This window comes from Pseudomonas sp. LA5 (assembly GCF_028640825.1).
GTDB classification, from domain to species: Bacteria; Pseudomonadota; Gammaproteobacteria; order Pseudomonadales; family Pseudomonadaceae; genus Chryseomonas; species Chryseomonas aestiva.
Genome location: NZ_JAQYZY010000019.1, coordinates 279,027 through 334,654, shown reverse-complemented (window position 1 = coordinate 334,654; position 55,628 = coordinate 279,027). Strand labels below are relative to the sequence as shown.

At 65.4% G+C, this 55,628-nt stretch carries 50 protein-coding genes (1 of these 50 only partly in view); 26 read left to right on the top strand and 24 right to left on the bottom strand.

The window, feature by feature from the left end:
* Window positions 1-93 precede the first annotated feature (93 nt).
* The gene (locus PVZ72_RS03725; RefSeq protein ID WP_273861234.1) at window positions 94-579 is read left to right on the top strand and encodes a GNAT family N-acetyltransferase; all 486 of its coding nucleotides are present in this window, start codon (window positions 94-96) and stop codon (window positions 577-579) included.
* 58 nt (window positions 580-637) lie between these two features.
* On the opposite strand, the gene PVZ72_RS03720 is transcribed toward PVZ72_RS03725, so the two are convergent.
* From PVZ72_RS03720 to purM, 3 genes are read right to left on the bottom strand one after another with little or no spacing between them, the layout of a single operon-like run.
* On the bottom strand, window positions 638-1,351 hold the full coding sequence (locus PVZ72_RS03720; protein WP_017638949.1) for a DUF3108 domain-containing protein: 714 nt from the start codon (window positions 1,349-1,351) through the stop codon (window positions 638-640).
* A 15-nt stretch (window positions 1,352-1,366) separates the two neighbouring features.
* Window positions 1,367-2,035: a phosphoribosylglycinamide formyltransferase gene (gene purN / locus PVZ72_RS03715; RefSeq protein WP_187978765.1), complete on the bottom strand. Its 669-nt coding sequence runs from the start codon at window positions 2,033-2,035 to the stop codon at window positions 1,367-1,369.
* Entirely contained in the window at window positions 2,032-3,093 is a 1,062-nt protein-coding gene (gene purM, locus PVZ72_RS03710; protein ID WP_187978766.1) for a phosphoribosylformylglycinamidine cyclo-ligase, read from the bottom strand. The genes purN and purM overlap by 4 nt, the downstream gene beginning before the upstream one ends.
* A gap of 285 nt (window positions 3,094-3,378) precedes the next feature.
* On the opposite strand from purM, the gene PVZ72_RS03705 reads away from it, so the two are divergent.
* Both PVZ72_RS03705 and hda read left to right on the top strand, forming a co-directional pair.
* Window positions 3,379-4,476: a DUF2066 domain-containing protein gene (locus PVZ72_RS03705; RefSeq protein ID WP_273861233.1), complete on the top strand. Its 1,098-nt coding sequence runs from the start codon at window positions 3,379-3,381 to the stop codon at window positions 4,474-4,476.
* A gap of 97 nt (window positions 4,477-4,573) precedes the next feature.
* A complete protein-coding gene (gene hda / locus PVZ72_RS03700) occupies window positions 4,574-5,278 on the top strand; it encodes a DnaA regulatory inactivator Hda (protein WP_064306685.1) in 705 nt (234 codons plus the stop codon).
* Between the two features lie 12 nt (window positions 5,279-5,290).
* Here hda and wrbA read toward each other — a convergent pair whose 3' ends face one another.
* Both wrbA and arsC read right to left on the bottom strand, forming a co-directional pair.
* Complete coding sequence (gene wrbA, locus PVZ72_RS03695; protein WP_273809074.1) at window positions 5,291-5,893, bottom strand: NAD(P)H:quinone oxidoreductase; 603 nt, start codon at window positions 5,891-5,893, stop codon at window positions 5,291-5,293.
* Window positions 5,890-6,243 carry an arsenate reductase (glutaredoxin) gene (gene arsC, locus PVZ72_RS03690; protein WP_273861232.1) on the bottom strand — a complete coding sequence of 118 codons (354 nt, stop codon included), beginning with the start codon at window positions 6,241-6,243 and terminating at the stop codon, window positions 5,890-5,892. The genes wrbA and arsC overlap by 4 nt, the downstream gene beginning before the upstream one ends.
* 91 nt (window positions 6,244-6,334) lie before the next feature.
* Between arsC and PVZ72_RS03685 the strand changes: the two genes are divergently transcribed.
* Both PVZ72_RS03685 and PVZ72_RS03680 read left to right on the top strand, forming a co-directional pair.
* Window positions 6,335-7,582, top strand: a complete 1,248-nt coding sequence (locus PVZ72_RS03685) for a YihY family inner membrane protein (protein WP_273861231.1) — start codon at window positions 6,335-6,337, stop codon at window positions 7,580-7,582.
* Entirely contained in the window at window positions 7,582-7,869 is a 288-nt protein-coding gene (locus tag PVZ72_RS03680) for an acylphosphatase (protein ID WP_273861260.1), read from the top strand. Before PVZ72_RS03685 ends, PVZ72_RS03680 begins: the two co-directional genes overlap by 1 nt.
* Window positions 7,870-7,885: 16 nt before the next feature.
* Here PVZ72_RS03680 and PVZ72_RS03675 read toward each other — a convergent pair whose 3' ends face one another.
* Both PVZ72_RS03675 and PVZ72_RS03670 read right to left on the bottom strand, forming a co-directional pair.
* Window positions 7,886-9,592 carry a proline--tRNA ligase gene (locus PVZ72_RS03675; RefSeq protein ID WP_273861230.1) on the bottom strand — a complete coding sequence of 569 codons (1,707 nt, stop codon included), beginning with the start codon at window positions 9,590-9,592 and terminating at the stop codon, window positions 7,886-7,888.
* 154 nt (window positions 9,593-9,746) lie between these two features.
* The gene (locus PVZ72_RS03670) at window positions 9,747-11,063 is read right to left on the bottom strand and encodes an OprD family porin (protein ID WP_187978771.1); all 1,317 of its coding nucleotides are present in this window, start codon (window positions 11,061-11,063) and stop codon (window positions 9,747-9,749) included.
* A 368-nt stretch (window positions 11,064-11,431) separates the two neighbouring features.
* On the opposite strand from PVZ72_RS03670, the gene PVZ72_RS03665 reads away from it, so the two are divergent.
* From PVZ72_RS03665 to PVZ72_RS03655, 3 genes are all read left to right on the top strand, one after another.
* Complete coding sequence (locus tag PVZ72_RS03665) at window positions 11,432-11,848, top strand: HIT domain-containing protein (RefSeq protein ID WP_133859714.1); 417 nt, start codon at window positions 11,432-11,434, stop codon at window positions 11,846-11,848.
* The gene (locus PVZ72_RS03660) at window positions 11,845-12,054 is read left to right on the top strand and encodes a SlyX family protein (protein ID WP_064306679.1); all 210 of its coding nucleotides are present in this window, start codon (window positions 11,845-11,847) and stop codon (window positions 12,052-12,054) included. The genes PVZ72_RS03665 and PVZ72_RS03660 overlap by 4 nt, the downstream gene beginning before the upstream one ends.
* A 192-nt stretch (window positions 12,055-12,246) precedes the next feature.
* On the top strand, window positions 12,247-17,094 hold the full coding sequence (locus tag PVZ72_RS03655) for an NAD-glutamate dehydrogenase (protein ID WP_273861229.1): 4,848 nt from the start codon (window positions 12,247-12,249) through the stop codon (window positions 17,092-17,094).
* A gap of 104 nt (window positions 17,095-17,198) precedes the next feature.
* Here the strand turns inward: PVZ72_RS03655 and PVZ72_RS03650 are convergent, their stop codons facing one another.
* On the bottom strand, window positions 17,199-18,224 hold the full coding sequence (locus tag PVZ72_RS03650; RefSeq protein WP_273861228.1) for an alpha/beta fold hydrolase: 1,026 nt from the start codon (window positions 18,222-18,224) through the stop codon (window positions 17,199-17,201).
* Window positions 18,225-18,439: 215 nt separating this feature from the next.
* Between PVZ72_RS03650 and PVZ72_RS03645 the strand changes: the two genes are divergently transcribed.
* The 4 genes from PVZ72_RS03645 to PVZ72_RS03630 all read left to right on the top strand — a co-directional run bounded on the left by PVZ72_RS03645 (window position 18,440) and on the right by PVZ72_RS03630 (window position 24,267).
* Window positions 18,440-20,689, top strand: a complete 2,250-nt coding sequence (locus tag PVZ72_RS03645; RefSeq protein ID WP_187978775.1) for an ATP-binding protein — start codon at window positions 18,440-18,442, stop codon at window positions 20,687-20,689.
* Between the two features lie 8 nt (window positions 20,690-20,697).
* Complete coding sequence (locus PVZ72_RS03640; RefSeq protein ID WP_133859710.1) at window positions 20,698-21,159, top strand: response regulator; 462 nt, start codon at window positions 20,698-20,700, stop codon at window positions 21,157-21,159.
* Window positions 21,160-21,258: 99 nt separating this feature from the next.
* A complete protein-coding gene (locus tag PVZ72_RS03635) occupies window positions 21,259-23,670 on the top strand; it encodes a response regulator (RefSeq protein WP_133859709.1) in 2,412 nt (803 codons plus the stop codon).
* Between the two features lie 27 nt (window positions 23,671-23,697).
* Window positions 23,698-24,267 (top strand): biliverdin-producing heme oxygenase, encoded by a 570-nt coding sequence (locus PVZ72_RS03630; RefSeq protein ID WP_187978777.1) that lies wholly within the window; start codon window positions 23,698-23,700, stop codon window positions 24,265-24,267.
* 9 nt (window positions 24,268-24,276) lie between these two features.
* Here the strand turns inward: PVZ72_RS03630 and PVZ72_RS03625 are convergent, their stop codons facing one another.
* Window positions 24,277-25,152 (bottom strand): hypothetical protein, encoded by an 876-nt coding sequence (locus PVZ72_RS03625; protein ID WP_273861227.1) that lies wholly within the window; start codon window positions 25,150-25,152, stop codon window positions 24,277-24,279.
* A 185-nt stretch (window positions 25,153-25,337) separates the two neighbouring features.
* On the opposite strand from PVZ72_RS03625, the gene PVZ72_RS03620 reads away from it, so the two are divergent.
* Window positions 25,338-26,357, top strand: coding sequence for a quinone-dependent dihydroorotate dehydrogenase (locus PVZ72_RS03620; protein WP_273861226.1), 1,020 nt, complete (start codon window positions 25,338-25,340; stop codon window positions 26,355-26,357).
* Between the two features lie 117 nt (window positions 26,358-26,474).
* Here the strand turns inward: PVZ72_RS03620 and rmf are convergent, their stop codons facing one another.
* Complete coding sequence (gene rmf, locus PVZ72_RS03615; protein WP_059232223.1) at window positions 26,475-26,690, bottom strand: ribosome modulation factor; 216 nt, start codon at window positions 26,688-26,690, stop codon at window positions 26,475-26,477.
* A gap of 317 nt (window positions 26,691-27,007) precedes the next feature.
* Here rmf and rlmKL point away from each other — a divergent pair, with 317 nt between their 5' ends.
* On the top strand, window positions 27,008-29,179 hold the full coding sequence (rlmKL, locus tag PVZ72_RS03610) for a bifunctional 23S rRNA (guanine(2069)-N(7))-methyltransferase RlmK/23S rRNA (guanine(2445)-N(2))-methyltransferase RlmL (RefSeq protein ID WP_273861225.1): 2,172 nt from the start codon (window positions 27,008-27,010) through the stop codon (window positions 29,177-29,179).
* Between the two features lie 167 nt (window positions 29,180-29,346).
* Window positions 29,347-30,381, top strand: coding sequence for an acyltransferase family protein (locus tag PVZ72_RS03605; protein WP_133859705.1), 1,035 nt, complete (start codon window positions 29,347-29,349; stop codon window positions 30,379-30,381).
* Here PVZ72_RS03605 and PVZ72_RS03600 read toward each other — a convergent pair.
* Window positions 30,375-31,433: an oxidoreductase gene (locus tag PVZ72_RS03600; RefSeq protein WP_187978781.1), complete on the bottom strand. Its 1,059-nt coding sequence runs from the start codon at window positions 31,431-31,433 to the stop codon at window positions 30,375-30,377. The genes PVZ72_RS03605 and PVZ72_RS03600 overlap by 7 nt on opposite strands.
* A gap of 81 nt (window positions 31,434-31,514) precedes the next feature.
* Window positions 31,515-31,952, bottom strand: a complete 438-nt coding sequence (locus tag PVZ72_RS03595) for an HPF/RaiA family ribosome-associated protein (protein ID WP_133859703.1) — start codon at window positions 31,950-31,952, stop codon at window positions 31,515-31,517.
* A 223-nt stretch (window positions 31,953-32,175) separates the two neighbouring features.
* Here PVZ72_RS03595 and PVZ72_RS03590 point away from each other — a divergent pair, with 223 nt between their 5' ends.
* Together PVZ72_RS03590 and ybaK are read left to right on the top strand one after the other, a co-directional pair.
* The gene (locus tag PVZ72_RS03590) at window positions 32,176-33,240 is read left to right on the top strand and encodes a diguanylate cyclase (RefSeq protein ID WP_187978782.1); all 1,065 of its coding nucleotides are present in this window, start codon (window positions 32,176-32,178) and stop codon (window positions 33,238-33,240) included.
* Window positions 33,237-33,707, top strand: a complete 471-nt coding sequence (ybaK, locus tag PVZ72_RS03585; protein ID WP_187978783.1) for a Cys-tRNA(Pro) deacylase — start codon at window positions 33,237-33,239, stop codon at window positions 33,705-33,707. Before PVZ72_RS03590 ends, ybaK begins: the two co-directional genes overlap by 4 nt.
* 159 nt (window positions 33,708-33,866) lie before the next feature.
* Here the strand turns inward: ybaK and xylB are convergent, their stop codons facing one another.
* The 9 genes from xylB to PVZ72_RS03540 all read right to left on the bottom strand — a co-directional run bounded on the left by xylB (window position 33,867) and on the right by PVZ72_RS03540 (window position 42,832).
* On the bottom strand, window positions 33,867-35,363 hold the full coding sequence (gene xylB, locus PVZ72_RS03580) for a xylulokinase (protein WP_133859700.1): 1,497 nt from the start codon (window positions 35,361-35,363) through the stop codon (window positions 33,867-33,869).
* Window positions 35,364-35,435: 72 nt separating this feature from the next.
* Entirely contained in the window at window positions 35,436-36,911 is a 1,476-nt protein-coding gene (locus PVZ72_RS03575; protein WP_273861224.1) for a mannitol dehydrogenase family protein, read from the bottom strand.
* 67 nt (window positions 36,912-36,978) lie between these two features.
* Window positions 36,979-38,076, bottom strand: coding sequence for an ABC transporter ATP-binding protein (locus PVZ72_RS03570; RefSeq protein WP_187978786.1), 1,098 nt, complete (start codon window positions 38,074-38,076; stop codon window positions 36,979-36,981).
* Window positions 38,077-38,095: 19 nt separating this feature from the next.
* A complete protein-coding gene (locus tag PVZ72_RS03565) occupies window positions 38,096-38,929 on the bottom strand; it encodes a carbohydrate ABC transporter permease (protein WP_133859697.1) in 834 nt (277 codons plus the stop codon).
* 10 nt (window positions 38,930-38,939) lie between these two features.
* Entirely contained in the window at window positions 38,940-39,872 is a 933-nt protein-coding gene (locus PVZ72_RS03560; RefSeq protein ID WP_133859696.1) for a carbohydrate ABC transporter permease, read from the bottom strand.
* Window positions 39,873-39,994: 122 nt separating this feature from the next.
* Complete coding sequence (locus PVZ72_RS03555) at window positions 39,995-41,320, bottom strand: ABC transporter substrate-binding protein (RefSeq protein WP_068385265.1); 1,326 nt, start codon at window positions 41,318-41,320, stop codon at window positions 39,995-39,997.
* Window positions 41,321-41,535: 215 nt separating this feature from the next.
* On the bottom strand, window positions 41,536-41,850 hold the full coding sequence (locus PVZ72_RS03550) for a hypothetical protein (RefSeq protein ID WP_133859695.1): 315 nt from the start codon (window positions 41,848-41,850) through the stop codon (window positions 41,536-41,538).
* A gap of 143 nt (window positions 41,851-41,993) precedes the next feature.
* Window positions 41,994-42,239 carry a hypothetical protein gene (locus PVZ72_RS03545; RefSeq protein WP_133859694.1) on the bottom strand — a complete coding sequence of 82 codons (246 nt, stop codon included), beginning with the start codon at window positions 42,237-42,239 and terminating at the stop codon, window positions 41,994-41,996.
* A 152-nt stretch (window positions 42,240-42,391) separates the two neighbouring features.
* A complete protein-coding gene (locus tag PVZ72_RS03540; protein WP_133859693.1) occupies window positions 42,392-42,832 on the bottom strand; it encodes a hypothetical protein in 441 nt (146 codons plus the stop codon).
* Window positions 42,833-43,133: 301 nt separating this feature from the next.
* Here PVZ72_RS03540 and PVZ72_RS03535 point away from each other — a divergent pair, with 301 nt between their 5' ends.
* Together PVZ72_RS03535 and PVZ72_RS03530 are read left to right on the top strand one after the other, a co-directional pair.
* On the top strand, window positions 43,134-43,943 hold the full coding sequence (locus PVZ72_RS03535; RefSeq protein ID WP_187978788.1) for an inositol monophosphatase family protein: 810 nt from the start codon (window positions 43,134-43,136) through the stop codon (window positions 43,941-43,943).
* A gap of 48 nt (window positions 43,944-43,991) precedes the next feature.
* Window positions 43,992-44,372: a DUF1090 domain-containing protein gene (locus tag PVZ72_RS03530; RefSeq protein ID WP_252977081.1), complete on the top strand. Its 381-nt coding sequence runs from the start codon at window positions 43,992-43,994 to the stop codon at window positions 44,370-44,372.
* A gap of 6 nt (window positions 44,373-44,378) precedes the next feature.
* Here the strand turns inward: PVZ72_RS03530 and PVZ72_RS03525 are convergent, their stop codons facing one another.
* Window positions 44,379-44,945 carry a histidine phosphatase family protein gene (locus tag PVZ72_RS03525; protein ID WP_187978790.1) on the bottom strand — a complete coding sequence of 189 codons (567 nt, stop codon included), beginning with the start codon at window positions 44,943-44,945 and terminating at the stop codon, window positions 44,379-44,381.
* Window positions 44,946-45,212: 267 nt separating this feature from the next.
* On the opposite strand from PVZ72_RS03525, the gene PVZ72_RS03520 reads away from it, so the two are divergent.
* The 6 genes from PVZ72_RS03520 (at window position 45,213) to PVZ72_RS03495 (ending at window position 52,839) form a co-directional block, all read left to right on the top strand.
* Complete coding sequence (locus tag PVZ72_RS03520) at window positions 45,213-45,662, top strand: FecR family protein (RefSeq protein ID WP_187978791.1); 450 nt, start codon at window positions 45,213-45,215, stop codon at window positions 45,660-45,662.
* Window positions 45,659-46,291, top strand: a complete 633-nt coding sequence (locus PVZ72_RS03515) for an OmpA family protein (RefSeq protein WP_133859688.1) — start codon at window positions 45,659-45,661, stop codon at window positions 46,289-46,291. Before PVZ72_RS03520 ends, PVZ72_RS03515 begins: the two co-directional genes overlap by 4 nt.
* A 10-nt stretch (window positions 46,292-46,301) precedes the next feature.
* The gene (locus PVZ72_RS03510; protein WP_273861223.1) at window positions 46,302-48,299 is read left to right on the top strand and encodes a CHASE2 domain-containing protein; all 1,998 of its coding nucleotides are present in this window, start codon (window positions 46,302-46,304) and stop codon (window positions 48,297-48,299) included.
* A 395-nt stretch (window positions 48,300-48,694) separates the two neighbouring features.
* On the top strand, window positions 48,695-51,097 hold the full coding sequence (locus tag PVZ72_RS03505) for a TonB-dependent siderophore receptor (RefSeq protein WP_273861222.1): 2,403 nt from the start codon (window positions 48,695-48,697) through the stop codon (window positions 51,095-51,097).
* 84 nt (window positions 51,098-51,181) lie between these two features.
* On the top strand, window positions 51,182-51,682 hold the full coding sequence (locus tag PVZ72_RS03500) for a GNAT family N-acetyltransferase (protein WP_133859685.1): 501 nt from the start codon (window positions 51,182-51,184) through the stop codon (window positions 51,680-51,682).
* A 101-nt stretch (window positions 51,683-51,783) separates the two neighbouring features.
* Complete coding sequence (locus tag PVZ72_RS03495) at window positions 51,784-52,839, top strand: hypothetical protein (RefSeq protein WP_273861221.1); 1,056 nt, start codon at window positions 51,784-51,786, stop codon at window positions 52,837-52,839.
* 1 nt (window position 52,840) lies between these two features.
* Here PVZ72_RS03495 and PVZ72_RS03490 read toward each other — a convergent pair whose 3' ends face one another.
* Window positions 52,841-53,470: a LysE family translocator gene (locus tag PVZ72_RS03490; protein ID WP_273861220.1), complete on the bottom strand. Its 630-nt coding sequence runs from the start codon at window positions 53,468-53,470 to the stop codon at window positions 52,841-52,843.
* A gap of 48 nt (window positions 53,471-53,518) precedes the next feature.
* Window positions 53,519-54,337 (bottom strand): posphoenolpyruvate synthetase regulatory kinase/phosphorylase PpsR, encoded by an 819-nt coding sequence (gene ppsR, locus PVZ72_RS03485; RefSeq protein ID WP_133859682.1) that lies wholly within the window; start codon window positions 54,335-54,337, stop codon window positions 53,519-53,521.
* A 126-nt stretch (window positions 54,338-54,463) separates the two neighbouring features.
* On the opposite strand from ppsR, the gene ppsA reads away from it, so the two are divergent.
* Window positions 54,464-55,628, top strand: partial view of a phosphoenolpyruvate synthase gene (ppsA, locus tag PVZ72_RS03480; RefSeq protein ID WP_273861219.1) — the beginning only. It continues 1,205 nt past the right edge of the window; 1,165 of the gene's 2,370 nt are visible here — the first part of the coding sequence; its start codon is at window positions 54,464-54,466; the stop codon falls past the right edge of the window.

Here is a 55,628-nt window from a genome sequence, read left to right as displayed (position 1 = left end):
CTCGGCAACAAGTCGTTACAACTTCTGCGACAATCTGCCGCGTCCCTTGCTGTCACCAGGGCATCGCTCTCTTGCCAATGTCTGGAATCCTTCATGACCTCTACTGCTTGCTCTGCCCAGTTACGGCTTGCCACCCTGGCCGATGTAGAGGCTCTGTTTGCCGTCCGACTTGCGGTTACCGACAACGTCCTGACTCGAGAACAGCTCGCCGATCTGGGTATAACCCCGGCGTCAATCGCCGAATTGCTCGCCGCTGAGCCCTGTGCCTGGGTGGCGGAGGTGGATGGCGAGGTGGTGGGCTTCAGCTTGGTCGATCTGATGGCGGGAGAGGTCTTCGCCCTGTTTGTCAGACCCGAATGGCAAGCCCAGCGTTTCGGCGCTCGCCTGCTGGGCGCGGCCGAGACCGCGCTGTTTCGCCAGCATGCCCTCATCTGGCTGGTCACCGACGGTGCGCCCTCGGTGAGGGCCAATGCTTTCTATCAGGCACGGGGTTGGCGCCAAGTCGCCCAGTTGCAGGGCACCGACGTGCGCTACGAGAAGAGCCGCAGCGCCGAACAGGATGTCGAAGCTAGCGGATGAGCGCTGGCCCTAGGTAAAAAGACGCCCTCCAAAGAGGGCGTTTCGCTTGCCGCCAGGATCAGTTGGCGCCTTTCACCGTGCGCCCGTTGACTGAGCCTTCCTTGAGGCTGGTTTGGTATTCCTTGCCGTCGCTCTCCTGCTGGTAGAGACGCACCAGCAGATAGTCCCAGTCCTTGGCGAACCACAGTTCGGTCTTGCGGCTGCTCTTGGTGGGATCACGCACGCGCTCCACCTTGATGGCATCGAACAGGCCCAGCGGGGTGCGGATGCGCTCCGGACCGATGACCCGGAAGTCGTAGGTGTCGATGCTGTCGCCGTCGACGATCTGGTAGCTCATGCTCTTCTTGCCGTCGGCCACGTCCTGCTGCAGCTTGAGCTGATAGGTCGACTTGTCCAGCAGACCGCGATCCAGGGGCAGGCTGACCGGATCGTCCTTGTCCTTACCGGTGACCTTCTTGGCGGCCCAGTCGAAGGTCAGCTCGCTCTCGCGGCTCTTGCCCAGCCCGCTGCGCTTGTACTGGTAGGTGTCCGGCAGGAAGGCTTCGCCTTCGTGGCGGAAGGTGCTGGACTCGTTGAGGCCGGCTACCAGCATGGAGGCTTCGAACTTCAGCTCCCAGCGACCATCGGCTTCTTTCTCCAGCGAGCGTTCGGCCGAGCCGCTGACCGGCATCTGCTTCCAGTCGGCGGTGTAGCTGGCCGTGAACGGCTGCAGGTCGAAGGCGAAGGCCGAGGCACTGCAGAGAGTGGCCAATAAGAACAACAGACGTCGCATCAGTTTCTCCTTGGATCAGGAAAGGGAGGCCGCGGCCGTCAGCGACGGCAATGTGGCCCCGGTAGGCGGCAGTGCCTCGCCATCGAGCTCGGCACCCAGGGTACCCAGCCGCAGACGACCTTCGGCGAACAACCGCACGGCCACAGGATAAAGGAGGTGCTCGGCGGCGTGTACCCGTGTCGCGAGGCTCTCCGCCGTATCTTCGGCCCGTACCGGCACCCGCGACTGCAGGACGACCGGACCGCCATCCAGTTCTTCGGTGACGAAGTGCACGCTGCAGCCGTGCCAGGCATCGCCGGCATCGAGGGCGCGCTGGTGGGTGTGCAGGCCCTTGTACAGGGGCAGCAGCGAGGGATGGATATTGAGCAGGCGACCCTGGTAGCGCCGCACGAAGGCGGGCGTGAGGATGCGCATGAAGCCGGCCAGGACCACCAGATCGGCGCCCTGGGCGTCGATGGCGGCCGCCAGGGCCGCATCGAAGCTGTCGCGATCGCCGTGTTCGCGGTGATCGATCACCCGGGTGGCAATCCCGGCCTGGCGGGCCCGCTCCAGGCCATAGGCCTCGGCGCGGTTGGCGATCACCGCCGCGATCCGCACGGGCGGCGTCGCGGCGTCGAGCAGGGCTTGCAGGTTGCTGCCGTGGCCGGAGATGAGCACCACCACGGCGCAGTCGGCAGGGCTCATCCGTGCTGTTTCAGATTGTTCAGCACGACCTGGTCGGCGCCCTCGGCGGCCTGTTCGATACGGCCGATGACCCAGGGCTGCTCGCCCTCGGTACGCAGCACCTGCAGGGCGCCTTCGACCTGATCCTGGGCCACGCAGATGACCATGCCCACGCCGCAGTTCAGCACGCGGTGCATCTCGGTCTCGTCGACGTTGCCCTGCTGCTGCAGCCAGTCGAATACCGCCGGACGCTGCCAGCTGGCCACGTCGAGCACCGCCTGGGCACCCTCGGGCAGCACGCGCGGGATGTTGTCGAGCAGACCGCCACCGGTGATGTGGGCCATGGCCTTGATCGCGCCGGTGTCCTTGATCAGCTTGAGCAGCGGCTTCACATAGATGCGGGTGGGCGCCATCAGCAGTTCGGTCAGCGGCTGGCCGTCGAGCTGGATGTTCTCGATGTCGGCGCCGGCCACCTCGATGATCTTGCGGATCAGCGAATAGCCGTTGGAGTGCGGGCCGGAGGAGGGCAGGGCGATCAGGGCGTCGCCGGTGGCCACCTTGGAACCGTCGATGATCTCGGACTTTTCCACCACGCCGACGCAGAAGCCGGCCAGGTCGTAGTCTTCGCCTTCGTACATGCCGGGCATCTCGGCGGTCTCGCCACCCACCAGGGAGCAGCCGGCCTGTTCGCAACCGGTACCGATGCCGGTCACCACCTGGGCAGCGACGTCGACATTGAGCTTGCCGGTGGCGTAGTAGTCGAGGAAGAACAGCGGCTCGGCACCGCAGACCACCAGGTCGTTGACGCACATGGCGACCAGGTCGATGCCGATGCTGTCGTGCTTGGCCAGGTTCATGGCCAGGCGCAGCTTGGTACCGACGCCGTCGGTGCCGGAGACCAGTACCGGCTGGCGATAGCCTGCCGGGATCTCGCACAGGGCACCGAAGCCCCCCAGGCCGCCCATGACTTCCGGGCGGGCGGTGCGCTTGGCGACGCCCTTGATGCGTTCTACCAGAGCCTCACCGGCGTCGATGTCTACACCGGCGTCCTTGTAGCTCAGCTGGGGTTGTTTGCTCATGAATCCTGGCCTTTGGCTAATGGCGAAACGAGCCGGCTGGCGCCAGCCGGCAATGAGGCGGGCGATTTTACCAGAAGCCGTGCCAAAGCACGCGGCCGGCCGCGGCCTCCGGTCCGGGAGGCGATGGCACCCGGCCAGCCTGCCGTGGTCCGAGCCTGGTCGCCCATCCGTTCGCCGGGCGGGCAGTCTCCGTCGCTACCTTCTGCGCAGCCCGCGACCCAGTGCCCTTGCTCGCGGATCGGGCGGCTTTTAAGGTATGCCCCTTGCCCTTTCTATGGAATCGCCATGCGCCGTCTCGTCCTTCCGTTGCTCGCTTCGCTGCTGGTCCTGAGTCCGCTCGCCCGCGCCGAGGTGGTGGACAACCTCTACCAGGTCCGCGAGCCGGTGACCTCGCAACAACCGGACGAGCGCAATGCCGCCCTCAAGCGCGCCCTGCAGGTGCTGGCCGGACGCCTGACCGGCAATCCCCAGGCCGGCCAGACCCCGGGTCTTGCCAGTGCCCTGGCGGCGCCCGAATCCCTGATCAGCCAGTACAGCTATGACGCCGGCCCGCCGGAGGTGCTGGTGGCCAACTTCGACCCGGCCGCTACCGAGCGTGCCCTGGGCCAGGCGGGGCTCTCGGTATGGGGCGCCAATCGTCCGGTGGTGATGATCTGGTGGCTCAACGACGCCGACAGCGGGGCGACCCTGGTGGGTGATGGCCAGCCCGCCAGCACCGGCGTCCAGCGTGGCGCCCAGCGCGCCGGCCTGCCGATCCGCCTGCCGCTGGCCGATCTCAACGAGCAACTGGCCGGCACCGCCGCCAACATCGACGCCAACGACCCGACCGCCCTGCGCCAGGCCTCCGAGCGCTATGGCGCCAATGCCCTGCTGGCGGTGCACGCCAAGCCCCAGGGCAATGGCTGGCAGGCCCAGTGGCGCCTGTGGAACAACGGCGCCGCGGAGCAGGGCAGCAGCCAGGCGGCCGATCAGGACGCCCTGGCGGCTGCGGTATTGCAGGACGTGGCCGCGCGCCTGTCGAAGAAATTCGTCTCCCGCCCGGGCACCACCCAGCCGCTGACCCTGGTGGCCGACAATTCCAACTTCGAGCGTTATGCCCAGCTGCAGAAAGTCCTGGAGCCCCTGTCGAGCCGCCTGGTCAAGGTCGAGGGGACCCAGCTGACCTACGACCTCACCGCCAATCCGGACCAGTTGCAGGCGCAACTTGGTCTTGCCGGGCTGCAGCCCGCCTCGGCGCCGGCCGCCAATGCTGCGCCTGCCACTCCGCCAGCTGCGACCCCGGGCACGCCCGTCGACGCCACGGCCACGCCGAACGCGCCTGCGGCCCAGCCGGCCCCATCCGCTCAGCCGGCACGTACCACCCTGTATTTCCGCTGGCCATGAGGGCCGACACCCAAGACTGAAGCGGCTGCTGCGAGGGACCCGGGATTTGGTTAGACTTGGCGCCCTCGCGAAACTGCCAAGAGCCGTTCGAGCTGGCATGATGCCTTTACAGCTGCCCCTGGGCATTCGTCTGCGTGACGACGCCACCTTCGTCAATTACTACCCTGGCGCCAATGCCGCGGCGCTCGGCTATGTCGAGCGTCTCTGCGATGCGGATGCCGGCTGGACGGAAAGTCTGATCTATCTCTGGGGTGGCGCGGGCGCCGGTCGCAGCCATCTGATGCAGGCCGCCTGTCACCGCCTGGAGGAACTGGGCGAGCGCGCCATCTACCTGCCCATGGGCGAACTGGCCGACTACGGCGTCGAGCTGTTCGACAACCTCGAGCAGTGCGAACTGGTCTGCCTCGATGATCTCGACGCCCTGGCCGGCCAGCGGCGTTGGGAAGAGGCGCTCTTCCACCTGTTCAATCGTCTGCGTGATGCCGGCAAGCGGCTGCTGATCTCCAGCACCGCGGCGCCGCGGCAATTGCCGGTGCAGCTGGCCGATCTCAAGTCGCGGCTGACCCTGGCGCTGGTCTTCCAGCTGCGCCCGCTGTCCGACGAAGACAAGCTGCGCGCCCTGCAGCTGCGCGCTTCCCGCCGTGGCCTGCACCTGACCGACGAGGTCGGCCGCTTCATCCTCTCACGCAATACCCGCAGCATGGACGCCCTGTTCGACATGCTCGAACGTCTGGATCAGGCCTCGCTGCAGGCGCGACGCAAGCTCACCATTCCCTTCGTCAAGGAAATCATGGGCTGGTAGCCGCGCCGGCTCCTACTTCTTCTGCAAGCGACCCGCCAGGGTCGCCAGGCGCTTGCCCAGGGCCCGGCACAGCGCCGTCTCCTGTTCGTCCAGTGCGCGCTTGCCATCCGCCCCGGCGAAATGACTCGGCCCATAGGGCGTACCGCCGCCCTTGGTCTCCAGCAGGGCGCTCTCGCTGTAGGGCAGGCCGGTGATAAGCATGCCGTGGTGCAGCAGCGGCAGGGCCATGGACAGCAGCGTGCTCTCCTGGCCGCCATGCAGGCTGGCGGTGGAGGTGAAGACGCCGGCGGGCTTGTCCACCAGGGCACCGGTCAGCCAGAGGCTGTTGGTGCCGTCGAGAAAATACTTCATGGCGGCGGCCATGTTGCCGTAGCGCGTCGGGCTGCCCAGGGCGAGTGCCGCGCAGTCGCGCAGATCATCGAGGGTGGCATAGACCGCACCCTGCTCGGGCACTGCCGGGGCAACAGCAGCGCACTCGGCGGACACCGCCGGCACGGTACGCAGGCGCGCGGCCATGCCGGCCATCTCGACCCCGCGTGCAACCTGGCGAGCCATCTCGGCGGTGGCGCCATGGCGGCTGTAGTAGAGCACCAGGACGTAGGCTTCGGGGGTCATTGCAGGATCTCCAGGACACGCTCGGGGGGACGACCGACGACGGCGCGTTCGCCGCACACGGCGATGGGTCTTTCGATCAGCTTGGGATGGGCGGCCATGGCCGCGATCAGGGCGTCTTCGTCCAGCGCCGGATCGGCCAGGTTCAATTCGCGATAGGCCTCCTCGCCGGTACGCAGTAACTGGCGCGCCTCCAGGCCCAGCTTGCCGAGCAGCTCGCGCAAGGCGCTGGCATCCGGCGGCGCCTCCAGGTAGGGCACCGCCGACACGGCTAGCTCGCGGCTTTGCAGCAGCTCAAGCGCTGCCCGCGATTTCGAGCAGCGAGGGTTGTGATAGAGGACGATTTCACTCATGGGCTGATCCATAGAAGGTAAGATGCCCATTGTAGCGGGTTGGCGAGGACTGCCGCGCCAGCCCTTGACCGTGCCTTTCGAGGAACCGCCAATGCCGGCCCGCTTGCGTGAACTGCTGTCCTTCGTTCGCTACCTCGCCGACCGCTTCATCGAGGATCGCGCGCCCAACAACGCCGCGGCCCTGACCTACACCACGCTGTTCGCCGTGGTTCCGGTGATGACCGTGACCTTCGCCATGCTCTCGGCGATACCCGCCTTCCAGGGCACCGAAGTGCAGATCCAGGCCTTCATCTTCCGCAATTTCGTGCCCTCCACCGGGGCGACCCTGGAGGAATACCTGCGCAACTTCATCGAGCAGGCCCGTCACCTGACCTGGCTGGGCGTGGCCCTCTTGGCGGTGACGTCCTTCTTCATGCTGGTGACGGTGGAAAAGACCTTCAACGACATCTGGCGGGTGCGCATTCCACGGCGTGGGGTCTCCAGCTTCCTGCTCTACTGGGCGGTGCTCAGCCTGGGGCCCCTGCTACTGGGCGCCGGCTTTGCCATGAGCACCTACCTGGCCTCGGTGGCTCTGGTGTTCGGCTCCTACGGCATGTCCGGCGCCCAGGCGCTGCTCAAGGTCACGCCGCTGCTGTTCAGCATCGCCGCCTTCACCCTGATGTACGCGGCCGTGCCCAATACCCGGGTCCCGCTGCGCCACGCGCTGATCGGCGGGGCCCTGACCGGGGTGCTGTTCGAGGCGGCCAAGAGTCTGTTCGGTCTCTATGTCTTCTACTTTCCCGGCTACCAGCTGATCTATGGCGCCTTCGCCACGGTACCGCTGTTCCTCGTCTGGATCTATGTCTGCTGGCTGATCGTGCTGCTGGGCGCGGAGGTGGTCTGCAGCCTGTCCACCACCCATCACTGGCGCCGCGCGCCCCTGCCGGCCTTCTTCATCCTGCTCGCCGTGCTGCGGGCCTTTCTGGAGCGCCAGCAGAGCGGCTCCAGCCTGCATCTGGGGCGGCTGCACCAGGCCGGCTGGAAGCTGCCGGAGCATGAATGGCACGCGGTGCTGGCCTTCCTGCAACAGGAACGCCTGGTGTGCCAGAACGACAGCGGCCACTGGGTGCTCTGCCGCGATCTGCATGGCTATGCGCTACTGGACCTGCTGGATCGCGCGCCCTGGGCGCCTCCCGCACCGGACTGCTGGCCGCCCGTCGAACGTTTTCCCGGTGACTGGTATCCGCAGCTGCGGGACGCCTTCGCCCGGCTGCAGGCACAGCGTCATGAGCTGCTCGCCGGGAGCGTGGCCCACTGGCTCAAGGTCGCGCCGGCGCTGGAAGAAAGGAGCGCCCAATGATGAGAGACGGAGCGGCGCGTCACGGCCTGATCAGTGGCCGCGTCCAAGGCGTTTATTACCGCGAGAGCGCGCGGCAGGAGGCGCAGCGCCTGGGCATCACCGGCTGGGTGAGGAATCTGGCGGATGGCCGGGTGGAGTGCCACCTGGAGGGTTCGGTCGAGGTACTCGCCCACCTGGAGCGCTGGCTCTGGCAGGGACCGGCAGCGGCCCGGGTGACCGGGGTGGAGCTGGAGGAGGTGGCCTGTGAAGGCTTCACCGACTTCCAGGTCAGGCGCACGGACGCCTGACCTGGAGCGGTAGCCCTCAGCGGGCCTTGAGGAAGTCGACGATCTCGGCCAGGGCGATGTTCTGGCTGTCGCTGTCGGTACGGCCCTTGTATTCGACCAGACCTTCATTGAGGCCGCGCTCACCGACCAACAGGCGATGGGGAATGCCGATCAGCTCCATGTCGGCGAACTTCACACCGGGGCTGGTCTTCTTGTCACGGTCGTCCAGCAGCACATCGAAGCCGGCGGCCTTCAGTTCGGCATAGAGGCGATCGGTCGCGTCCTTCACCGCGGCGTTCTCGTACTTCATCGGCACCAGGGCGACGTTGAACGGTGCCAGGGCAGCCGGCCAGCGGATGCCACGCTCGTCGTGGTTCTGCTCGATGGCGGCGGCGACCACGCGGGACACGCCGATGCCGTAGCAACCCATGGTGAGCAGGGTAGGCTTGCCTTCCTCGCCCAGGACCGACAGCTTCATGGCCTCGCTGTACTTGGTGCCCAGCTGGAAGATATGGCCCACTTCGATGCCGCGCTTGATCACCAGGGTACCCTGGCCATCCGGGCTCGGATCGCCAGCCACCACATTGCGCAGGTCGGCGACCTGGGGCAGCGGCAGATCGCGCTCCCAGTTGACGCCGAAGTAGTGCTTGTCTTCCTGGTTGGCGCCGATGCCGAAGTCGCTCATCAGGGCGACCGAGCGATCGACGATGCAGGGAATCGACAGATTCATCGGGCCCAGGGAGCCAGGGCTGGCACCAATGGCCGCGCGGATCTCGGGCTCGGTGGCGAACACCAGGGGGCTGGCGACTTCCGGCAGGTTGGCCGCCTTGATCTCGTTCAGTTCGTGATCGCCACGCACCACCAGGGCGACCAGCTTGCCTTCCTCGGCCCCGCGTACCACCAGGGTCTTCACGGTCTTCTCGATGGCCAGACCGAATTTCTCCACCAGATCGGCGATGGTCTTGGTGTCGGGGGTATCGACCAGACGCAACTCTTCGCTGGCGGCACCGCGCGCGGTTTCCCGCGGCAGGGCCTCGGCCTTCTCGATGTTGGCAGCGTAGTCGGAGCTGTCGCTGAAGGCGATGTCGTCTTCACCGGAGCCGGCCAGCACATGGAATTCGTGGGAACCGCTGCCACCGATGGAGCCGTTGTCGGCCTGCACCGGACGGAAGTTCAGGCCCAGGCGGCTGAAGACGTTGCAGTACGCCTGGTACATGGCGTCGTAGGTTTGCTGCAGCGACGCCTGGTTCAGGTGGAAGGAGTAGGCGTCCTTCATCACGAATTCGCGGCCGCGCATCAGGCCGAAGCGCGGGCGGATCTCGTCACGGAACTTGGTCTGGATCTGGTACAAGTTGATCGGCAGCTGCTTGTAGCTGTTCAACTCGTTGCGCATCAGATCGGTGATGACTTCCTCGTGGGTCGGGCCCACGCAGAAATCGCGCTGATGACGATCCTTCAGGCGCAGCAGCTCGGGGCCGTACTGCTCCCAGCGACCGGATTCCTGCCACAGCTCGGCGGGCTGGATCGCCGGCATCAGCACCTCCAGGGCGCCGGTGGCGTTCATCTCCTCACGCACCACGGCTTCCACCTTGCGCAGCACGCGCAGGCCCAGCGGCAGCCAGGTATAGAGGCCGGAGGCCAGCTTGCGGATCATGCCGGCACGCAGCAGCAGCTGGTGGCTGATCACCACGGCATCGGAAGGGGTTTCTTTGAGGGTGGACAGCAGGAACTGGCTGGTACGCATGGCTAGGCGGTCTGTCGGCATCGAGACGGGACCGGCATTGTACGGCGGGGTGGGGCAGGGCGTACAGGGACGCGGGTGGCACCGACTAAGGGTCGGAAAAGAACAGCCCGGCGAATGCCGGGCTGCTGGATCGTGCGAGTGACGCTGGCCTCTATTAGAGGATGTTCAGCGGGTACTCGGTGATCAGGCGAAACTCGTTGACGGTGCCGCCGGTGCTGGCGTCGCCACGGTGCCAGGCTTGACGGACGCGGAAGGACAGGTCCTTGGCCGGGCCGCTCTGCAGGACATACTTGGCTTCGACGTTGGTCTCGCGCTCTTTGTCGCCGTCCTGGTAACCAATGTTGGCGTATTGAGTGCTGGCCTTGGGTGCGTCGATGTCATGGCCGTAGATGTAACGGGCCATGAAGCTCAGGCCAGGCACGCCCAGGGTCGCCATGTTCAGGTCGTAGCGCGCCTGCCAGGACTTCTCGCCGGAGGCGTTGAAGTCGGAGTACTGGATGGAGTTGGCCAGGAAGATACTGTCGCCACCGTTACCAGTGTTGGCACCTTTGCCACCGACGCCGACGTAGTCGAACGGCGCATCGCTGCTCACACCCTGGTAGGCCAGAGTGAAGGTGTGGGCATCGATGCTGTAGGCGGCGGCCAGCGAGTAGGCGTTGTTGGAGAAGTCGCCCAGCTTGGCGCTGCCGGTGTCTTTGGTGTGGTAGTAGTTGAAGTCGAAGGTCAGCGCCTGGTTGGCCGCCAGCGGCTGCACGAAGTTGACGTTGGCGTAGTACTGGTTCCACAGGTCTTCCAGACGGCCATAGTACAGCGACGCACTCAGCTGATCGTTGATCTTGTACTTGCCACCCAGGTAGTCGCCGGAACTGGAAGTGATGCCAGAAGCGTAGGTCGAGCCCAGGTTGCCGTCGTGGTAGGTGTTGGTGCGGTCACGCGCAGCGGTGATGTGGCCAGCCTCCAGGAACAGGTTCTCGATTTCTTCGCTGGTCAGCATGAAGCCGGTAGCGGTCTGCGGGAACAGGCGGCTGCCACCCACGGCGAAGACCGGGGAGGTGGGCTGCACGTTGCCGTACTTCAGGACGGTGTTGGAGACGCGCAGTTTCACTGCGGCGCCAGCGGTGGAGTACTCGTCCTTGTTGCGACCGTCGCTGTCGATCTGCAGGTTGCCGGAACCGACGTGGCCGCGGCCGCCGTCCAGTTTCAGGCCCAGGTAGCCGAAGGCATCCACACCGACACCCACGGTGCCCTGGGTGAAGCCCGATGCGTAGTTCATCAGGAAGCCATGGCTCCAATCTTTACGATCGTTGGCGCCGTTCTTGAGATCCCGGTTGAAGTAGTAGTTGCGGTTCAACAGGGTCAGCTTGCTGTCTTCGACAAAGCCCTTGGATTCGGACTGCTGGTCGGCGAAAGCCAGTTGAGTGGTCCCTGCGGCTACGGCCAGGGCGAGAATGCTCCACTTCATCGCTTGCATCAGAAATGCTCCTTTGGGTTGAAAGTCAGCCATCGTGTCAGCCGTGGCTGTTTGTTCTAATGGCGGCACATATAGCACCTCTCTCGGAGGGGCGATAGGCTTCATCAAAATTTTGCGTGTGATGAGCGGATTAACCGTGACTCTTAAGAAAGCTCTTTAAGAGTTCCCGTCCGATCGTCGTACCCGGATCGTGATAGCAAAAAGCGTGCACAAATCCCCAAACGCCGAGCCCGCCTGTCTATCGTCAGGCCTCTCCCCGGGTGACGGGCAGTTTCGGGCGGGTTGATTGCACCTTTGTGACACCAAAGGTTTCACGTTCCCCAAGCCGTGCACACTTTTAGTGCTGACTGGTGTTAGCAGGAGATGAGATGTTCCAAATAGATCCACGACTGGCCGGCGATTCCCTGGAAGTGACGTCCTTGACGCTGTGCCAGGTATTGCTGCTGAACGATCGCCGCTATGACTGGCTAGTGCTGGTGCCCCGTCACGAAGGTGTTACCGAGGTCCTCGACCTGTCACCGCGGGACCAGGCACAACTGTGGCGAGAGGTGACACTTGTTGCCCAGGTGTTGCGTAACGCTCACCCTGACCGCAAATTGAACATCGGCGCCCTGGGTAACGTTGTCCGGCAATTGCACCTGCATGTCCTGCTGCGGCAGGAAGGTGATCCGGCCTGGCCCGGCCCGGTGTGGGGGCACTCGCCACGCGAGCCCTATGCCACCGAGGCGGGCCATGCCGCGGCCGAGCGCTGGCGGGTGCAGCTTGAACAGGAGGCACAGGCATGACTCTCGAAGAACGTATCGCCGACCTGGAGATGCGCCAGGCTTTCCAGGACGACACCATCCAGACCCTCAACGACATCATCGTCGAGCAGCAGCGGACCCTGGATCGCTGCGCGGCGCAGATCCGCATGCTGGCCGAACGCCAGGCGGAGTTGCAGAGCGCAGGCGGTGGCGGCATGCCGGACGAAGCCCCGCCGCCGCACTATTGAGATCCGTTCCGCAGCTGAATCTTGTTGTCGCCCTGACGTACGTGCGCAGGCGGCTTTGCCGGCTACTCTAGCGGCACTGCATCCTTGCACTTTTTTGGTGCAGTCCGGCCTCGTCCCTTGTGGAACTCGCTCCGGGAGAGGCCTGTCCTCTGCGGAGCGAAGCCCACAGCACCTTCAGGACGGAGTACGGTTATGGCGTTTTTCACCGCTGCCAGCCAAGCGGATTTCCAACAACAACTCAAGAATGCCCTCGCGGCCCATGTCGAAGGGGATACCCTCGAACAACTGGATCGCTTCACCGCCCAGTTCTTCGGCATCGTCCCGCTGGAAGAACTCACCCAGCGTCGGCTGTCCGATCTGGTCGGCTGCGTGCTGTCGGCCTGGCGCCTGCTGGACGTCTTCGATCCGGCCGAGCCGCGGGTGCAGGTCTTCAATCCGGATTACGAGCGGCACGGCTGGCAATCGAGCCACACCGTGGTCGAGGTGCTGCACGCCGATTCCCCCTTCCTGGTGGATTCGGTGCGGATGGAGCTCAACCGCCAAGGCTATAGCGTCCATACCTTGCAGAACAGTGTCCTCAGCGTGCGCCGGGATGCCCAGGGTCGCCTGCTCGAGTTGCTGCCCAAGGGCCAGCAGGGCGAAGGGGTCACCCGCGAAGCCCTGATGTTCCTCGAGATCGACCGCTGTGCGGCCGCCACCGAGTTGCGCACCCTGGAGGCGGCGCTGCAGGAGATCCTCGGCGAGGTCCGGTTGACCGTTGGTGACTTCGCGGCCATGAAGGCCAAGGTCGCCGATCTGCTGATCTGGCTGGATCGGCGTCCGACCGGTGTGGAGGAGGGTGAACTGGCCGAGGTGAAGGCCTTCCTCGACTGGCTGCGCAACGACAGATTCACCTTCCTCGGCTACGAGGAATTCACTGTCGAAGGCGATGGCGAGACGGCGATTCAGCGCTATGTGCCCGAGTCCCTGCTGGGGCTGTCGCGCCGCCTGCGTGGCCGGCCCGAGACCGCCGAGATCACGCTGTCCGGTGATCCGCTGCGCTATCTGCGCGAGCCGGTGCTGCTGTCCTTCGCCAAGGCGGCCGACCCGAGCCGGGTGCATCGCCCGGCCTATCCCGATTTCGTTTCCCTGCGCGAGGTGGATGCCAGCGGCCGGGTGGTGCGCGAGCACCGCTTCATGGGCCTCTATACCTCCAGCGTCTACAACGACAGCGTGCGGGAGATTCCCTATATCCGCCGCAAGGTCGACGAGGTGCGTCGCCGCGCCGACTTCGACAGCAGCGCCCACCTCGGCAAGGAACTGGCCCAGGTCCTCGAAGGCCTGCCGCGGGACGATCTGTTCCAGACCCCGGTGGACGATCTGTTCAGCACGGCCATGGCCATCGTGCAGATCCAGGAACGCAGCAAGGTCCGCGTCTTCCTGCGCCGCGATCCCTATGGTCAGTTCTTTTACTGCCTGGCCTATGTGCCGCGCGACATCTACTCCACCGAAGTGCGCCAGCGCATGCAGCAGATCCTCATGGATCGCCTGCATGGCACTGACTGCGAATTCTGGACCTTCTTCTCCGAATCCGTGCTGGCGCGGGTGCAGTTCATCCTGAGGGTCGATCCGCTGCAGCCGCAGGACGTCGATCCGGCGCGCCTGGAGCAGGAGATGGTGCAGGCCTGTCGCAGCTGGAAGGACGACTTCGCCAGCCTGATGGTGGACAGCTTCGGCGAAGCCCAGGGCACTTCCATCCTGGCCGACTATCCGCTGGGCTTCCCGGCCGGCTATCGCGAGCGCTTCGCGCCACACCTGGCCGTGGTGGACATGCGTCACCTGCTGGACCTGAAGGACGATCGCCGTCTGGCCATGGGCTTCTACCAGCCGCTGACCCAGACCGGCGACAACATCCTGCACTGCAAGCTCTACCACGCCGATACGCCCCTGGCGCTGTCGGACGTCTTGCCGATCCTGGAAAATCTCGGTCTGCGCGTGCTCGGCGAATTCCCCTACGAGCTGCGTCATCGCAATGGCCGCCGCTACTGGATCCACGATTTCGCCTTCACCACCGTGGCCGGCCTGGAGCTGGACCTGCAGCAACTCAACGACACCTTCCAAGACGCCTTCGTCCAGGTGGTGGACGGCCAGGCGGAAAACGACAGCTTCAACCGCCTGGTACTGACTGCCGGGCTGCCCTGGCGGGACGTCGCGGTGCTGCGTGCCTATGCGCGCTATCTCAAGCAGATCCGCATCGGCTTCGACATCGGCTACATCGCCGCCACCCTCAATGCCCACGTCGACATCGCCCGGGAGCTGGTGCGGCTGTTCCGCATGAAGTTCTACCTGGCACGGCGCATGACCAGCGAGGACCTGGACGACAAGCAGCAGCGTCTGGAGCAGGCCATCCTCAGCGCCCTCGACGATGTGGCGGTGCTCAACGAAGACCGCATCCTGCGGCGCTATCTGGACCTGATCAAGGCGACCCTGAGAACCAACGTGTTCCAGACCGACGCCGCCGGCAAGCCCAAGGCCTACTTCAGCTTCAAGCTCGATCCCAAGGCCATTCCCGAGCTGCCGCGCCCGGTGCCGCGCTACGAGATCTTCGTCTACAGCCCGCGCGTGGAAGGGGTGCACCTGAGATTCGGCAACGTCGCCCGCGGCGGCTTGCGCTGGTCGGATCGCGAGGAAGACTACCGCACCGAGGTGCTGGGCCTGGTCAAGGCGCAGCAGGTCAAGAACTCGGTGATCGTCCCCGTGGGTGCCAAGGGCGGCTTCGTGCCGCGGCGTCTGCCGACCGGTGGCTCCCGTGACGATATCCAGGCCGAAGCCATCGCCTGCTACCGCATCTTCATCAGTGGCCTGCTGGACATCACCGACAACCTCAAGGATGGCGAGGTGGTCCCGCCGGCTGCGGTGGTGCGCTACGACGGCGACGATCCCTACCTGGTGGTGGCGGCCGACAAGGGCACCGCGACCTTCTCCGACATCGCCAACGGCATCGCCCAGGACTACGGTTTCTGGCTCGACGACGCCTTCGCCTCCGGTGGCTCGGCGGGCTATGACCACAAGAAGATGGGCATCACCTCGCGGGGCGCCTGGGTCAGCGTGCAGCGCCACTTCCGCGAGCGCGGCATTGATGTGCAGACCGATCCGGTCACCGTGGTGGGCATCGGCGATATGGCCGGCGACGTCTTCGGCAATGGTCTGCTGCGTTCGCGCAGCCTGGAGCTGGTGGCGGCCTTCAACCACCTGCACATCTTCATCGATCCCAATCCGGATGCCGAACGCAGCTATGTCGAGCGCGAGCGGCTGTTCAACCTGCCACGTTCGAGCTGGACCGACTATGACACCAGCCTGATCTCCCAGGGCGGTGGCATCTTCCCGCGCACTGCCAAGCGTATCGCCATCAGCCCCGAGATGAAGGCGCGCTTCGATCTGCAGGCTGATCACCTGACGCCCAACGAGCTGATCAACGCGCTGCTCAAGGCACCGGTCGATCTGATCTGGAACGGCGGCATCGGCACCTACGTGAAGGCCAGCTTCGAAACCCATGCCGATATCGGCGACAAGGCCAACGACGGTCTGCGCGTGGACGGCTGCGACCTGCGCGCCAAGGTGATCGGCGAGGGTGGCAACCTGGGCATGAGCCAGCTGGCACGGGTGGAATTCGGCCTGCACGGCGGCGCCTGCAACACCGACTTCATCGACAACGCCGGTGGCGTGGACTGCTCCGACCACGAGGTCAACATCAAGATCCTGCTGGGCGACGTGGTCTCCGCCGGCGACATGACCGTCAAGCAGCGCAACACGCTGATGGGCGAGATGACCGACGAGGTCGGCGAGCTGGTGGTCGCCAACAACTACATGCAGACCGGGGCCCTGTCCCTGGCGGAATATCGGGCGCGGACCCACCTGGCCGAATACCAGCGGCTGATCGTGGATCTCGAGGGTCGCGGCAAGCTGGATCGTACGCTGGAATTCCTGCCCAGCGACGAGGTGCTTGCCGAGCGCGCCGCCAAGGGGCAGGGGTTGACCCGTTCCGAGCTGTCGGTGCTGATCTCCTACAGCAAGATCGACCTCAAGGAACAGTTGCTGGCCTCTTCGATGCCGGACGACGAATACCTCGCTCGGGACATGCAGGGCGCCTTCCCGCAGCGCCTGACCGAGCAATTCCCTGAGGCAATGGCACGCCACCGCCTCAAGCGCGAGATCGTTGCCAACCAGATCGCCAATGACCTGATCAACCACATGGGCATTACCTTCGTGCAGCGCCTGTGCGAGTCCACCGGCATGAGCGCGGCCGATGTCGCCCGCGCCTATGTGGTGATGCGCGATGTGCTGCACCTGCCGCATTGGTGGCGTCAGGTGGAGGCCCTGGATCATCAGGTGCCGGCCGAATTGCAGTTGCGCCTGATGAGCGAGCTGATGCGCCTGGGGCGGCGGGCGACCCGCTGGTTCCTGCGCAGCCATCGCAGTGGCCTGGACGCGGGCGCCGTGGCGGCCTTCTTCGGGCCACGCATCGCCGCGCTGGGCGTACGGCTGGACGAGCTGCTGCAGGGCGAACCGCGCCAGGACTGGGAAGAGCGCTTCCGCGCCTACACCGAGGCGGGCGTGCCTGAACTGCTGGCACGGGTCGTCGCCGGGACCAACCACATCTATACCCTGTTGCCGGTGATCCAGGCCGCAGAGGTCACCGCCCAGGATCCGCTGGAAGTGGCGGCCACCTGGTTCGCCGCGGGTGATGTGCTGGATCTGGCCTGGTATCAGCAGCAGCTCAACCAGTTGCCGGTCGCCAATGCCTGGCAGGCACTGGCCCGCGAGGCCTTCCGCGACGAGGTGGATCTCCAGCAACGCACCATCACCATCGGCATGCTCAACTTGAGCGAGGCGCCGAGCGATCCGGAAGCCCGGCTGTCGCTGTGGCTGGAGCGTCACCGGGCGGCGGTGGAACGCTGGCGCGGTCTGCTGGTGGATCTGCGCAATGCCAGCGGTCAGGACTATGCGATGTACAGCGTCGCCAGTCGTGAATTGGCGGATCTCGCCAGCAGCAGTGTCTGAGGTGACGGGCATTCGCGAGTGGTCATCGCGGATGCCCTGACCCGATCAGGCGGCAGCAAAGGCGGCGTACCCTCGGGGCGCCGCTTTTTTGCGCCTGGATGAGCTCAGGGTTTCGGCTGGGTCGAGGGTGCCTTGACGGCGCTCAGCCCTTGCAGGAGCGCCTGGTGAAAGCGTTCCGGCGCCTGCATCTGCGGCGCATGGCCCAGGTCCGGGAATTCCACCAGGGTCGCCTGGGGAATGCGCTGCGCCGCCGCCTTGCCCAGTTCGGGATAGTGGCCCAGCTGCGCCTTGAGGGCGGCCGGCGCCGCATCCTTGCCGATGGCGGTGGTATCGCGCTGGCCGATCAGCAGCAGGGTCGGCATGCGCAGCCGCTCGAATTCGTAGACCACCGGCTGGCTGTAGATCATGTCGTAGATCAGGGCGGAGTTCCACGCCACCCGCTCCTTGCCCGGTCCCTCGTTGAGGCCCGCGAGCATGTCCACCCAGCGATCGTAGGCGGGAGACCATTGGCCGGCGTAATAGGTGCTGCGCTCGTAGTCGCGGATGGCGGCGGCCGAGGTCTTGAGCTCCCGGGCATACCACTGGTCGACGCTGCGATAGGGCACGCCCAGCGCCTTCCAGTCTTCCAGGCCGATGGGATTGACCAATACCAGCTGCTCGGTGGCCTCGGGATAGAGGAGGGCGTAGCGGGTCGCGAGCATGCCGCCGGTCGAATGACCGATGAGGGTCGCCCGGGCGACGCCCAGGTGGTCGAGCAGGGCGCGGGTGTTGGCGGCCAGTTGCTGGAAGCTGTATTGATAGTGCGCCGGTTTGCTCGACTTGCAGAAGCCGATCTGGTCCGGCGCCACGATCCGATAGCCGGCAGCGCTCAGCACCTGGATGCTTTGCGCCCAGGTACCGGCGCAGAAGTTCTTGCCGTGCAGCAGGACCAGGGTCCGCCCGTTCGGTTTTCCGCTCGGCGCGACGTCGAGATAGGCCATTTCCAGAGGCTGTCGCTGGGAGTCGAAGCTGAAGGTCCTGACCGGGTAGTCGTAGGCGAAGCCTTCGAGACGTTCGCCATAGACGGGCGCCGCCTGGCTGAGCGGACTCAGCAGCAGGGCGGCCAGGGGGAGGGCGAGGCGCAGGGACATGGGCAGGATCCTGGGGCTAAACCAGTTCCGACCGGATGCCGGTGGAGAAGATTCCGGGTCGCCCCTCGAACGCTGTCGGCCTTGCTGCGGGTGTCCGGGCTGCGGGCCGTTTCGCTTCGCCTCCCGCCCCGGGTCTGATAGTCTGGATGACCTTTGTTTCCAATTCGGCGCACCGCTTTCCCTGCGCTTCTTCCCGATCACACGAGGTTCCCGGTTTGGCGCTCGAGTCACCTTCCAAGACGCAGCCCGACGCTCTGGCCGATTGTGCCAATGAGCCGATCCACATTCCCGGCAGTATCCAGGAACATGGCTTCCTGTTCGCCGTGGAAGAGCCGGATCTGCGCATTGTCCAGGCCAGCGCCAACGTGCGCGAGTACCTTGGCGTCGCCGTGGAGGATGTACTGGGTCGCACGCTTGGCGAATTGCTGCCGGGGTGCGATCTGCCGGCCATGCTCGGGGCCCTGACCCAGGAAGAGCAGAATCCCATCTATCAGGGCGACGTCACCCTGGGGCCACAGCGGCAGACCTTCGCGCTGTTCATGCATCGCTTCGGTGGGGTGCTGATCGTCGAATTCGAGGCGCCGGTGGACAGCCGGCTCGGCCTCAATACCCTCTATCCCATGGTGCGGGTGTTCATCGAACAACTGCACCAGGCCGAAACCGTGGATGCCATCGCCACGCTCGCGGTGCGCGAAGCCAAGCGCATCTCCGGCTTCGACCACACCATGATCTATCGCTTCGACGAAGAAGGTCACGGACAGGTGCTGGCCGAGGAGTGCGATCCCGGCGTACCCAGCTATCTGGGGCTGAGATTTCCCGCCTCGGACATCCCGGCCCAGGCCCGCCGCCTGTACCTGGCCAACCGCATCCGGGTAATCGGCAACGCCTACTACCAGCCGTCGCCGCTGCAGCCGCAGACCAATCCGCTGACCGGCCAGCCGCTCGACCTCAGCTTCGCGCAACTGCGCAGCGTGTCGCCGGTGCACCTGCAGTACATGAGAAACATGGGCACCCTGGCCTCCATGTCGGTTTCCATCGTGGTCGGCGGCCGTCTCTGGGGTCTGGTGCTCTGTCACGATCGCCAGCCGCAGCGGGTATCCTTCCAGACGCGGACCGCCTGCGAGCTGTTCGGTCGGGTGCTGTCGCTGCAGATCGATGCCGCCGAGACCCACGCGGAATCCGATCGTCGACTGGCGCTGCGTCAAGCCATGGTGCAGATGCTCTCGACCATGGCCGACCGCGACAGCGTCTGCCAGGGACTGCTGGAGCTGCCCCAGGTCTATCTGGATTTCGCCCGGGCACAGGGCGCCGCCATCATTTCCTCCGACGGCACCGAGCTGATCGGCCAGGCGCCGCCCCGCGACGTGGTGGACAGCCTGGTCGAGTGGTTGTCGGTCAACGTCAAGGATCACTACGTCACCGACAACCTGGCCAAGGACATCGCCGCGCTGCCACAGCTGGCCCAGTATGCGGCCGGGGTGCTTGCCGTACCCATTTCCGAATTGCATTCCCACTATCTGATCTGGTTTCGCAGCGAGCTGGTGCAGGTGGTCAACTGGGCCGGGCGGCCAGCCAAGCAGGAAGGCAGCGACGGACGCCTGTCGCCCCGACAGAGTTTCGTGCTCTGGCAGGAGACGGTCCGCGGCCTGTCGCTACCCTGGTCGCCGCTCGAGCTGGAAAGCGCCATCGAATTGCGCAATGCGGTGCGCGGGATCGTCCTGCGCAAGGCCGAGGAGATGGCCGAGCTGGCCGAGGAGCTGCAACGCAGCAACAAGGAACTGGCGGCTTTCTCCTACAGCGTGTCCCACGACCTGCGTGCGCCGCTGCGCCACATCGCCGGCTATGCCGAGCTGCTGGGCGACATCGAAGGCGGCAAGCTGTCGGACCGGGGGCGGCGCTTCCTGGAAAACATCGGGTCGTCGGCGCGCTTCGCCGGCAGCCTGGTCGACAACCTGCTGAGCTTTTCGCAGATGGGGCGGGCGGCGATCCGCTATTCCGACGTCAATCTGACCGCCCTAGTGGAAGCCATTCGCGAAGAGATGGCCCCGGACTATGCCGAGCGGCAGGTGGAGTGGCACATCGGCCCCCTGCCTGTCGTCATCGCCGATGCCGCCTTCGTCCATCTCGCCTTGCGCAACCTGCTGGCCAATGCCATCAAATACAGTCGCTACGAAGAACCGGCGGTGATCGAGATCGGCACCTTGCCGAGCGATTCCGAGGACATCATCTTTGTTCGGGACAACGGTGTCGGTTTCAACATGGACTATGTCGGCAAGCTGTTCGGCGTCTTCCAACGCCTGCACCATGCCGATGAATTTGAAGGGGTCGGCATCGGTCTGGCCAGTGTCAGACGCATCATCGAGCGTCATGACGGTCGGGTCTGGGCCGAGGGTGCCATCGGCGAGGGCGCTACCTTCTTTTTCGCCCTTCCCAAACAACGTCCGTCCCCGGTACACAAAAGGTAGTTCTGTTCATGCTCAAACCCATTGTGCTGGTCGAAGACAATCCGCACGATCTGGAGCTCACCCTGGTGGCTCTGGAGCGCAGCCAGCTGGCCAACGATGTCGTGGTCCTGCGTGACGGTGCCGAAGCGGTCAATTATCTGCTCAGGCGCGAACCCCATGCCGATCGCGAGCCGGGCAATCCCGCCGTGATGCTGCTGGATCTCAAACTGCCCAAGGTCGATGGCCTGGAAGTGCTCGAACTGATTCGTCGGACGCCTGAGCTGTGCAGTATTCCCGTGGTCATGCTGACTTCATCACGGGAAGAGCCGGATCTGGAGAAGGCCTACGAGCTGGGCGTGAACGCCTACGTGGTCAAGCCGGTCGAGTTTCGTGATTTCGTCGCCGCGATCAGCGACCTCGGCGTATTCTGGGCCGTGCTCAATGAGCCGCCGCCAGGATCGCGTCGTGTCACCAGGCGCATTGGCCGCTAGCGAGTGAAGATCAGTGCATCCGCATCCAGTCATCCGCGACCGGCCGATATGCGCGATCCGGCTTCCCTGAGTGAACAGATTCAAGGCCGACGTCCGTTTATGCCGCTCTCGAAACAGATCAAGATCCTGCTGGTAGAGGACAGCAAGCTCGATGCCGAGCTGATCCTGATCGAGCTGGAAAGGCACGGCTTCGAGCTGCAATCCAAGATCGTCTATGAACGTACCGGTCTGACTCTGGCGCTGAGCCAGCAGACCTACGACATCATTCTCTCCGACATCATCCTGCCGGGCTTCTCCGGTGCCGAGGCCCTGCGCGTGGCGCGGGCGCTGACGCCGGAAACCCCCTTCATCTTCGTCTCGGGCATCTTCGGTGAAGTGCACGCGGTGGAGATGATGCGCCTGGGCGCCAACGACTATGTGCTCAAGCAGAGCATGGAGCTCTTGGCCAAGGCGGTCGAGCGGGCACTGCTGGTAGTGCACGAGCGCCGCGAGCGGCGCCGCGCCGAAGAGGCCCTGCACAGCCTGGAAGTCAGGTCCCGCCTGGCCATGGACGCCTCCCGGCTGGGCATGTGGGAGTATCTGCCGGCCAGCCGTACGCTGGTCTGGGACGAGCGCTGCAAGGCCATGTTCGGCCTGCCGGCCGATGCGGTGGTCGATCTCGAGGTGTTCGCCCGCCTGTGCGGCAGCGATGGCCTCGAACGCTTTCTCGATACGGTCCGCCAGGCGGGCGCCGACGAGCGCGACGACGACTACCGCAGCGAATACCGCATCCGCCTCGATGATGGCGCCCAGCGCTGGGTCGAGACCCGCGGCCAGCCCTTCTTCGATGCCGGCGTCTGCACCCGCTTCCTTGGCGTGATGCTCGACATCACCCAGCAGCGCGACGCCGCGGAGAAACTCGAACGACTCAACGTCAGTCTCGGCGAGCGCGTCGAGGAGCGTACCCGCGAGCGCGATCGGACCTGGGATCTCACCCGCGATCTGCTGCTGGTGTGCAAACCCGACGGTACCCTGGTAGCGCTCAACCCGGCCTGGGAAGAAAATCTGGGCTGGTCGCGGGTGGAGCTGCTCGATTCCTCGCTGCTGGCGCTGGTGCATCCCGACGAGCGCTTCATCACCGACAACGAACTCAAGCAGCTGGCCACCGGTGCGACCAGTCAGCGCTTCGTCAATCGTATCCGCCACCGCGACGGCAGCTATCGCTGGATTTCCTGGACGGCGGTGCCGGATGCCGGCATGACCTATTGCTCCGGACGGGACATCTCCTCGGAGGTCCTGGCGATGGAAGAACTGGCCGCGGCGAATCGCCAGTTGCGTGAGCAGATCGACGAGCGCGAGCGGGTGGAAGACACCCTGCAGCAGATGCAGCGCCTGGAGGCCGTGGGTCAGCTCACCGCCGGCGTGGCCCATGACTTCAACAACCTGCTCACCGTGGTGCTCAGCAGTGCCAGCTTCCTCGAGCGGGATCTGACGCGCCTCGAAGCGAGCGACAAGACCCAGGGGCGGGTGCAGAACATCCGCGAAGCGGGCGAGCGGGGCGCCAAGCTCACCGCCCAGCTGCTGGCCTTCTCCCGCCGTCAGCGTCTGGCGCCCAAGCCGGTCAAGCTCAACGAAACCGTCGAAGGCATGCTCGAACTGCTGCGCAGCACCATGGGTGGCAGCGTCTGGATCGAGACCCACCTGCGCGCCGATTGCTGGCATGCCCTGGTCGACCCGACCCAGATCGAACTCATCATCCTCAATCTGGCGATCAATGCCCGGGATGCCATGGCGGTCGGCGGCACCCTGCGGCTGAGCACCTCCAACCAGACCATCAGCGAGCCACCCCAGCGCCCGGAAGAACCCGAGCCGGGCGAGTACGTGCTGCTGGCGGTGCAGGATTCCGGCACCGGCATGAGCGAAGAGGTGCTGGCCAAGGCCTTCGAACCCTTCTTCACCACCAAGGAGGTGGGCAAGGGCTCCGGTCTGGGCCTGGCCCAGGTGTTCGGCTTCGCCAAGCAGTCCGGTGGTGGCGTGCGCATCGAGACGCAGATGGGCAGCGGCACCACGGTGCTGGTCTATCTGCCGCGTACCGAGGCGGAAGATGCCGTGGATCCGGTCGGGTTACCGACCCCGGGGCGGGACGAACAGGCCGCCGAGCGACGCATCCTGCTGGTCGACGATGATCATGCGGTGCGCAACGTGACCGCCGCGCTGCTGGCGGATCTCGGCTATCAGGTGGTAGAGGCCAGCAACGGCTTCGCCGCCCTGAGCGCCCTGGAGCGCGATCCGCAGATCGATCTGCTGCTGGCCGATTTCGCCATGCCCGGCATGAATGGTGCCGAGCTGGCTCGCCAGGTGCGCAAGCGGTTGCCGCAGTTGCCGGTGGTCTTCATCACCGGCTACGCCGAACTGGGCGAACTCGATCCCGAACAGTCATTCATCGTGCCCAAGCCCTTTCGCGAGGCGGATCTGGCCGCACGGCTGCAGGCCGCCCTGCGTGGCGAGAAGCCCCAGCCTTCGCCGCTCTGAAAACCGCGGTCACTACGAGGTATTTGCGTGTCCACCATCCGTGAAATGTTGCGTGCCGAGGGCGGTGCCCTGCACCAGCAGGTCGATGCCACCTTTGGCCGCTATGCATTGCAGACGCGACCCCATTACACCGCCTTCCTTCAGGCCCATGCCCAGGCCCTGATCGGCCTCGAAGAGTTGCTGGAGCGCTCCGGCATCCAGCGGCTGTTGCCCGACTGGGCAGAGCGTCGCCGCCGCGGGGTGCTGGCGGAGGATCTGCAGCGTCTGGCCGCCGACAGGCCCGAACCCGTCGTCCTCGAGCGCCTGCTCGACGAAGGGGAATGCTGGGGGGTGGCCTATGTGCTGGAGGGTTCCCGATTGGGCTCGCGACTGCTGGATCGTCATGCCGGCGAGAGTCCGGATGAAGCGGTGCGCGACGCCCGGGCCTATCTGGGACATGTGCCGCCCACCGGTGCCTGGCCGGGATTCCTGCAGCGACTGGACGAGGCGGGCAGCGACGCGCAGTTGCATCCGGCGATGCTGGCCGGTCAGCGCCTGGCCTTCGAGGTGTTCCTGGCGGCGGGGCAGCGTCACGCGCCTGCGGTCGCTGCCGGCTGAGACACTTGCCTAGAACGCCTGCAGATAGCCGATCACCTCGGCGGCACCCAGGCGTTCGAGGATCTCGGCGAGGACGCGGGTGGTCGCCACTTCATTGGGTAGCAACAACCACTCCAGATCCTGGCCAGGTGCGGGCAGCGGCAGGCGGGCATAGTCGAGCTTCAACCCCAGCAGCACCTGGACGAAGTCCGGGTGATTCCAGACCGCATTGGGCAGGGCATAGACCGCGAAGGCCTCCTGCAGGCGGTTGATGGCCGCCTGATCCAGGCTCAGGCACTGAATCTGCGCCGGCACTTCCACGGCGATACCGCGGATGCGGGCGTAGGCGATGATGCTGGCAAGGGCGAGGGTGGTGGCCGCCTCGTTTTCCAGGAACAGCCGCGTGCCCCGCCAACTGGCCTGGCGCAGGCGCAAGGGCTGCTCCGCAGAGAGATTCGGCAGGGTGCGATAGAGCGCTGCCTGGAAATCCCGATAGCCGATGATCCGGACCTGCTCGCGAGCCGCAGGCAGGGCGGCCAGTTCTTCCAGTTGCACCGCGAAGTCAGAGGCGCTGTCGCCCAGCCGCTGGCAGAGGCCTTCGATGGCGCGCAGGTCCAGGGCGGCGACCTGCTGGGTATCGGCGATCACCAGCTGGCTGAGCAGGGCATGGGCGCGACTCTTGATCTCCTGGGTCGGACCGGACAGGGCGGCGCGTGGCAGGCCAAGGAGCAGATGCAGGGGGTGGCCTTCATCCCACCAAAGACTGGCGCTGGGCGCGGGCAGGGGGAGAAAGGCATCGGCCAGGCGTTCCAGGCAACGCTGGATGCGGCGACTGGCCAGCGAGGGATGCAGATGCAAGGCCAGTGAAGACCAGGGGCTGCCCAGGAGGTTGGCACTGTTGCTCATGAGGTCTCCGGGGCGGATAGGAACTGCACGACCGATTCTAGCGTGGGACAGACAGCGTTATCGTCAAATGATTCCTGAAAGGTAGGATCTTTTGTGCGAGTGACCGTTCGAGTCCGGGGCGAGCGACGTATGGCGGGTGGCAAGCCTGTATAATGCGCGCTTTCCGAATTGCCTGTGAGTCCGCCATGTACGACGCGCTCCGTCCTCTGCTTTTCAAAATGTCTCCCGAAGGATCGCATGATCTGGCGTTGGACCTGATCGGCGCCGCGGGTCGGCTGGGCCTGACGGGCCTCGGTCGGCGGCCGTGCCGGCTGCCGGTGCAGGTCATGGGTCTGGAGTTTCCCAATCCGGTGGGTCTGGCCGCCGGACTCGACAAGAACGGCGCCGCCATCGACGGCTTTGCCGGTCTGGGCTTCGGCTTCATCGAGATCGGTACCGTGACGCCACGGCCGCAGCCGGGCAATCCCAAGCCGCGGCTGTTCCGCCTTGAGCAGGCCGACGCCATCATCAACCGCATGGGTTTCAATAATGCGGGCGTGGATGTCCTGATCGAGCGGGTCAAGGCTGCCCGCTTCCAGGGCGTACTGGGGATCAACATCGGCAAGAACGCCAGTACCCCGGTGGAACGGGCGGTGGACGACTACCTGATCGGTCTGGAGCGGGTCTATGCCCACGCCAGCTACATCACGGTAAACGTGAGCTCGCCCAACACGCCCGGCCTGCGCAGCCTGCAATTCGGCGAGGCGCTCAAGAGCCTGCTGGAAGCCCTGCGCCAGCGTCAGGAAGACCTGGCGGTCCGGCACGGCCGGCGGGTGCCCATCGCCATCAAGATCGCCCCGGACCTGACCGATGCAGAGATCGTGCTGACCGCCCAGGCGATTCGCGAGGCCGGGATGGACGCCATCATCGCCACCAACACCACGTTGGGCCGGGAAGGGGTGGAGAATCTGCCCTATGCCGCCGAGGCCGGTGGCTTGTCAGGTGCTCCGGTGCGGGAGAAGAGTACCCATGTGGTACGGGTGCTGGCCGCTGAGCTGGGTGGTCGACTGCCGATCATCGCGGCGGGTGGGATCCTGTCCGGGGAAGATGCGGCGGAAAAGATCGCGGCGGGCGCCAGTCTGGTGCAGCTCTACAGCGGCTTCATCTATCGCGGACCGGCGTTGATCCGGGAAGCCGTGGATGCGATCGCCGCGGCGCGCCCCTGAGGGGAGGGGGCTCGCTGGGAGCCCCCGTGGGACCGGGTCCCTGATCCCGGGAGAGGATCTGACTGGAAAGAAACCAGAACGCTGTGGAAGCCCGGGGCTTCCGCTAGTGAAATCGAATTAGCCTGCGGCTTGAAGTTGATTCATGCGTTGAAGACCGGCGGTGCCTACGTAGCCGTCCCATTGGTCGCTACGGCCCTCACGCCAGCCATTGAGCCAGGCCTGCCGGACGGCGTCCTGGGTGAAGGGGCAGAGGTCCCGCGATTTGCCCACGATGCCGTGCTGATAACCACGCTGGAAAGCTCGTTCCATTGGATCACGCTTGAGTCTTCTCATAGGGTAGTGCCCTCGTAGGTTGACTTGCAGATTGTCCATGGCCCGTTGCAGGCCTGGATGCCAGAGCCGGCGTCCTGACATCCGCCCCGCACCTTCGCGCTGCGGGTGGTCAATTACTAACCAAAGGGGCTCCGGCTGGGAACGACCTTTTAGCTATAAGCCGTAATCAAATCGAAATGAAATGGCGATAAACCGCCGCTGGAATGCCGTCACTGCGGCTTGTTGAGACGCAGTCAAACCTTCTCGCGAGGAGCTGTCCTTGGCGGTCAATCCGACCAAAGGCAGAAAGCTCCTCGCGCTAACCTATGGATTCAACGATGTCCGCGATGCAACAACTCATCCTCACCTGTCCCAAGGGGCTCGAGACCCTGCTGCTGGAAGAGGCCCAGGGCCTCGGCCTGCAGGAAGCCCGCAGCCAGACCGCGGCGGTGCGCGGCGAGGCGAGTCTCGCGGACGCCTACCGCCTGTGCCTCTGGTCGCGCCTGGCCAACCGGGTGCTGCTGGTGCTGGCCCGTTTCCCGGTGGAAGATCCCCAGGGCCTGTACCTGGGCGTGCACGGTGTGGAATGGGAAGAACACCTGGCCCCCGACGGTACCCTGGCGGTGGGCTTCAGTGGCCAGGGCGCCGGCATCGACAACACCCATTTCGGTGCCCTCAAGGTCAAGGACGCCATCGTCGATCGCCTGCGCGAGCGCACCGGGCAGCGGCCCACGGTCGACAAGATCGCCCCGGACCTGCGTGTCCACCTGCACCTGGAGCGTGGCCAGGCCATCCTCTCGCTGGATCTTTCCGGTCAGAGTCTGCACCAGCGTGGTTATCGCCTGCAGCAGGGCGCCGCGCCGCTCAAGGAAAACCTCGCGGCCGCGGTGCTGATTCGCGCCGGCTGGCCGGCCCTGGCCGCGGCCGGCGGCGCGCTGGCCGACCCCATGTGCGGGGTAGGTACCTTCCTGGTCGAGGCCGGCCTGATGGCGGCGGACATCGCCCCCAACCTGCGCCGCGAGCGCTGGGGCTTCTCCGCCTGGCTGGGCCACGTGCCCGCGCTCTGGCAGCAGCTGCATCAGGAGGCTGAAGCCCGCGCCGCTGCGGGTCTGGCCAAGGCGCCGACCTGGATCCGTGGCTACGAAGCCGATCCGCGACTGATCCAGCCGGCGCGCAACAACATCGAGCGGGCCGGGCTGTCCGAGTGGATCAAGGTCTACCAGGGCGAGGTCGCCAGCTTCGAGCCGCGGCCGGACAAGGGCCAGACCGGCCTGGTGATCTGCAACCCGCCCTATGGCGAGCGCCTGGGCGATGAAGCTAGCCTGCTGTACCTCTATCAGAGTCTCGGCGAGCGGCTGCGTCAGGCCTGCCTTGGCTGGCGCGCGGGGGTCTTCACCGGCGCGCCCGAGCTGGGCAAGCGCATGGGCATCCGCAGCCACAAGCAATACGCCTTCTGGAACGGCGCCTTGCCCTGCAAGCTGCTGATGTTCGAGGTCGAGACCCGTCAGTTCGTCACTGGCAGCCGCAACGGCGAGCGTTCGACCACCGACCAGGCGGCCGAGCCGGCCAAGCTCAGCGAGGGCGGCCAGATGTTCGCCAATCGCCTGCAGAAGAATCTCAAGCAGCTCGGCAAGTGGGCGCGTAACCAGGGCGTGCAGTGCTATCGCCTCTATGACGCCGACATGCCCGAGTATGCGGTGGCGGTGGATCTCTATGGCGATCGGGTGCACGTGCAGGAATACGCGCCGCCGCGCTCCATCGATCCGGACAAGGCCCAGGCCCGTCTGCTCGATGCCCTGGCGGCCATTCCCCAGGCGCTGGACATCGATCCGTCAATGGTGGTGGTCAAGCGGCGCGAGCGACAGAGTGGTACCAAGCAGTACGAACGCCAGGCCGCCCAGGGTGAGTTCCTGCAGGTGGAAGAAGCGGGTGCCAAGCTGCTGGTCAATCTCACCGATTACCTGGATACCGGTCTGTTCCTCGATCACCGTCCGCTGCGCCTGCGGCTGCGCCAGGAAGCCCAGGGCAAGAGATTCCTCAACTTGTTCTGCTACACCGGTGCCGCCACGGTGCAGGCCGCAGTAGGCGGGGCGCGGAGCACCACCAGCGTCGACCTGTCGCGAACCTACCTGGACTGGGCCCGGCGCAACCTGGCCCTCAACGGCTTCTCCGAGCGGCATCGCCTGGAGCAGGGTGATGTGCTGCACTGGCTGGAAAACGATCGTGGCGAATATGATCTGATCTTCGTCGATCCGCCGACCTTCTCCAACTCCAAGCGTCTGGAAGGGGTGTTCGACGTCCAGCGCGATCACGTCGCCCTGATCGACTCGGCCATGGCCCACCTGAGTCGCAATGGCGTGCTGTACTTCTCCAACAACTTCCGCAAGTTCGAGTTGGACGCAGGCCTCGCCGAGCGTTATCGCGTCGGAGAGATCAGCGCCAGCACCCTGGATCCGGACTTCGCGCGCAATCCCAAGATCCATCGCGCCTGGCGGTTCAGCCTGCAATGAGGTCCGCCGCCTGAACTGCCGCTGAACGGGTCGGGCATCGAGCCGTTCAGCCTGTGATCCGGCGCAATCCAGCCTTTTCCCGGGAACACCCGACCCCGCCATGCCGTCCACAATGACGGCGCGGCGCTGGGTCGTGCCTGGCGGGACGAGGAGGGAAAGGTTCTACAATGCTGGTTTCACTGCAGGCTCTCAGGGCCCTGGCCGCCTGGCTGGTGGTCTTTCATCACTTCATGCAGGTGTTCTTCGACTTCCACGCCGACAGCCTCGGCGGTCATCTGCTCTCCACCCGGGGACAGGTCGGGGTCGATATCTTCTTCGTGCTTAGCGGCTTCGTGATCTACCTGTCCACCGCCGGCCGATCGCTCAGGCGCAGCACCTTCCTCTGGCACCGCATCGCCCGTATCGTACCGGCCTATTGGCTGTACACCGCGGTGACGGCGCTGATCCTCTATCTGGCCAGCGACGTGATGCCCATCTATGGCGTCGCCGCCCGTGAACTGCTGCTCTCGCTGTTCTTCATTCCCAGCGAGAACCCCGCGGGCTTCGGCCATTATCCGATCCTGCCGGTGGGCTGGACGCTCAACTTCGAGATGCTGTTCTACCTGCTGTTCGCCCTGTCCTTTGGCGTGGCCGAGCGCTGGCGCATCGGCGTGGTCAGCCTGCTGGTGATCCTGGTCAGCCTGGTGCTGGCCCGCGAGTCCTTTGTCAGCAGCTTCTATCGCAATCCGATCATCTTCGAATTCCTGCTGGGCGTGAGCCTGGCCGCGCTCTATCGCCGCGGCGCCCTGCGCGGACCCCGGCCGCTGGCGCTGGCGGCGGCCCTGGCGGCCCTGACCTGCCTGGTGGCCTTTCCGGCCGACCATCCCTGGCGCCTGCTGACCTGGGGCGTGCCCAGTGCGGTCCTGGTGGGCGCCTGCGTAATCCTCGAGCCCTGGTTCGCCGGCTCGCGCCTGTGCAAGGCGCTGGGGGACTGGTCCTATTCGGTTTATCTGGTGCACGTCATCGTGCTCTGGCTGGGCGACTACTGGCTGCACCAGCAGTGGGGTTTCAGCCCCTACCAGACCCTGGCGGTCTGTCTCCCGGTGATCCTGCTGCTGGCCTGGGGGAGCTACGAATGGATCGAGCGACGCCTCTCCCGCACCCTGCGCCAGCTGGGCGAACGCCTGGCGGGACGGCGTCCGCAGTGGGTGGCCGGTCAGTAGGACGCGCGTTCGGCGGCGGTGAGTTCGGGCAGCAGCGCTCGACCTTCCGCCGAGGAGCGCTGGGCGGCTTCCAGCAGGGCCATCAGCGCGCAGGCCTGGGCCGGAGGGACGGGATTGGTGGCGCGCCCGGCGAGGGCCTCGACCAGGGCGAGGTAGTAGCGGCGGTGATCGCCCGCCGGCGTCGGCAACGCCTGGCGTTCGCCATCGCCGGTGATGAGCCAGCCGGAATCCGGATCCTGGCCCCAGTCTGGACCACCGGGGCGCACGCCGGCCTTGAGCGCGTCTTCCTGGCAATCCGCTCCCTGCTTGATCCAGCTGCCCGCAGTACCCTGGGCGAGAAAGCGCGGCACACCGCCTGCGGCCAGCATCCCGGCTCTCAGGGTCACTTGACGGGTGCCGTAGTCCAGTTGCACCTGGAACCAGTCGTCGGTGAGGGCGCCGGCGCGCTGCCGCACCAGCTGCGCCTGCAGGCGCTCGGGCAGGCCGAACAGGCAGAGCGCCTGATCCAGCAGGTGGGGGCCGAGGTCGAACCAGAGGCCACTGCCGGGGAGTGCCGCTTCGCGCCAGCGCGTGCGTACCTCGGGACGAAAGCGCTCGATGCGCGATTCCAGGCTGGTCAGCTCACCCAGGGCGCCACTGGCGAGTACCGCCTGCAGCCCTAGAAAATCACTGTCCCAGCGGCGATTCTGGAACACCGACAGCAACCGGCCGGCCTGTTCGGCTTCCGCGGCCAGTTGCCTGGCTTCGGCGAGGGTAACGGTAAAGGGCTTGTCGACCACCACGTGCTTGCCGGCGGCCAGGGCGGCGCTGGCGAGGGGCGCATGGGTCTGGTTGGGTGAGGCGATCACCACCAGGTCGATGGCCGGATCCTGCACCGCGGCCAGGTAGTCCGCAGTGACGCGCACCTTGGGCAGGTCGGCCTGTACGCGCGCGGCATCCCGTGAGGCCACCAGCTCCAGGCTGAGACCGGGAATCGACCCCAGCAGGGGACCATGGAAGGTCTGACCGACGAAGCCGTAACCGATCAGGGCGACGCGAAAGGGGGAGGGCATGAGGCATCCTTGTGCCGGGGTGAAAAAGAGCGAGGCCGCTCAGGGAGCGGCCTCGGTTGAACGCGGAAACCAGAGGTTGCCCTATTTCAACTCGTGATCGTGAGCCAGTTGCTCTCTTTCGAGGAATTCGTCCTGCCGCAGGGAGTCCTTGAACTCCTCGGAGTCCTCCAGGGCCAGGGGGTCATTGAGTTCGCCGCTGGAAAGACGCTTTTTCTCCAGTTTGCCGGACAGGTGGGTAATGGCTCGCAGCAGCTTGTCCGCTGCACCTTCCACTGCCAGGTCGAGGGAATCGGCCTTGTGAGTTACCGAGAGCGGCTGGTGCCCCTTGATACGGGCCTCCATTTGGCACCGCTTGTCCTGAGCACCCGATTTGCCGGCGTTTTCGTCGTTGAGGTGTACCTCGACACGGGTCAGGAGTTCGTCGAAGCGATCCAGGCGGTCTTCCACCACGGACGCCACCCAATTCTGCAAACCGGCACTGCTTTCGATGTTGTGATCACTGTTGACTTGGACTTGCATGCGGCTTCCTCTTTTTGACGGGCCTGACCATTGGATGAGGCCGGTCAGGCCGAGGTTCAAGGCTGTTCGTCCGTTGTGCGTGTCACCCGATGTTTCCTTCTGGCAGTGTTGAGGCGCGTCGCAACTTTCGAAAAACGACGCTCAAGTCGCGGGTCGCTGGCGTTTTGCCCTTATCCACTGATAATGCGCGACCTCTCATCGTTCGTCGCAGTGGGGATCGTCAATGCCAGATGTGCTCACCCGTGGCCGCAGTTTTGCCCGGCGGCTCTGGCTACCCCGTGCGATAGGTCTGTTGCTCAGCCTCAGTTGCATCGTCTCGGTGCAGCTTACCCAGCCGGTGTCCATCGGCCTGTGGCTGTTGCTGCTGGCCAATGCGCTGTGCTGGTCGCCGCTCGCCTACTGGCGCGCCGTCCGCGCGCGCGATCCCTATCGCGCCGAGCTGGGCAATCTGCTGCTGGATTGCGGCTCGGCCGGCTTCTGGGCGGCGAGCATGGGCTTCAATCTCCTGCCCAGCGTGACCCTGCTCGCCATGACCGGTATGAACATGCTCGGCGCCGGGGGCCTGGCGTTCTGGCGCCGGGGTCTGCTCGCGCAGCTGGCGGGCATCCTGGTCGGCCTGGTGGTGCTGCGCCATCCGGTCGCCCTCGAGACCTCCACCGCGCAGATCTATGCCTGCCTGCCGATGATCGTCGCCTATCCCTGGGCCCTGGGCCTGGTGAGCTTTCGCCTGGCGCGGCAGCTGTCGCGGCGCCAGCAGGAGCTGGAGCTGATCAGCAAGCAGGATGGCATGACCGGCCTGCATAACCGCACCCACTGGGATCAGCTGCTGCAGCGCGAATTCGCCCGCTGCAAGCGCAGTGGCGCCACGGCCAGCCTGGTGATGATCGACCTGGACAACTTCAAGCTGGTCAACGATCGCTTCGGTCATCAGGCCGGGGACGAGATGCTGCGGCAATTTTCCGGCCTGCTGGCCCGGACCATCCGCACCAGCGACCTGGCCGGTCGTTTTGGTGGCGATGAATTCGGTATCCTCTTGCCCGACACCTCGCCCGAACGGGCCCTGGACCTGATTCGACGGCTGCAGGAGCGGTTGCACGAGATGCAGGCGGGCGGCCCCGGCGATCGTCAGAACGTCCGCGTCGGCATGAGCTGCGGCGTCGCCGGATTCGACCGGGCCTACGATGACGTTGCCCACTGGCTGCAGGCCGCCGACTTCGCCCTCTACCGGGCCAAGGCGCAGGGCCGCGGGCGGGCCGAGGTGGCCGATCCCCAAGGAGTGCTGGCATGACCCCGGCGATAGAGTTGCTCAAGAAAGCCCAGGTGCCCCACGAGGTGCTGAGCTACCACCATGATCCCAAGGCCGCCTCCTACGGCCTGGAAGCCGTCGAAAAGCTTGGCCTGGCGCCGGAAACGGTGTTCAAGACCCTGTTGGCGGCGAGCGAGAAGCAGGAGTTGCTGGTGGCCATCGTGCCGGTCGCCGGAACCCTGGATCTCAAGGCCCTGGCCCAGGCGGCCGGCGTCAAGAAGCTGGAGATGGCCAAGCCCGACCAGGCCCAGCGCAGCACCGGTTACCTGGTCGGCGGTATCAGTCCGCTGGGGCAGAAGAAGCGACTGCGTACCTTCATCGACAAGTCCGCGGCGGAGTTGCCGGGCATCCATGTCAGCGCCGGACGCCGGGGGCTGGAAGTGGCCCTGGCACCTACGGACCTCGCCCGCTTGCTGGATGCGCCCTTCGTGCCGATCGGCAAGGCCTGAGCGCCTGTCTTTCGGGTAGGGTGGAAAACCGCGTAGTGTTTTCCACGCGCGCTCGGGCTGGTGGTGGACAAGGCTGCGCCGTTGTCCACCCTGCGACGGGTTGGTTGCCGACCTCCAGTAGGGTGAAAACCGCCTGGCGTTTTCCACCCCCTCCGCCCGCTAGGCTATTCCGTAGCTCTCACGCAGCTGCTGCCGGTAGCGCTGGTAGGCCGCTTCGTACTCGGCGACCCGTGCGGGATCCGGTTCGGCACGGCTGGCCGGGTCCAGATGCACGCAGCGCTCGGTGAGGCTGTCGAGCGATTCCGGATGCCCCTGTTCGCGACTCCAGCACCAGGCGGCCTGCAGCGCGCCACCCAGGGCCGCGGCTTCGCCGTGGATCGGGCAGACCACCGGGGTGTTCATCAGATCGGCGATCAGCTGGCGCCAGACCGGACTCCTGGCGCCGCCGCCGATCAGTCTCAGGGTATCGCCGGGCATGCCCAGGTCACGCAGCAGGTCGAAGCCGTATCTCAGGGCGAAGCTCACTCCCTCGACCACCGCCCGGCACAGGTTGGCGCGGGTGAGGTTGGTGGCGGTGAGGCCATGCAGGCTGGCGGTGGCGGTCGGCAGCGCCGGCACCCGTTCGCCATTGAGGAAGGGCAGCATCAGCACCCCCTCCGCGCCGATGGGCGACTCCGCCACCAGACGGGTGAATTCGGCGAGATCCAGGCCGAGCAACTCGCGGATCTGGCCGCTGGCATTGGTCAGGTTCATGGTGCAGATCAGCGGCAGCCAGCCGCCGTTGGACGAGCAGAAGCCTGCCACGGCAGGATGCTCGCTGATGCGAGGTTCGTCGGAGTACCCATAGAGGGTGCCCGAGGTGCCCAGGCTCAGGGTGATCTGGCCGGCGCGGCTGTTGCCGGTGCCCAGGGCGCCCATCATGTTGTCGCCGCCACCGCTGGAGACCAGCGCCTGGGCGTTGATGCCCAGTTGGCTGGCGACCTCCGGTCGCAGCCGCCCGACTGGCTGGTCGGCTTCGATCAACTCCGGCAGGGCGCGCTCCAGGCGACCACTGGGGTCGATATGGCGCAGCAACTCCAGGTCGTACTGGCGCGTGCGCACATTGAAATAGCCGGTGCCCGAGGCGTCGCCGTATTCGGCCACGGCGCGGCCGGTCAGCCAGAAGTTCAGGTAATCGTGGGGCAGCAGCACCTGGTCGATCTGGTCGAACACCTCCGGGTGCTGTTCCTTGGTCCAGAGCAGTTTGGATACGGTGTAGCCCGGCGCGATGGCCAGGCCCAGGCGCTCGATGGAGCCCTCCACCCCGCCCAGGTGGTCCAGCAGCCGCTGGTTTTCCGGGGTGGATTCGGTGTCGCACCAGAGCTTGGCCGGACGCAGGACCTTGCCGCTGTCGTCGAGCAGTACCAGACCATGCTGCTGGCCGGAGACGCCGACGCCGAGGATGTCCTGCCCATCGCTGCCGGCCTGCGCCAGGGCGGCGCGGGTGGCCGCCACCAGCGCCCGGATCCAGTCCGCCGGATTCTGCTCGCGGCGGCCGTTGGCGGCCTCGGTCAAGGGGTGCGGCGCACTGCCTTCGCCCAGTACCACCCCGCGCTCGACATCCAGGATCACCGCCTTGGTGCCCTGGGTGCCGCAGTCGATCCCGAGAAACTTCATGCCTGGCCGCTCCTTGTTGTTGTTAGGGCTTGTCTGAAAAGTCGACGCTGAGCAGGCAGCTTTCTGCCAGGGCTAGTCGCCGAGCAGGGTCTGCAAGGTGGCGCTGACCCCGTGGGTACGCAAGTTGTACAGCTGCCGCTCGAAGGCGGCAACGAAGGCCGCGGATTTCGGGATGTGCTTACCGAAGATTTCCTCGGCGCCCAGCAGGCGCTCGGTAAGATTCTTCTGATCCTGCACCAGTTCCTCGCAGTAATTGGCGCGCGGATCGGGGATGCGATAGGTCGCCCCGGTCTCGTCCACGCCACGCAGATAGACCGCCCAGGCGGCCACCACCAGGGCGGCGCGATCCATGGCCTGGTCGTCTTCGATCAGGCGGTTGATGGTCGGCACGGTGAACTTGGGAAACTTCGACGAGCCATCGGAGCAGACCCGCTCCAGCTGGTCGGCGATGGCGCGATTGGAGAAGCGCTCGATCAGGGTGTCCTTGTACTGGTCGAGATCGATGCCGGGCACCGGTGCCAGCTGCGGGGTCACGTCCTCGTCCATGTAGGCGCGGATGTAGCGCACGAACAGCGGATCGGCCATGGTCTCGTGGACGAAACGGTAGCCCTTGAGGAAGCCCAGGTAGGTCAGCGCCAGATGGCTGCCGTTGAGCAACTTGATCTTCATCTCCTCGTAGGGGGTGACGTCATCGGTGAACTGGACGCCGACGTCTTCCCAGGCCGGACGACCGGCGACGAACCTGTCTTCCAGCACCCACTGCAGGAAGGGCTCGCAGACCACCGGCCAGGCGTCCTCGACGCCGTGTTCGGCCAGCAGTGCCTCGCGATGGGCGGTGCTGGTCATGGGGGTGATGCGATCGACCATGGCGTTGGGGAAGCTGACGTGCTCGGCGATCCAGCCGTGCAGCTCTTCGTCCACCAGGGCGGCATAGGCCAGCAGGGCCTTGCGGGTGACCTGGCCATTGTGCGGAAGGTTGTCGCAGGACATCACGGTGAAGGGACCGGTGCCCTCGGCGCGGCGCTTGGCCAGGGCCGCCAGCAGGAAGCCGAAGACGCTGCGCGGATCGCCCGGATGCTGCAGGTCGTGCTGGATCTGGGGCAGCTTGAAGTTGAATTCGCCGGTGCTGTCATCCATGCAGTAGCCGCCCTCGGTGATGGTGAGGGAGACGATGCGGGTGCTGGGATGGGCCAGCTTGTCGATCAGCGTCTGGGTGCCGTCTTCGGCCAGCAGCATGCCGCTGATGGCGCCGACGACGCGCACCTCGGTGTTCGGCTCGTCGGCCAGCACCACCTGGGTGTAGAGATAGTCCTGGCCGGCCAGGGCATCACGCATGGCGCGGTCTTCGGCGCGCAGGCCGACGCCGCAGATGCTCCAGTCCAGGTCGCGGCCCTGATTGAGCAGGGCCTCGGTGTAGATGGCCTGGTGCGCGCGGTGGAAGCCGCCGACGCCGATGTGGACGATCCCCTGACGCAACTGGCAGGAGGCGTAGCCGGGCTTGGCGATGTAGTCGGGAAGCTGTTCGAGGTGCTGGCGATTGAGTTTCACGATGGCGATCCTGCAAGGCGGTGCCCCGGGCGCGTGCGGGACACCGGGGCAGAAAAAGGGGGAAGGGTCAGGCGGCTTTGCGCAGCAGTGGCGCCACGGCGCGGCCCTGTTCGTCGAACAGGTGGCAGAAGTCGACGTCCAGCGCCAGGCGCTGGCGTTCGCCGTAGGCGACGGCGCAGTCACCCGGCACGCGCACGGTCAGCGGCTCTTCGGCCTCGGTGACCATGTGGCAATAGGTGTCGCTGCCCAGGCGTTCGGCCACGTCGCTGATGACCGGCAGCTGGCCGTCGGCGGCCAGGCGCAGGTGTTCTGGGCGAATGCCCAGGGTCACCGGGCTGCCGATCGCGAGGTCGTCACCACGGCGTGGCAGGTGCAGGCGCGGACCGGCCGCCAGCTCCACCTCCACGCCCTGGGCGTCGGTGGCCACCACCTTGCCCTTGAAGAACGCCATCTTCGGCGTGCCCAGGAAGCCGGCGACGAAGAGGTTGGCCGGATGGTGATAGAGCTCCAGGGGCGAACCGACCTGTTCGACGCGGCCGCCGTTGAGCACCACCACCTTGGTCGCCAGGGTCATGGCTTCCACCTGGTCGTGGGTCACGTAGATCATGGTGGCCTGCAATTCCTGGTGCAGACGCGCCAGTTCCAGGCGCATCTGCACGCGCAGGGCGGCGTCCAGGTTGGACAGGGGTTCGTCGAACAGAAAGATCTTCGGCTGGCGGACGATGGCGCGGCCGATGGCCACCCGCTGGCGCTGGCCACCGGAGAGCTGACGCGGCTTGCGCTCCAGCAGCGGCGTCAGCTCGAGGATGCGGGCGGCATCGGCGACCTTGCGCTCCACTTCCTGCTTGTCGATCTTGGCCAGATCGAGGGCGAAGGACAGATTCTTGCGCACGCTCATATGCGGATAGAGGGCATAGGTCTGGAACACCATGGCCAGGTCGCGCTTGGCAGGCGACACTTCGGTGATGTCGCGACCGTCCAGCTCCAGGGTGCCGCTGCTGACCTCTTCCAGGCCGGCGATGAGGCGCAGCAGGGTTGACTTGCCGCACCCGGACGGGCCGACGAAGACCACGAATTCGCGGTCGTTGATGTCGAGGTCGACGCCCTTGATGATTTCCAGCGAGTCGAAGCCCTTGCGCAGGCTGCGGATTTTCAGATTGGCCATGACAGGAGTCCTCTTGTTCTTATTTCACCGCGCCGAACGATAGGCCGCGGACGAGTTGTTTCTGGCTGATCCAGCCAAAGATCAGGATGGGCGCGCAGGCCAGCGTCGAGACGGCCGACAGCTTGGCCCAGAACAGTCCCTGGGGACTGGAGTAGGAGGCGATCAGCGCGGTCAGCGGCGCGGCGTTGGACGAGGTCAGGTTCAGCGACCAGAAGGCCTCGTTCCAGCAGAGGATCAGCGACAGCAGCATGGTCGAGGCGATGCCGCCCTTGGCGATCGGCAGCAGCACCCGGACGATTTCCTGGTAGGTGGTCGCGCCATCCAGGCGCGCGGCCTCGAGGATGTCCTTGGGGATGTCCTTGAAGTAGGTGTAGACCATCCAGACCACGATCGGCAGGTTGATCAGGGTGTAGACGGCGATCAGCAGCAGCCGGCTGTCGAGCAGTTCGAACTGCTTGGCCAGCAGATAGATGGGCACCAGTACGCCCACCGCCGGCAGCATCTTGGTGGACAGCATCCACAGCAGCAGGCGCTGGGTGTTCTTGGTCTCGTGGAAGGCCATGGAATAGGCCGCCGGCAGCGCCAGCAGCAGACTCAGCAGGGTGGCGCCAAAGGAGATCACCACCGAGTTCAGCGCGAAGTGGAAGTAGTCGCTGCGTGCCTGGATGGTCAGGTAGTTCTCCAGCGTGGGCGTGAAGAAGAACTGCGGCGGCGTGGCGAAGGCGTCGATCTCGGTCTTGAAGCTGGTCAGCACCATCCAGAAGATCGGGAAGAACAGCACCAGGGCTACCAGCCAGGCGAGCAGGCCCAGCAGCAGGCTCTGCAGGCGCCGGGATTGCTTGAGCGTCAGCATGTCAGGGTCCTCACTGTTGGGTCAGGTTCTTGCCGAGCATCCGCACCAGGATGATGGCGGCGATGTTGGCGATGAGCACGGCGATCAGGCCGCCGGCGGAGGCCAGGCCGACGTCGAACTGCAGCAGGGCCTGGTTGTAGATCAGGTAGGCGAGGTTGGTGGAGGCGAAGCCCGGACCGCCACTGGTGGTGGTGTAGATCTCGGCGAACACCGACAGCAGGAAGATCGTCTCGATCATCACCACCACGGCGATGGGCCGCGCCAGGTGCGGCAGGGTCAGGTGCCAGAAGATGGCGAGCGGGCCGGCGCCATCCAGGCGGGCCGCTTCCTTCTGCTCCTGATCCAGCGACTGCATGGCGGTCATCAGGATGAGAATGGCGAAGGGCAGCCACTGCCAGGACACGATCAGGATGATCGACAGCAGCGGATGGGTGGCCAGCCAGTCCACCGGGGTGGCGCCGAAGAGTTTCCAGACCGCGGCGAGAATGCCGGAGACCGGATGGAAGATCAGGTTCTTCCAGATCAGGGCGCTGACCGTGGGCATGATGAAGAACGGCGAGATCAGCAGGACGCGGACGATGCCGCGGCCAAGGAACTCGCTGGCTTCCAGCAGCGCCGAGATCAGCACGCCGAAGACCACGCTGATCAGCAGCACGCTGCCCACCAGCAGCAGGGTGTTGCTCATGCCGGGCCAGAAGCCGGCATCGGTGACGAAGTATTCGAAGTTCTCCAGGCCGACGAAGGCGTGCTCGCCCGGATAGAGCAGGTTGTAGCGGATCAGCGAAAACCAGATGGTCATGCCCAGGGGCACCAGCATCCACACCAGCAGCAGAGCCACCGAAGGACTGATCAGGAACCAGCCGGGACTAGCACGACGGCGTTGACGACGGGCGGGAGCGGCAGGGGTTTCGACGGCGGGCGTCTTGAGGGTGGAGGTCTGCATGGCGATGCTCCGCAAGGCAGTGGGCCGTGACGAGGCACTGGCGTCTCGCGACGCCAGCGACGGATCAGGCAGGAAAAGCCGCTAGGCCTGGGTCCGCGGGGTGCGGACCCAGGGCTCCAGCGCTACTTGGGATAGCCGGCGCGCTTCATTTCCCGGGCGGTGGACTGCTGCGCCGCCTGCAGCGCCTGCTCGACCGACATCTGCCCGGTGAGGGCCGCGGCGAACAGCTTGCCTACCGAGGTGCCGATGGCCTGGAACTCGGGGATGGTCACGTACTGGATGCCCACATAGGGCACCGGCTTGGCCGAGGGATGGGCCGGGTCGGCGTGCTGCAGCATGTCCAGCGAGACCTTGGCGAAGGGCGCCGCGTCCATGTAGGCCTGGCTGTAGGTGGACTTGCGGGTACCCGGCGGCACGTTGGCGATGCCGTCCTTGTCCGCGACCAGCTTGGCGTAGTCCTTGGAGGTGGCCCAGGTCACGAAGGTCTTGGCGGCATCCTTGTGCTTGGAGGAAGTCGGGATACCCAGGGACCAGGCGTACAGCCAGGAGGAGCCCTTGTCGGTGACCTCGCGCGGCGAGCCGGCGAAGCCGACGCTGTCGGCGACCTTGCTCTGGCTCTTGTCCATGGTGAAGGAGCCGGCGACGCTGGCATCGACCCAGATGGCGCACTTGCCGCTGTTGAACAGCGCCAGGTTCTCGTTGAAGCCGTTGCTGGAGGCGCCTGGTGGACCGTACTTCTTCATGTTGGTGACGTAGTAGTTGGCCGCCGCGGTCCATTCCGGACCGGTGAATTCCGGTTGCCACTTCTCGTCGAACCAGCGCGCGCCGAAGGCGTTGGCCATGGTGGTGACCAGGGCCATGTTCTCGCCCCAGCCGGCCTTGCCTCTCAGGCAGAGACCGTACTGGTCCTTGTCCGGCTGGTGCAGCTTGCCGGCGAACTCGGCGATCTGGGTCCAGGTGGGCTGGGCGGGCATGGTCAGGCCGGCCTGCTGGAACAGGTCCTTGCGGTAATAGGTGATGGAGCTTTCGGCGTAGAAGGGCAGCGCATAGAGGGTGCCCTTGACCGACAGGCCTTCGCGAACCGACGGGAAGAGGTCGTCCAGGTCGTAGTTGGCGGGCAGGTCCTTCATGGGCTCCAGCCAGTTCTGGGCGCCCCAGAGGCCGGTCTCGTACATGCCGATGGTCAGGACGTCGAACTGACCGCCCTGGGTGGCGATATCGGTGGTCAGCCGCTGCCGCAGCACGTTTTCCTCGAGCACCACCCAGTTGAGCTTGATGTCGGGGTGCTGTTCTTCGAAGGTCTTGGACAGCCGCTGCATGCGGATCATGTCGCTGTTGTTGACGGTGGCGATGGTGACCGTTTCAGCGGCCTGGAGGGCCAGCGAGAAGGTCAGGCCTGCAGAGAGGGTGACAGCGGACAATAAAAGCGCTTTTGGTGTTGTTTTCATCTTGCACTCCGCGTCCTGTGCAACTGCAGCAGACGCTTTTCTTGTTGTTGTAACCCACTACGCGGCCGGCTGTGACGGCCTTTGCAGCGGAAGCCACGGACCGATTACAGCCCGTTGCCGCCCGGGAAACAAATGCTGAAAGACACCAAAATCGGTATTTTTTTGCACATCCGCGCAAGGCTGCGCGGGACGTGCGATCCGGCCGGCGGCTCTGCCTAGAGACTTTCCGCCTTGACCTTGGTGATGCCGTCCTCGCGATAAAGCTGCAAGGTTCCGGGGGTGGATTCGATCACCCGCTCGTTTTCGATGAGGAAGGAATAGACCGGCGTCGCACTGCCCGGGGCGCGCAGGTTGCGATATTCGTAGACCACCAGGCGATCGAGCTGCGCGACCCGCTGCGGCGAGCCGAAACTCTGCCGGAGTTGTTCCTGGGTACGGCCGCCGAATTGCGACGGATCGGCCGGGGGCTGCGTGGGAGCCGAGCTGCAGGCCGACAGGGCGGCGAACAGGAGAAGGGACAGGCGTTTCATGACGGCTCCGCGTGCAGGTTGAAAGGGCAGAGGAGTTGAGCTGCCCGTAGAACCAGACGGACCTGAAAAAAAGCGATTCATTCCCCAGACAGGATCAAAAAGCATACGAATGGGAAACCATCCGTCGACATCAATCCAACGGACTAGAATACCCAGCGTTGCTCTTGAGCAAGGGTTCGATGTTCGTTCAGCCAGCGGGCGCCATTGACTGGCTGCCGACTGTCGCGCAACTGGGCGTCAGTTCTGGCAGGGATGGCATCGGTACTCGAGAGGGGGACCTGAAGGGTGAGGTCCGCCAGCTTGAGCGGCGGTACGGCGGGGAGGGTGGCAGCTTCGGCATGAAAGGCGGCGAAGGTTGCGATGACGCTGGCCAGAATACGAATTCCCATTCCTTGGGTCTCCTGGTAGATCCGAAGCGCGAATCTACCATTCCACTGCCTATTTGGTTCCCGCTTAGTCTGACGTTACTGCGTATTTGTGATCCCGTTCGTCATCCTCGATACCGGTCGGTCACGCTACCGACAAGCGGATGCCGGGTCGCTCAGGCGACCGGTAGCGGCTCGCGGTGCTTGGCCGCCAGATAAGCGAAGAGCGGCGGGCAATCCGACACCAGGCTGACCAGGGTCTGGCCACCGGCGGGCTCTTGCCGCAACAGCACCTTCTCGCCTCGCACGTTGAGATAGAGGGTGTATTCCGGCGTGCTGGACTGAGCCATGAATCCTTCGCCCATCAGGGCGCTGCCCAGGGCCATCCGCTGTGGCAGATCGCAACTGCCCTGCCACTGGAAGGCACGAATGCCAAGGTTCTCCAGGGTTTCGGCAACGGCGCAGTCGATGCTCAACGGCGGATGATCGAAGAGCGGAAATTCCTGCGACAGCAACTCGAGATGGCGTTCCAGACCTTCGAAATGCTGTCTGGGAATCAGTCGCCGCAACTGCTGCAGCTGACCATTGCCGTGGAATAGCGAAGTTTGTGCGGTCATGGCGTCCTCCCGGTACAACGAGCACTCAACTGTTCTGACGGCGGCGAGCGGATTTGGTGCGGTCCGTCGCTGCATTTCGCCGTCCTGAGTGCCAATACCCGACAGCCTGCGCCGCCGAGATGACACGGCCATGACCAGGGGCTTCTAGTCGGACCTTTGCCGACATCGGCAGAATTTGGCCAGTGCACGGCCACGGTCTGACCGGGGCCAGCGTCAAGGGCGCTGACGGGCAGGATCGCGACTATTCTTTTCCACCGGTGGAACTGGCACCCTGACGCCTTTTCCCGTTCCAGGAGCGCTCATGACCGCTATCGCCCCCGCCATTGCCGAACGCTACCGCGTTGTCCAGGACATCGCCCGGGAAGCGGCGCAGCTCGGCCTCGACTTCTATCGCCGGCGCGGTGCGCTGCAGGTGGACCACAAGGGCAGCGACCTGCAGGACGTGGTGAGCATCGCCGACAAGACGCTGGAGGAGCTCATCCGCCAACGCCTGATCGAGCGCTTTCCGGAGGATGGCCTGCTGGGCGAGGAGGGCGGCGCCACCGACCTGTCCGCGCCCTACCTCTGGGTCATAGACCCCATCGACGGCACCGCGCCCTTTCTCAACGGCCTGCACAACTGGTGCGTGTCCATCGGCCTGATGCACGAGGGCGAGCCCTTGCTCGGCGCCATCATGGATCCGAATCACGACGAACTCTTCCATGGCCTGCGCGGGCACGGCGCCTTCGTCAACGGCCAGCCGCTGCGCGTCCATGCGGCCACCGAGATCCGCCAGGGCCTGACCGGGCTGGGTACCACTCATAGACGCGGCAAGGAACACTTCCTGCCGTTCGTGACCGGTCTGCTGGCAGAGGGGGGGCAATTCTTCCGCAATGGCTCGGGTGCCCTGATGACGGCCTATGTCGCCGCCGGCCGGCTGATCGGCTATTACGAAACCCTGATCCATGGCTGGGACTGCCTGGCGGGCCTGGTCCTGATCCAGGAGGCAGGGGGGCGCCACAACGCGTTCCTGCGCAACGATGGCCTGGTCAATGGCAATCCCCTGCTGGTGGCGGCGCCCGGTGTCTACGATCAGCTCGCCGCGCTGGTCGGGCCGTCGCTGGACGCTTGAGCGAAACGACCCGGAAGCGCTCGCCTTTCAATGTCCGGAGGAATGCCGATGAAAGACCGAACCAGGACAGTGCTGTTCGCGACCAGCCTGTTGCTGCCCGGCATGGCTGTGGCGGCCGACGGCGGCTGCGCGGCGAAGCGCCTGACGCTGGAGCGGCAGATCGCCCAGGCGCAGGCGCAAGGCGATGCAGGGCGGCTGGCGGGGTTGCGGCGGGCACTCGGCGCGGTGCAAGCGCATTGCACCGACGCCGGCCTGCGCCAGCAGCGGCTGGACGTCATCCAGGCCCGGAGCCGCGAGGTGGCCGAGCGAGAACGGGATCTGCGTAGCGCCCAGGCCAAGGGCGACGCCGACAAGATCCAGGTGCGCACCCGAAAGCTGGCCGAGGCGCGCCGTGAACTGGAAGAGGCCCGCGCCAGGGCGGACCGCTGAGCGATCTCAGCGCGTTTCCTTGCGATAGATGCTCGGCTTCCAGTAGTCCTTGAGCAGCAGGTGCAGGGGGCCGCGCCAGCCGCGCTTGCGCAACTGCCAGGCGATCAGCACGTTCATGATGCCGTGCCCCAGCAGCAGTACCGAACCGTGGCGTTCGGCCAGTTCGATGAGGTGATCGGCCGCCTGGCCGGCGCGTACCGAGGAACTGCCGATGGACTCGGTATGGGCGGCGAAACCCAGGAACCAGGCGGATCTGAACAGCAGGCGCCAGGCCTTGACCGGCAGTCGCGGCGTATCCAATTCCAGATAGGGCAGGTGGGCTTCGGCATAGCGGTCATCCACCGGGCTGCCGGGGCGCCCCATCAGGTACTCGAGCGAGCGCACGCAGCGACTCAGGGGACTGCTCACCACGTAACCCGCCTCTTGCGCCAGCCGCCGCGTCTCCGCGGGCTCCTGGCCTGCGGGCACCGGCGCCTTCTGATAGCGCGCGACCCAGTCCTTCATCTCCCTTGGAGTGCAGCGGGCCTTGCTGGATAGATCGGGCTTGCCGTGACGGACCAGAATGATCTGCATGAAAGGTGACCTTGGAAAGATTGCTCACTAGACCGCTGCCGGTGCCGTTCGTCTCGCGGGGTCGTGATGGCATGACTAGTGGCCAGGTGCCATTCGTACTACTTTGCGTGCCGCTTGGCTTGTTTATCTGGTAGAAGGTGACTGGGTTCACGAGTCTGGAGCCCTGACCGCTGCGCAGCAGGCCGCTTCAAGGTTCCATCCGAGGTCCTGCCGGCAATCCGTCGCCCTCACGGCGGCCACGCCCTTCCATCCAGGGACCAGGAAAGCATGAAGACAACACTGTTCGCATTGGCGCTGCTCGGGCTGCAATTGCTGGGGTCTGCGCCGGTCACGGCCGCGGAAGAGGCACATGTGGCGCTGATCAAGAGCGTCTCGGGCAGCGTCAAGGTCCTGCGCCAGAATGCCACCCTGGACGCTCAGGCCGGTACCACCCTGGAGGTGGCCGATCGCCTGCAGGCCGGTCCGGATGCCACCGCCGCCATCGTCTTTCTCGACGGCACCCTGCTCACCCTGGGCAGCGACGCCGATGTGCAATTGCGTGACTATCTCTTCGAGCCCAAGCGCAGTCGCTATGGCTTCTCGCTGTACCTGACCAAGGGCTCCGCCATCTACTCGTCCGGCAAGATCGGCAAGGTCGCCCCCGACACGGTCAAGATCGAAACGCCGACCGCTACCATCGGCGTGCGCGGCACCCGTTTCCTGGTCCAGGCCCAATGAACGCGATGGTCGCTGTCGCGTCCCCTGGGCGTCTGCTGCTGAGCGTGCTGTTGTCCGCGCTGCTGCTGGGCGGCTGTGCCAGTCCGCCGCCGCCGCAGACGCGGGTCATCCTCATGCCCGATGAAGACGGCCATGTCGGCGCCGTTTCGGTAACCAGCCCGGCCGGTCGCCAGGCCATCGACCAGGGCTTCGGCGAGGTCACGGTGGGCGCACCGGGGCAGGCGCCGACCGCTGTGCAGGCGGTCGCCCAACCCCTTTTCGAGCAGCAGCATCGACAGGTGCTGGCGGCTCAGCCGTCGCCGCCGAAGACCTACATCCTCAACTTCCTCTCCGACAGCATGGAGCTCACGCCGCAGTCCAAGGCGCTCCTCCCTGAGGTGCTGGAAACGGCACGGCAGCGCATCCCCACGGAGATTTCGGTTTTCGGCCATGCGGATGGCTCGGGAGCGCCTTCCTACAACCTCGACCTCTCGGGGCAGCGTGCCCGCAAGGTGGCCGGTCTGCTGCAGCGGCTCGATCCCAAGTTGCGTATCAATGTCGAGTTTTTCGGCGATACCGTGCCCCTGGTGCCGACCCGTCCCGGCAAATCCGAGCCGCGCAACCGGCGTGTCGAAGTCCTGATTCTCTAGGTTCGCGGGCATGAACTCCGTTGCGACCCTGCTGCGCCGGCGCGCGCCCTGGATGTTCCTGGTCAGCCTGGGGCTGTCGCTGGCCTTCGGCCTCGCTGCCCTGGCGCAGTTGCCGCCGCTGCAGTACCTCGATCGCCTGGCCTACGACCAGCTCAGTCGCCTTGCGGCCAGCACCGAGGATGCCACGGATGTCCAGGTGGTCAGCATCGACGAGGCGAGTCTGGCGGCGCTCGGGCAGTGGCCCTGGCCCCGCTACCGGGTCGCTCAGCTGCTCTCCCGCATCGCCGAGGCCGAGCCGGCGGCGATCGCCGTGGATGTCCTGTTCAGCGAGCCGGACCGGACCTCGCTCAAGGCCTTGCAGCAGAGTTTCCGCGACGACTTCGGTGTGGACCTGAACTTTTCCGGAGTGCCTGCGGAATTGCAGGACAATGACGGTTATCTCGGCTACGTCATGGGGCAGACGGGGGCCGTCGGCGCCCGTTTCTTCTTTCTCGATCTGCAGCAACCCGTCTCCGGCGGACTGCGGCCAGGGGTCGGCTTCACCGGCGACCTCGACGCCCTTCAGCTGCCCGCAGCCAGCGGCGCGCTGGACAACGTGGCCCCCATCGCCAGCCAGACGCGCTTCAGCGGCTTCATCAACAGCCAGCGTGACAGCGATGGCATCCTGCGGCGCGTCCCCCTGCTGCTCAGCCACCAGGGCATCCTCCATCCGAGTCTGGCGCTGGCCGCCACCCTGCGCGCCCTGGGGCTGAACGAGGCGGTGGTGGATAGCGGCCTTGCCGGGCCGATGCTGCGACTCGGCGATCACCGGCTGCCACTCGATCGCGAAGGCCAGGCGCTGCTGCGGCTGCACAGCGGGGCCGAGCACTATCCGGAGGTCTCGGCAGTGGCGGTGCTCAGCGGCGCGGTGGCGCCGGCCACCCTCAAGGGCAAGGTCGTCTTCGTCGGCGTCTCGGCCGCAGGCTTCAACGACCTGCACACGACGGCGCTGGGCCAGATCTTTTCCGGTGTCAGGCTGCAGGCCGCCCTGACCCAGGAGCTGCTGGACGATGCCCTGGTACGGATTCCCCAGTTCGCCGGCGTGCTGCAACTGGTGCTATGCCTGACCGGCGGCCTGCTGCTCGCCGTTGGCTTTCTCTTCAATCGCAGTCAGCGTCGCTTCGCCCTGCTGGCGGCCGCCTTGATCGTCCTGCCGCAACTGCTGGGCGCCTGGCTGTTCGTTCGCCATGACGTCTTCCTGCCGCTGGCCGCGCCTCTGCTGCTGGTGGCGATGCTCTCGGCGCTGGCGCTGATCACCCGGATCATCCTGGCGCGTCAGCACGAAGAGCGCTGGCGCCGGCAGCTGGAACGCTCGCGGCAGGTCACCATCGAGTCCATGGCGGCGGTCGCCGAAACCCGCGATCCCGAAACCGGTGCCCATATCAAGCGCACCCAGTACTACGTTCGCGCCATCGCCGAGCAGTTGCGGCTGTCCGGCCACGCGCCGGAGCAACTCACGCCCGATTACATCAAACTGCTGTTCCTGTCCGCGCCCCTGCACGACATCGGCAAGGTCGGCGTGCCGGATGCCATCCTGCTCAAGCCCGGCCGGCTGACCCCGGAGGAGATGCAGGTGATGCAGCGGCATGCCGAATTCGGTCGGCAGATCATCCTCAGCACGGCCAGCCATCTGGAGGATGACAACTTTCTCGCCCTGGCCGCCGAGATCGCCAGCACCCACCACGAGAAGTGGGATGGCAGCGGCTATCCCAACGGATTGTCCGGTACCGGCATCCCGCTGGCGGGGCGGATCATGGCGGTGGCCGATATCTACGACGCCCTGATCAGCCGGCGCTGCTACAAGGAGCCGTTCAGCCATGCGGATTCGCTGCAGATGATGCGCGAGATGCGCGGCAGCACCTTCGATCCCCTGGTGCTCGACGCCTTCCTGGCCATCGAGCCGCAGATCTGCGCCATCGCCCAGCGCTTTCACGATGAGGGAGTGGGTGGCTCCAGGCGGCTGGTTTGAACCGGCCCACCGCCGTCTGTAGTTTCCCCAGCCCTCCATTTCCAATTCCGCCTTCACAACAGCGACAGACCACCGCTCGCGCAACAGCTTTGCCCACTGCCGCGCAAGGTAGGCAGGTCAGTCCCTGTTTCCTTGAAACATTTTCTCGAAAATAGTCAGGACAGGGCGATGGAAGGCTGACACCGGCAGAGGCGCGTCCTTGAGCGCTTCCGGAGCGGAATCGGCTGATTTGCGTTCGCTTATGATATTAATTTGCATTTACAGATGCATTCAGGTTGCATAGCCTGCGTTCCGCCGCGCAAGACGGCAATGGATACCGGTCCCTGGAAAGCCTCCAGCGAGTCCTTACGTGGGGTACGGACGGGTCGGTGTCTCCCTAGAGGACGACCAACGACATGCAGCTCTTCTCCCTTCGTCTCATCGCGCTTTCCGTCTCCCTGGGCGTGGCGACCCTCGCCCAGGCCGCCCCCGTGGCGCTGTCGCAACCGGCGCAGCCGCTGGCCGATGCCTTGCAGAGTTTCGCGCGCGCGAGTGGCTTCCAGGTGAACTACGATCCTGCTGCCCTGGTGGGCAAGCGAGCGCCGGCACTGGCGGGGCGGATGGAGCCGGATGTCGCCCTGCAGCGCCTGCTGGCGGGCAGTAGCCTGGCGGCCTCGGTCAGCGACTCGGTCGCGACCGTCGCCCCGGTGGCCACCCAGGCGGCGGCCGGCAGCGTGGCGCTGGAGGCCACCACCATCAGCGCGGACGATGGCTCCCTGACGGGCCGGACGACCACCGAAGGGACACGCTCCTACACCACCGGCGCCATGAGCACCTCCACCGGCCTGCCCCTGTCGATCCGGGAGACGCCGCAGTCGGTGAGCGTCATCACCCGGCAGCGCATGGAAGACCAGGGCATGACCGATCTCAATGATGTGGTCAGATATGCCCCGGGCGTAACGCTGCGCAAATTCGGCGGCGACCGCCAGGAATTCCTCTCCCGCGGCTTCCGCATCGACAACGTCATGTACGACGGCCTGCCCACCACGGCCGGGACCTTCACCCTCGACAGTCTGTCCTCGGCCGATCTGTCCATCTACGACCGTGTCGAGGTGGTTCGCGGTGCCACCGGCCTAATGACCGGCGCCGGCGATCCTTCGGCCACCCTTAATCTGGTGCGCAAGCGCCCGACCGCCTTCCCCCAGGTCAGCGTCACCACCAGCGCCGGCAGCTGGGACCGCTACCGTACCGAGGTCGACGCCTCCAACAAGCTCAACGAAGCCGGCACCCTGCGCGGTCGCGCCGTGGCCGCCTATGAAGACGGCCACAGCTTCCAGGACGTGCGCGAGCGCAAGCGCCAGACCTTCTATGGCGTCCTCGAAGCGGATCTCAGCGACGCCACCACCTGGACCATCGGCGCGTCCAAGCAGCGCGAGGACAAGACCTCCGACTGGGGCAGCCTGCCCAGCGGTCCCAATGGGGAAAACCTGCACCTGTCGCGCTCTACCTTCCTGAGCGGCGACTGGGCCTACTGGGATCAGGACAACTACACCCTGTTCTCCGACATCACCCACACCTTCGACAACGGCTGGAAGGCCAAGCTGGCGGCGCAGCAGGTCTGGGCCAATTCCGATACCTACTCCAACTACCTGACGTCCACGGCCGCGGACTTTAGCTACAGCTCGGTCAGTGACTTTGGTACCGCCTCCGGCGCCTATCGCACCGATTCCGATCAGCTCAACCTTGATGCTTCGGTGAGCGGGCCTTTCCAGTTGCTGGGTCGCGAGCACGAACTGATGGCCGGGATCAGTCGGCGGCAGGACAAGTTCTATCAGCGTGGCGGCTACTCGGGTGCCACTCCGGTGGACATCTACAACTTCCGCCCCAGCAGCATCCCCAAGCCGGCCAAGGACAGCCTGACACCCTATGCCAGCAAGAACACCACCACCGAAGAGGCGGTGTATGCGGCAGCGCGCTTCAATCCGGTGGACCCGCTGCACGTCATCGTCGGGGGACGAGTCAGCTGGTATGACTTCGACAACCTCTACAGCGACAACGACTACAAGGCCACCCGCGAAGTCACGCCCTATGCCGGCATCATCTACGACCTGAACGACATCTATTCGATCTATGCCAGCTATACCGAGATCTTCAAGCCGCAAAGCGAGCAGAACTCCGGAGGTTCGGTCCTCGAGCCGATGACTGGCAGAAGCTACGAGATCGGTCTCAAGGGTGCCTATTTCGATGGCGCGCTGAATGCCTCCGTGGCGCTGTTCGACACCATCCAGGAGAATCGTGCCTACCTGCCAGCCAACCAGGCTACCTTCTGCCCTGGCTACCCCGCGCAGAGCTGTTACAGCGCTGCGGGCGAGGTCCGCAGTCGCGGGATCGACGCGGAAATCTCCGGTCAACTGACGCCAAACTGGCAGGCGTCTGCGGCCTATACCCTGGTCCTCAGCCAATACACCAAGGATGTCACCTACGAGGATCGCCGCTTCGCGCCCGAGCAGCCCAAGCACCTGTTCAAGGCCGCCACCAGCTACCAACTCACGGGTAGCCTGAGCAACTGGCGTATCGGTGCCGATCTGCAGGCTCAGAGCGAGACCTTCGAGCGCGTCGGCACCGGCGAAGCCAAGCAGGATGGCTATGCCCTGGTGGGTCTGATGGCCGGTTACCGCTTCAACGAGCACTGGGATGGCCGGGTCAACTTCAACAACATCTTCGACGAGAAATACTGGCAGGGCATCCCGACGGGTACCGGAAGTGGCACCTACGGCGATCCCCGCAACGTCATGCTCAGCCTGAAGTGGACGCTGTAACCGGCAAGTGACTCGCACGCTTCGCTCTTGTCCGATCCCCCGGACCTGGGCGAAGCTGCGGACTTCCGCGAAGGAGTGCCACCCATGTCCAGCTCGCTCGTCCACCTGGAACGCTATGCCGATCGTCACGCCGAGGGCCTGGCCGCCCTTTATGGCGATCCGGTAGTGGCGCGACAGGTGCTGCAATTGCCCTATCAGACCGCCGAGCAATGGCGGCAACGGCAGAGTGCCGAGCGCGAAGGCCGGGTGGCGCTGGTCGCCCTGCAGCAGGGGCGGGTCGTGGGCAGCGCCAGTCTCGAACAGCAGCCGCGTATTCGCCGCCAGCATTGTGGTGCCATCGGTATGGGCGTGGCCCGGGATTGCCAGGGGCAGGGCATAGGCACCCAGCTGCTGACGGCGCTGCTCGACCTCGCCGACAACTGGATGAATCTGCAACGGGTCGAGCTGACGGTTTTCAGCGACAACGAGCCGGCCCTGGCGCTCTATCGCAAGCTCGGTTTCGAAGAAGAAGGTCTGCTGCGGCGCTATGCCCTGCGCGATGGGGTGTTCACCGACGTCTACAGCATGGCGCGCTTCAAGCCCTGATCGGGTGTATGAAAGAAACTTGAGTTCATCACAAGAAACCTGAGTTTGTTTCATGCGTCGCGCGAGAAGACAATCTCCAGCCTGTCAGGTGGAGGTGTGCAATGGTCAAGATTCATTCCCAGGGTTCCGCGCGCAGCGAGCAACAGGGTGACGCGTCCCTGGCGTCTCTCGACAATTGCGACCGCGCCGCCCTGATCGCCCAGGGACGCGAGCAGCGTCGGCAGGCGTGGCGTGCCCAGCAGGCTGCGGGGTGTGAGTGGCTTACGGTAGGCGACTTTGGCTGGGGCGATCGGGTGCTGGCGCACTCCTATCTGGTAGGCGCTGCCGCCCATGTCGAGCCGGCGGACGATCACGGGTTCGCCGGCACCTGTCAGGTTCCCGTATTCACCTCGGACCAGTCCTTTGCCATCGGCTGGGAACAGCTTTTCGATGAGGTCGCCGAGGCCCAGGCGCTCGGTCTGGCCGTCAAGCCGATAATCCTCGGGCCGCTGAGCTATCTGTGGCTTGGTCGCGCACTCGATCCCGCCTTCGACCGCCTCGAGCTGCTGGAGTCGCTGCTGCCGGTCTACGGCGAGATCTTCGCGCGGTTGGCCGCCCAGGGCGTGGAATGGATCCAGCTCGACGAGCCGCTGCTGGCGCTGGAGCTGCCGCTGGCCTGGCGTACCGCCTTCGAAAGGGCCTACAACCTGCTGCAACGCGAGCCGCTGAAGAAGCTGCTGGGCGTGCGTCACGGTGAGTTGATCGACAACCTGGGCCTGGCTGCCGCTCTGCCGGTGGAGGGGCTGCATGTCGACTGGCCGCGTTCGGTCCAGGCCCAGCAGGGTCTGCTCGATCGGCTGCCGGCCTACAAGACGCTGTCGCTGGGCCTGGTCGAAGACACCGAGGCCGGGCAGATCGGTCAGCAGCGGCGGCTGCAATTCGCCCAGCAGATCGGCGAACGCCTGCAGGAGCGCCTCTGGCTGTCGCCCGCGGTCTTTACCGGGGATGCGGACACGGCCCAGGCCGCTGCTCTGACAACCGAATTCAACGCTCTGGTGCGGACCGCTCGCCAGGCAGCCGTGGACAAGCCGGTAGCGCCCAGGCAGCAGCCCTGGTCGGCGATCGAAGCGGCCTTGGCCAGGCTGGGCGCCGCCCAGTCCGGGCTGGTGTCGTCCTGAATCAGCGGTGGGCGGTCAGCAGCAGACCGCCTGCGCCGGCAAAGAAGGCTCCGGTAGCCTGATTGAGGCGGCGGACCCCGCGGGGTCCGCGGATGAAGCGGCGGATCTGCCGGCCGAACAGACCATAGATGAAGGCCGCGACCATTTCCGCGAACAGATGGGTGCCACCCAGGTAGACGAACTGCTGGGTCGTCGGCTGAGTGGGGTCGATGAACTGCGGAAAGACCGCGGCGAACAGCAGGATCGCCTTGGGATTGCTGATGCCGATGAGGAATTCCTGCAGCATCAGCCGGTGCAGCGCCCGCGGTTGGGCCACCCCGGTCTCGGTCAGGTCCAGGCCGTCGAAGGCCCGGCTGCGCCAGCTCTTCACGCCGAGGTAGAGCAGGTAGAGCGCGCCGATCCACTTGATGACGGTGAAGGCCGTCTCCGAAGCCAGCAGCATGGCGCCCAGGCCCACCGCCGAGATCACCAGGAAGATCACGAAGGCCACATCGCGACCCAGGGCCGCCAAGCCCGCGGTCACCGCGCCATGGCGGATGCCATTGCCGAGCGAGCAGAAGTTGTTGGGGCCGGGGGTCAGGGCGATGAGCAGGGCGACCGGAAAGAACAGCAGGGCATCGACGAGGTTCATGGCGGTCGCCTGGCGCGCCACGCAGGCGCTGAAGAGGAGGGTGGTCGGCTATTTAAACCGTCTTTCCACGCCTTTCTCCACCAGAATCTTCGCCGAGATCTCCTCCACGGAAAAATGCGTGGTGTTGATGAAGGAAATGTTCTCGCGACGGAACAGACTCTCCACCTCGCGCAGTTCGAATTCGCACTGGGCGAAGCTCGCATAGCGACTGTTGGGCCGGCGCTCGTGGCGGATCGCCGCCAGGCGCTCGGCGTCGATGGTCAGGCCGAACAGCTTGTCCTTGTAGGTCTTGAGCGAGGCGGGCAGCTGCAGGCGCTCCATGTCCTCTTCGGTCAGCGGATAGTTCGCCGCGCGGATGCCATATTGCAGCGCCATGTAGAGGCAGGTCGGCGTCTTGCCGCAGCGCGAGACCCCCACCAGGATCAGATCGGCCTGCGCATAGTGGGTCGTGCGGGCGCCGTCGTCGTTTTCGAGTGCGAAATTGACGGCCTCGATCCGCTCCATGTAGTGACTATTGTGCATGATCGAATGTGACTTCCCTACCGAATACGAAGATTCGGCGGAAAGTTCCCGTTCGAGCGGGGATAAAAACGTGGAGAAGATGTCGATCATGAACCCGTTCGACTGGTCCAGAATGGCCCGGATGTCACGGTTGACGATGGTATCGAAGATGATGGGTCGCGCACCGTCCTGGACGGCGGCGGCATTGATCTGCTGTACCATCGCCCTGGCCTTGTCCAGCGTATCCACGTAGGGGCGCGTGATCTTTCTGAAGGTGATGTCCCCGAACTGGGCCAGGAGGCTCTGACCGAGGGTTTCGGCCGTGATGCCGGTACCGTCGGAAATGAAAAAGGCGGTTCGTTGCATGGAGGGACGTCCTGGTGGCGTACGGGGCAGGGATCGCTGCACTGTAACCTACCGCCGTCCACTGTCCATGGGGCGGGCGCCGAGGCGTACTGCTTTCCCACAAAGACACAAGATGGAGAGAAGACCTTGGACGAGTATGTAATTTCACTGGAGCAGCTTGGCGTACACGACGTCGAGCGCGTGGGCGGCAAGAACGCATCTCTCGGCGAGATGATCGCCAACCTGGCCAACGCGGGCGTCTCCGTGCCGGGCGGGTTCGCCACCACGGCCCAGGCCTATCGCGATTTCCTTGAGCAGAGCGGGCTGAACGAGCGTATCCACGCCGCCCTCGATGCCCTGGATGTCGACGACGTCGTCGCCCTGGCCAAGACTGGCGCCCAGATCCGCCAGTGGGTCATGGATGCACCCTTCCCCGAGCGCCTGGACGCCGAGATTCGCCGGGCCTTCGCCGAGATCTCGGCAGGCAACCCCAATCTCGCCGTGGCCGTGCGCTCTTCGGCGACCGCCGAAGACCTGCCGGATGCCTCCTTTGCCGGCCAGCAGGAAACCTTCCTCAACATCCGCGGCGTCGACAACGTTATTCGCGCGGCCAAGGAAGTCTTCGCCTCCCTCTTCAATGACCGCGCCATCGCCTACCGCGTCCACCAGGGCTTCGATCACAAGCTGGTCGCCCTGTCCGCCGGCGTGCAGCGCATGGTGCGTTCGGAAACCGGCGCCGCCGGCGTGCTCTTCACCCTGGATACCGAATCCGGCTTCCGCGATGCGGTCTTCGTCACCGCCGCCTATGGCCTGGGCGAGACCGTGGTGCAGGGCGCGGTGAACCCGGACGAATTCTATGTCCACAAGCCCACCCTGGAAGCCGGTCGCCCGGCCATCCTCAGACGCAACCTGGGCAGCAAGGCGATCAAGATGGTCTATGGCGAAGAAGCCAAGGCCGGCCGCTCGGTCCGTACCGTCGATGTCGAGCCCGCGGATCGCGCGCGTTTCTCGATCACCGACGCCGAGGTCACCGAACTGTCCAAGCAGGCGCTGATCATCGAGCGCCACTATGGACGGCCGATGGACATCGAGTGGGCCAAGGACGGCGACGACGGCAAGCTCTACATCGTCCAGGCCCGTCCTGAAACCGTGAAGAGCCGGGCCAGCGTCACCGTCATGGAGCGCTACCTGCTCAAGGACAAGGGCCAGGTGCTGGTGGAAGGCCGTGCCATCGGCCAGCGCATCGGCGCCGGCAAGGTCAAGATCATCCGCGACGTCAGCGAGATGGATCGCGTCCAGCCCGGCGATGTCC

Bases quoted from the DNA above. Each gene is read 5' to 3' on its own strand.
- PVZ72_RS03655 (WP_273861229.1), top strand. From the start codon at position 12,247: ATGGCGTTTTTCACCGCTGCCAGCCAAGCGGATTTCCAACAACAACTC.
- PVZ72_RS03535 (WP_187978788.1), top strand. From the start codon at position 43,134: ATGACCGCTATCGCCCCCGCCATTGCCGAACGCTACCGCGTTGTCCAG.
- PVZ72_RS03670 (WP_187978771.1), bottom strand. From the start codon at position 11,063: ATGCAAGCGATGAAGTGGAGCATTCTCGCCCTGGCCGTAGCCGCAGGG.
- PVZ72_RS03525 (WP_187978790.1), bottom strand. From the start codon at position 44,945: ATGCAGATCATTCTGGTCCGTCACGGCAAGCCCGATCTATCCAGCAAG.
- wrbA (WP_273809074.1), bottom strand. From the start codon at position 5,893: ATGACCCCCGAAGCCTACGTCCTGGTGCTCTACTACAGCCGCCATGGC.
- PVZ72_RS03530 (WP_252977081.1), top strand. From the start codon at position 43,992: ATGAAAGACCGAACCAGGACAGTGCTGTTCGCGACCAGCCTGTTGCTG.
- PVZ72_RS03490 (WP_273861220.1), bottom strand. From the start codon at position 53,470: ATGAACCTCGTCGATGCCCTGCTGTTCTTTCCGGTCGCCCTGCTCATC.
- PVZ72_RS03650 (WP_273861228.1), bottom strand. From the start codon at position 18,224: ATGTCCCTGCGCCTCGCCCTCCCCCTGGCCGCCCTGCTGCTGAGTCCG.
- PVZ72_RS03605 (WP_133859705.1), top strand. From the start codon at position 29,347: ATGCTGGTTTCACTGCAGGCTCTCAGGGCCCTGGCCGCCTGGCTGGTG.
- rlmKL (WP_273861225.1), top strand. From the start codon at position 27,008: ATGTCCGCGATGCAACAACTCATCCTCACCTGTCCCAAGGGGCTCGAG.
- xylB (WP_133859700.1), bottom strand. From the start codon at position 35,363: ATGAAGTTTCTCGGGATCGACTGCGGCACCCAGGGCACCAAGGCGGTG.
- PVZ72_RS03505 (WP_273861222.1), top strand. From the start codon at position 48,695: ATGCAGCTCTTCTCCCTTCGTCTCATCGCGCTTTCCGTCTCCCTGGGC.
- hda (WP_064306685.1), top strand. From the start codon at position 4,574: ATGATGCCTTTACAGCTGCCCCTGGGCATTCGTCTGCGTGACGACGCC.
- PVZ72_RS03620 (WP_273861226.1), top strand. From the start codon at position 25,338: ATGTACGACGCGCTCCGTCCTCTGCTTTTCAAAATGTCTCCCGAAGGA.
- PVZ72_RS03680 (WP_273861260.1), top strand. From the start codon at position 7,582: ATGAGAGACGGAGCGGCGCGTCACGGCCTGATCAGTGGCCGCGTCCAA.
- arsC (WP_273861232.1), bottom strand. From the start codon at position 6,243: ATGAGTGAAATCGTCCTCTATCACAACCCTCGCTGCTCGAAATCGCGG.
- PVZ72_RS03570 (WP_187978786.1), bottom strand. From the start codon at position 38,076: ATGGCCAATCTGAAAATCCGCAGCCTGCGCAAGGGCTTCGACTCGCTG.
- PVZ72_RS03555 (WP_068385265.1), bottom strand. From the start codon at position 41,320: ATGAAAACAACACCAAAAGCGCTTTTATTGTCCGCTGTCACCCTCTCT.
- PVZ72_RS03515 (WP_133859688.1), top strand. From the start codon at position 45,659: ATGAACGCGATGGTCGCTGTCGCGTCCCCTGGGCGTCTGCTGCTGAGC.
- PVZ72_RS03595 (WP_133859703.1), bottom strand. From the start codon at position 31,952: ATGCAAGTCCAAGTCAACAGTGATCACAACATCGAAAGCAGTGCCGGT.
- PVZ72_RS03550 (WP_133859695.1), bottom strand. From the start codon at position 41,850: ATGAAACGCCTGTCCCTTCTCCTGTTCGCCGCCCTGTCGGCCTGCAGC.
- purM (WP_187978766.1), bottom strand. From the start codon at position 3,093: ATGAGCAAACAACCCCAGCTGAGCTACAAGGACGCCGGTGTAGACATC.
- PVZ72_RS03675 (WP_273861230.1), bottom strand. From the start codon at position 9,592: ATGCGTACCAGCCAGTTCCTGCTGTCCACCCTCAAAGAAACCCCTTCC.
- PVZ72_RS03510 (WP_273861223.1), top strand. From the start codon at position 46,302: ATGAACTCCGTTGCGACCCTGCTGCGCCGGCGCGCGCCCTGGATGTTC.
- PVZ72_RS03705 (WP_273861233.1), top strand. From the start codon at position 3,379: ATGCGCCGTCTCGTCCTTCCGTTGCTCGCTTCGCTGCTGGTCCTGAGT.
- rmf (WP_059232223.1), bottom strand. From the start codon at position 26,690: ATGAGAAGACTCAAGCGTGATCCAATGGAACGAGCTTTCCAGCGTGGT.
- PVZ72_RS03520 (WP_187978791.1), top strand. From the start codon at position 45,213: ATGAAGACAACACTGTTCGCATTGGCGCTGCTCGGGCTGCAATTGCTG.
- PVZ72_RS03560 (WP_133859696.1), bottom strand. From the start codon at position 39,872: ATGCAGACCTCCACCCTCAAGACGCCCGCCGTCGAAACCCCTGCCGCT.
- PVZ72_RS03685 (WP_273861231.1), top strand. From the start codon at position 6,335: ATGCCGGCCCGCTTGCGTGAACTGCTGTCCTTCGTTCGCTACCTCGCC.
- PVZ72_RS03725 (WP_273861234.1), top strand. From the start codon at position 94: ATGACCTCTACTGCTTGCTCTGCCCAGTTACGGCTTGCCACCCTGGCC.
- PVZ72_RS03590 (WP_187978782.1), top strand. From the start codon at position 32,176: ATGCCAGATGTGCTCACCCGTGGCCGCAGTTTTGCCCGGCGGCTCTGG.
- PVZ72_RS03665 (WP_133859714.1), top strand. From the start codon at position 11,432: ATGTTCCAAATAGATCCACGACTGGCCGGCGATTCCCTGGAAGTGACG.
- purN (WP_187978765.1), bottom strand. From the start codon at position 2,035: ATGAGCCCTGCCGACTGCGCCGTGGTGGTGCTCATCTCCGGCCACGGC.
- PVZ72_RS03540 (WP_133859693.1), bottom strand. From the start codon at position 42,832: ATGACCGCACAAACTTCGCTATTCCACGGCAATGGTCAGCTGCAGCAG.
- PVZ72_RS03600 (WP_187978781.1), bottom strand. From the start codon at position 31,433: ATGCCCTCCCCCTTTCGCGTCGCCCTGATCGGTTACGGCTTCGTCGGT.
- PVZ72_RS03565 (WP_133859697.1), bottom strand. From the start codon at position 38,929: ATGCTGACGCTCAAGCAATCCCGGCGCCTGCAGAGCCTGCTGCTGGGC.
- PVZ72_RS03500 (WP_133859685.1), top strand. From the start codon at position 51,182: ATGTCCAGCTCGCTCGTCCACCTGGAACGCTATGCCGATCGTCACGCC.
- PVZ72_RS03720 (WP_017638949.1), bottom strand. From the start codon at position 1,351: ATGCGACGTCTGTTGTTCTTATTGGCCACTCTCTGCAGTGCCTCGGCC.
- PVZ72_RS03635 (WP_133859709.1), top strand. From the start codon at position 21,259: ATGCCGCTCTCGAAACAGATCAAGATCCTGCTGGTAGAGGACAGCAAG.
- PVZ72_RS03495 (WP_273861221.1), top strand. From the start codon at position 51,784: ATGGTCAAGATTCATTCCCAGGGTTCCGCGCGCAGCGAGCAACAGGGT.
- ybaK (WP_187978783.1), top strand. From the start codon at position 33,237: ATGACCCCGGCGATAGAGTTGCTCAAGAAAGCCCAGGTGCCCCACGAG.
- PVZ72_RS03545 (WP_133859694.1), bottom strand. From the start codon at position 42,239: ATGGGAATTCGTATTCTGGCCAGCGTCATCGCAACCTTCGCCGCCTTT.
- PVZ72_RS03640 (WP_133859710.1), top strand. From the start codon at position 20,698: ATGCTCAAACCCATTGTGCTGGTCGAAGACAATCCGCACGATCTGGAG.
- PVZ72_RS03625 (WP_273861227.1), bottom strand. From the start codon at position 25,152: ATGAGCAACAGTGCCAACCTCCTGGGCAGCCCCTGGTCTTCACTGGCC.
- PVZ72_RS03660 (WP_064306679.1), top strand. From the start codon at position 11,845: ATGACTCTCGAAGAACGTATCGCCGACCTGGAGATGCGCCAGGCTTTC.
- ppsR (WP_133859682.1), bottom strand. From the start codon at position 54,337: ATGCAACGAACCGCCTTTTTCATTTCCGACGGTACCGGCATCACGGCC.